The sequence below is a fragment of the Burkholderia sp. lig30 genome (genome assembly GCF_000687455.2).
In the GTDB taxonomy this organism is placed as follows: Bacteria; Pseudomonadota; Gammaproteobacteria; order Burkholderiales; family Burkholderiaceae; genus Burkholderia.
Genome location: NZ_JGVW01000082.1, coordinates 1 through 57,671 on the forward strand (window position 1 = coordinate 1; position 57,671 = coordinate 57,671).

General features: G+C 67.0%; 47 protein-coding genes and 1 riboswitch (1 of these 48 running past the window's edge). Of the genes, 13 read left to right on the forward strand and 34 right to left on the reverse strand.

Annotated elements, in window-relative coordinates; translation table 11 throughout:
* Both cobJ and LIG30_RS14560 read left to right on the forward strand, forming a co-directional pair.
* Nucleotides 1–766 (forward strand): precorrin-3B C(17)-methyltransferase (gene cobJ / locus LIG30_RS14555; protein ID WP_038713316.1); only part of this gene is annotated, 766 nt, incomplete at its 5' end.
* Between the two features lie 205 nt (nucleotides 767–971).
* On the forward strand, nucleotides 972–1,211 hold the full coding sequence (locus LIG30_RS14560; RefSeq protein WP_038713317.1) for a hypothetical protein: 240 nt from the start codon (nucleotides 972–974) through the stop codon (nucleotides 1,209–1,211).
* A gap of 36 nt (nucleotides 1,212–1,247) precedes the next feature.
* On the opposite strand, the gene LIG30_RS14565 is transcribed toward LIG30_RS14560, so the two are convergent.
* The 5 genes from LIG30_RS14565 to LIG30_RS14585 are packed head-to-tail and all read right to left on the reverse strand — an operon-like array spanning nucleotide 1,248 to nucleotide 9,002.
* Complete coding sequence (locus LIG30_RS14565; protein WP_083494046.1) at nucleotides 1,248–1,886, reverse strand: vWA domain-containing protein; 639 nt, start codon at nucleotides 1,884–1,886, stop codon at nucleotides 1,248–1,250.
* A gap of 29 nt (nucleotides 1,887–1,915) precedes the next feature.
* Entirely contained in the window at nucleotides 1,916–3,022 is a 1,107-nt protein-coding gene (locus tag LIG30_RS14570; RefSeq protein WP_038713319.1) for an ATP-binding protein, read from the reverse strand.
* Nucleotides 3,019–6,837 (reverse strand): cobaltochelatase subunit CobN, encoded by a 3,819-nt coding sequence (gene cobN, locus LIG30_RS14575; RefSeq protein WP_038713320.1) that lies wholly within the window; start codon nucleotides 6,835–6,837, stop codon nucleotides 3,019–3,021. Before cobN ends, LIG30_RS14570 begins: the two co-directional genes overlap by 4 nt.
* A gap of 6 nt (nucleotides 6,838–6,843) precedes the next feature.
* Nucleotides 6,844–7,917 (reverse strand): cobalamin biosynthesis protein CobW, encoded by a 1,074-nt coding sequence (gene cobW / locus LIG30_RS14580; protein WP_038713321.1) that lies wholly within the window; start codon nucleotides 7,915–7,917, stop codon nucleotides 6,844–6,846.
* A 26-nt stretch (nucleotides 7,918–7,943) separates the two neighbouring features.
* Complete coding sequence (locus LIG30_RS14585) at nucleotides 7,944–9,002, reverse strand: HoxN/HupN/NixA family nickel/cobalt transporter (RefSeq protein WP_038713322.1); 1,059 nt, start codon at nucleotides 9,000–9,002, stop codon at nucleotides 7,944–7,946.
* A gap of 190 nt (nucleotides 9,003–9,192) precedes the next feature.
* Nucleotides 9,193–9,457: riboswitch (cobalamin riboswitch) on the reverse strand.
* 224 nt (nucleotides 9,458–9,681) lie between these two features.
* Between LIG30_RS14585 and LIG30_RS14590 the strand changes: the two genes are divergently transcribed.
* The gene (locus tag LIG30_RS14590; protein WP_038713360.1) at nucleotides 9,682–11,178 is read left to right on the forward strand and encodes a methyl-accepting chemotaxis protein; all 1,497 of its coding nucleotides are present in this window, start codon (nucleotides 9,682–9,684) and stop codon (nucleotides 11,176–11,178) included.
* Between the two features lie 211 nt (nucleotides 11,179–11,389).
* On the opposite strand, the gene LIG30_RS14595 is transcribed toward LIG30_RS14590, so the two are convergent.
* Nucleotides 11,390–12,007, reverse strand: a complete 618-nt coding sequence (locus tag LIG30_RS14595; protein ID WP_038713323.1) for a LysE family translocator — start codon at nucleotides 12,005–12,007, stop codon at nucleotides 11,390–11,392.
* A 4-nt stretch (nucleotides 12,008–12,011) separates the two neighbouring features.
* Entirely contained in the window at nucleotides 12,012–13,595 is a 1,584-nt protein-coding gene (locus LIG30_RS14600; protein WP_326973043.1) for a tryptophan halogenase family protein, read from the reverse strand.
* A 1,310-nt stretch (nucleotides 13,596–14,905) separates the two neighbouring features.
* Between LIG30_RS14600 and LIG30_RS14605 the strand changes: the two genes are divergently transcribed.
* The 4 genes from LIG30_RS14605 to LIG30_RS14620 all read left to right on the forward strand — a co-directional run bounded on the left by LIG30_RS14605 (nucleotide 14,906) and on the right by LIG30_RS14620 (nucleotide 19,243).
* Nucleotides 14,906–16,699, forward strand: a complete 1,794-nt coding sequence (locus tag LIG30_RS14605) for a DUF3857 domain-containing transglutaminase family protein (RefSeq protein WP_038713324.1) — start codon at nucleotides 14,906–14,908, stop codon at nucleotides 16,697–16,699.
* A 226-nt stretch (nucleotides 16,700–16,925) separates the two neighbouring features.
* Entirely contained in the window at nucleotides 16,926–17,303 is a 378-nt protein-coding gene (locus LIG30_RS14610) for a cobalamin biosynthesis protein (RefSeq protein WP_038713362.1), read from the forward strand.
* 29 nt (nucleotides 17,304–17,332) lie between these two features.
* Nucleotides 17,333–17,935 (forward strand): cob(I)yrinic acid a,c-diamide adenosyltransferase, encoded by a 603-nt coding sequence (gene cobO, locus LIG30_RS14615; RefSeq protein WP_038713326.1) that lies wholly within the window; start codon nucleotides 17,333–17,335, stop codon nucleotides 17,933–17,935.
* Between the two features lie 3 nt (nucleotides 17,936–17,938).
* The gene (locus LIG30_RS14620; protein ID WP_038713327.1) at nucleotides 17,939–19,243 is read left to right on the forward strand and encodes a cobyrinate a,c-diamide synthase; all 1,305 of its coding nucleotides are present in this window, start codon (nucleotides 17,939–17,941) and stop codon (nucleotides 19,241–19,243) included.
* A gap of 52 nt (nucleotides 19,244–19,295) precedes the next feature.
* Here the strand turns inward: LIG30_RS14620 and LIG30_RS14625 are convergent, their stop codons facing one another.
* Nucleotides 19,296–20,459: a M20 aminoacylase family protein gene (locus tag LIG30_RS14625; RefSeq protein WP_038713328.1), complete on the reverse strand. Its 1,164-nt coding sequence runs from the start codon at nucleotides 20,457–20,459 to the stop codon at nucleotides 19,296–19,298.
* A gap of 529 nt (nucleotides 20,460–20,988) precedes the next feature.
* Between LIG30_RS14625 and LIG30_RS14630 the strand changes: the two genes are divergently transcribed.
* Complete coding sequence (locus LIG30_RS14630; protein WP_083494048.1) at nucleotides 20,989–22,236, forward strand: M23 family metallopeptidase; 1,248 nt, start codon at nucleotides 20,989–20,991, stop codon at nucleotides 22,234–22,236.
* 45 nt (nucleotides 22,237–22,281) lie between these two features.
* Here the strand turns inward: LIG30_RS14630 and LIG30_RS14635 are convergent, their stop codons facing one another.
* The 15 genes from LIG30_RS14635 to LIG30_RS14705 all read right to left on the reverse strand — a co-directional run bounded on the left by LIG30_RS14635 (nucleotide 22,282) and on the right by LIG30_RS14705 (nucleotide 41,911).
* Nucleotides 22,282–23,019 carry an amino acid ABC transporter permease gene (locus LIG30_RS14635; protein WP_038713330.1) on the reverse strand — a complete coding sequence of 246 codons (738 nt, stop codon included), beginning with the start codon at nucleotides 23,017–23,019 and terminating at the stop codon, nucleotides 22,282–22,284.
* A 2-nt stretch (nucleotides 23,020–23,021) separates the two neighbouring features.
* Nucleotides 23,022–23,732 (reverse strand): ABC transporter permease subunit, encoded by a 711-nt coding sequence (locus tag LIG30_RS14640; protein WP_038713331.1) that lies wholly within the window; start codon nucleotides 23,730–23,732, stop codon nucleotides 23,022–23,024.
* Nucleotides 23,733–23,865: 133 nt separating this feature from the next.
* Nucleotides 23,866–24,681: an ABC transporter substrate-binding protein gene (locus LIG30_RS14645; protein WP_038713332.1), complete on the reverse strand. Its 816-nt coding sequence runs from the start codon at nucleotides 24,679–24,681 to the stop codon at nucleotides 23,866–23,868.
* 326 nt (nucleotides 24,682–25,007) lie between these two features.
* Nucleotides 25,008–26,312 carry an MFS family transporter gene (locus LIG30_RS14650; RefSeq protein WP_038713333.1) on the reverse strand — a complete coding sequence of 435 codons (1,305 nt, stop codon included), beginning with the start codon at nucleotides 26,310–26,312 and terminating at the stop codon, nucleotides 25,008–25,010.
* Between the two features lie 252 nt (nucleotides 26,313–26,564).
* Nucleotides 26,565–28,244: a SpoVR family protein gene (locus tag LIG30_RS14655; RefSeq protein WP_038713334.1), complete on the reverse strand. Its 1,680-nt coding sequence runs from the start codon at nucleotides 28,242–28,244 to the stop codon at nucleotides 26,565–26,567.
* Nucleotides 28,241–29,509, reverse strand: a complete 1,269-nt coding sequence (locus tag LIG30_RS14660) for a YeaH/YhbH family protein (RefSeq protein ID WP_038713335.1) — start codon at nucleotides 29,507–29,509, stop codon at nucleotides 28,241–28,243. Before LIG30_RS14660 ends, LIG30_RS14655 begins: the two co-directional genes overlap by 4 nt.
* Nucleotides 29,510–29,634: 125 nt before the next feature.
* Nucleotides 29,635–31,557, reverse strand: coding sequence for a PrkA family serine protein kinase (locus LIG30_RS14665; RefSeq protein ID WP_038713336.1), 1,923 nt, complete (start codon nucleotides 31,555–31,557; stop codon nucleotides 29,635–29,637).
* 520 nt (nucleotides 31,558–32,077) lie between these two features.
* Nucleotides 32,078–33,841 (reverse strand): methyl-accepting chemotaxis protein, encoded by a 1,764-nt coding sequence (locus LIG30_RS14670; protein WP_038713337.1) that lies wholly within the window; start codon nucleotides 33,839–33,841, stop codon nucleotides 32,078–32,080.
* Nucleotides 33,842–34,089: 248 nt separating this feature from the next.
* Nucleotides 34,090–35,112: a LacI family DNA-binding transcriptional regulator gene (locus tag LIG30_RS14675; protein ID WP_038713338.1), complete on the reverse strand. Its 1,023-nt coding sequence runs from the start codon at nucleotides 35,110–35,112 to the stop codon at nucleotides 34,090–34,092.
* Nucleotides 35,113–35,567: 455 nt separating this feature from the next.
* Nucleotides 35,568–36,530, reverse strand: a complete 963-nt coding sequence (locus LIG30_RS14680; protein WP_038713363.1) for a sugar ABC transporter substrate-binding protein — start codon at nucleotides 36,528–36,530, stop codon at nucleotides 35,568–35,570.
* Nucleotides 36,531–36,848: 318 nt separating this feature from the next.
* The gene (locus LIG30_RS14685; RefSeq protein WP_038713339.1) at nucleotides 36,849–37,775 is read right to left on the reverse strand and encodes a CysB family HTH-type transcriptional regulator; all 927 of its coding nucleotides are present in this window, start codon (nucleotides 37,773–37,775) and stop codon (nucleotides 36,849–36,851) included.
* A gap of 91 nt (nucleotides 37,776–37,866) precedes the next feature.
* The gene (locus tag LIG30_RS14690; protein ID WP_038713340.1) at nucleotides 37,867–38,925 is read right to left on the reverse strand and encodes a sulfate/molybdate ABC transporter ATP-binding protein; all 1,059 of its coding nucleotides are present in this window, start codon (nucleotides 38,923–38,925) and stop codon (nucleotides 37,867–37,869) included.
* 13 nt (nucleotides 38,926–38,938) lie between these two features.
* The gene (gene cysW, locus LIG30_RS14695; RefSeq protein WP_038713341.1) at nucleotides 38,939–39,856 is read right to left on the reverse strand and encodes a sulfate ABC transporter permease subunit CysW; all 918 of its coding nucleotides are present in this window, start codon (nucleotides 39,854–39,856) and stop codon (nucleotides 38,939–38,941) included.
* Nucleotides 39,853–40,740 carry a sulfate ABC transporter permease subunit CysT gene (gene cysT / locus LIG30_RS14700; protein ID WP_038713342.1) on the reverse strand — a complete coding sequence of 296 codons (888 nt, stop codon included), beginning with the start codon at nucleotides 40,738–40,740 and terminating at the stop codon, nucleotides 39,853–39,855. The genes cysW and cysT overlap by 4 nt, the downstream gene beginning before the upstream one ends.
* 133 nt (nucleotides 40,741–40,873) lie before the next feature.
* Entirely contained in the window at nucleotides 40,874–41,911 is a 1,038-nt protein-coding gene (locus LIG30_RS14705) for a sulfate ABC transporter substrate-binding protein (RefSeq protein WP_038713343.1), read from the reverse strand.
* A gap of 268 nt (nucleotides 41,912–42,179) precedes the next feature.
* On the opposite strand from LIG30_RS14705, the gene lexA reads away from it, so the two are divergent.
* The 3 genes from lexA to LIG30_RS14720 are packed head-to-tail and all read left to right on the forward strand — an operon-like array spanning nucleotide 42,180 to nucleotide 43,885.
* The gene (gene lexA / locus LIG30_RS14710) at nucleotides 42,180–42,821 is read left to right on the forward strand and encodes a transcriptional repressor LexA (RefSeq protein ID WP_038713344.1); all 642 of its coding nucleotides are present in this window, start codon (nucleotides 42,180–42,182) and stop codon (nucleotides 42,819–42,821) included.
* Between the two features lie 32 nt (nucleotides 42,822–42,853).
* Nucleotides 42,854–43,186, forward strand: coding sequence for a hypothetical protein (locus LIG30_RS14715; protein WP_038713345.1), 333 nt, complete (start codon nucleotides 42,854–42,856; stop codon nucleotides 43,184–43,186).
* A gap of 27 nt (nucleotides 43,187–43,213) precedes the next feature.
* Nucleotides 43,214–43,885, forward strand: a complete 672-nt coding sequence (locus tag LIG30_RS14720; protein ID WP_038713346.1) for a DUF2939 domain-containing protein — start codon at nucleotides 43,214–43,216, stop codon at nucleotides 43,883–43,885.
* An 87-nt stretch (nucleotides 43,886–43,972) separates the two neighbouring features.
* On the opposite strand, the gene LIG30_RS14725 is transcribed toward LIG30_RS14720, so the two are convergent.
* Nucleotides 43,973–44,479: a universal stress protein gene (locus tag LIG30_RS14725; RefSeq protein ID WP_038713347.1), complete on the reverse strand. Its 507-nt coding sequence runs from the start codon at nucleotides 44,477–44,479 to the stop codon at nucleotides 43,973–43,975.
* A 198-nt stretch (nucleotides 44,480–44,677) separates the two neighbouring features.
* Here LIG30_RS14725 and nodI point away from each other — a divergent pair, with 198 nt between their 5' ends.
* Complete coding sequence (gene nodI / locus LIG30_RS14730; RefSeq protein WP_442856857.1) at nucleotides 44,678–45,691, forward strand: nodulation factor ABC transporter ATP-binding protein NodI; 1,014 nt, start codon at nucleotides 44,678–44,680, stop codon at nucleotides 45,689–45,691.
* 6 nt (nucleotides 45,692–45,697) lie between these two features.
* On the forward strand, nucleotides 45,698–46,531 hold the full coding sequence (locus LIG30_RS14735) for an ABC transporter permease (RefSeq protein WP_038713349.1): 834 nt from the start codon (nucleotides 45,698–45,700) through the stop codon (nucleotides 46,529–46,531).
* 67 nt (nucleotides 46,532–46,598) lie between these two features.
* On the opposite strand, the gene LIG30_RS14740 is transcribed toward LIG30_RS14735, so the two are convergent.
* The 10 genes from LIG30_RS14740 to LIG30_RS14785 all read right to left on the reverse strand — a co-directional run.
* A complete protein-coding gene (locus LIG30_RS14740) occupies nucleotides 46,599–47,021 on the reverse strand; it encodes a hypothetical protein (protein ID WP_038713350.1) in 423 nt (140 codons plus the stop codon).
* Between the two features lie 89 nt (nucleotides 47,022–47,110).
* Entirely contained in the window at nucleotides 47,111–48,172 is a 1,062-nt protein-coding gene (locus LIG30_RS14745; protein WP_038713351.1) for a permease, read from the reverse strand.
* Nucleotides 48,169–49,263 carry a tRNA 2-selenouridine(34) synthase MnmH gene (gene mnmH, locus LIG30_RS14750; protein ID WP_038713352.1) on the reverse strand — a complete coding sequence of 365 codons (1,095 nt, stop codon included), beginning with the start codon at nucleotides 49,261–49,263 and terminating at the stop codon, nucleotides 48,169–48,171. The genes LIG30_RS14745 and mnmH overlap by 4 nt, the downstream gene beginning before the upstream one ends.
* A gap of 143 nt (nucleotides 49,264–49,406) precedes the next feature.
* A complete protein-coding gene (locus LIG30_RS14755; RefSeq protein WP_038713353.1) occupies nucleotides 49,407–50,459 on the reverse strand; it encodes an NADP(H)-dependent aldo-keto reductase in 1,053 nt (350 codons plus the stop codon).
* Between the two features lie 147 nt (nucleotides 50,460–50,606).
* On the reverse strand, nucleotides 50,607–50,816 hold the full coding sequence (locus LIG30_RS14760) for a hypothetical protein (protein ID WP_038713354.1): 210 nt from the start codon (nucleotides 50,814–50,816) through the stop codon (nucleotides 50,607–50,609).
* A 151-nt stretch (nucleotides 50,817–50,967) separates the two neighbouring features.
* The gene (gene cysC / locus LIG30_RS14765) at nucleotides 50,968–51,498 is read right to left on the reverse strand and encodes an adenylyl-sulfate kinase (protein WP_038713355.1); all 531 of its coding nucleotides are present in this window, start codon (nucleotides 51,496–51,498) and stop codon (nucleotides 50,968–50,970) included.
* A gap of 14 nt (nucleotides 51,499–51,512) precedes the next feature.
* Entirely contained in the window at nucleotides 51,513–52,382 is an 870-nt protein-coding gene (locus LIG30_RS14770; RefSeq protein ID WP_038713356.1) for an esterase, read from the reverse strand.
* The gene (locus tag LIG30_RS14775) at nucleotides 52,376–53,560 is read right to left on the reverse strand and encodes a glycosyltransferase family 9 protein (RefSeq protein WP_038713357.1); all 1,185 of its coding nucleotides are present in this window, start codon (nucleotides 53,558–53,560) and stop codon (nucleotides 52,376–52,378) included. Before LIG30_RS14775 ends, LIG30_RS14770 begins: the two co-directional genes overlap by 7 nt.
* Nucleotides 53,557–55,644 (reverse strand): tetratricopeptide repeat-containing sulfotransferase family protein, encoded by a 2,088-nt coding sequence (locus LIG30_RS14780; protein WP_038713358.1) that lies wholly within the window; start codon nucleotides 55,642–55,644, stop codon nucleotides 53,557–53,559. Before LIG30_RS14780 ends, LIG30_RS14775 begins: the two co-directional genes overlap by 4 nt.
* Before the next feature lie 241 nt (nucleotides 55,645–55,885).
* A protein-coding gene (locus tag LIG30_RS14785) for an autotransporter domain-containing protein (protein ID WP_160326700.1) crosses the window boundary here: on the reverse strand, nucleotides 55,886–57,671 show its 3' portion. It continues 926 nt past the right edge of the window; only the last 1,786 of its 2,712 coding nucleotides appear in the window; the start codon falls outside the window, past its right edge — the gene reads right to left on this strand; its stop codon occupies nucleotides 55,886–55,888.

The window sequence follows — 57,671 nt, forward strand, 5'->3', positions numbered from 1 at the left end:
CGGCCGCGCGCGCGGCCGTCTCACGGTGCTGGGGCTCGGCCCCGGCGGCGCCGAGTGGCTGACGCCCGCCGCGCGCGCGGCGCTCGCCGACGCCACCGACATCCTCGGCTATACGACCTACGTGCAGATGGCCGGCCCGTTCCGGGCCGACCAGCGCGTGCACGGCACCGACAACCGCGAGGAAATGCAGCGCGCGCGCCATGCGTTCGAGCTGGCGGCCGACGGGCGCCGCGTCGCGGTCGTGTCGTCCGGCGACCCCGGCGTGTTCGCGATGGCCGCGGCGGTGCTCGAAGCGCTCGACGACGCGCGCGATCCGCGCTGGGGCGCCGTCGAGCTGCGCGTCGAGCCGGGCGTGTCGGCCGCGCTCGCGACGGCCGCGCAGGCCGGCGCGCCGCTCGGCCACGATTTCTGCATGATTTCGCTGTCCGACAACCTGAAGCCGTGGGACGTGATCGAGATGCGCCTGCGGCACGCGGCCGAGGCGGATCTGGTGATGGCGTTCTACAACCCGATCTCTCGCGCGCGGCCGTGGCAGCTCGACCGCGCGCTCGACGCGGTGCGCGCGCATCGCTCGCCCGACACGGTCGTCGTGCTCGGCCGCGACATCGGCCGGCCCGGCGCAACGCTCGTCAGCACGACGCTCGGCGCGCTGCGCGCGGAGCAGGTCGACATGCGCACGATGGTGATCATTGGCTCGTCGACGACGCGGCGGTTCAACGTCGGCAGCGGGCGCGAATGGGTGTATACGCCGCGCTGGTACAAGTAACCGCGCCGGGCGGCAGGCGGCCATGCCGCCTGCCGCCCGGGCTCGAGCCGCCGCCCGCGATTCGGCTGACAAAACTGGCGTAACCTGCGCCTGCGTGACCTGCGCGACTGGCGTGACCTGAGCGGTCGGCACGGCTGGCGCGTTGCCGGTCGCATCGTTATGCTTGCCCCCCCAAACCCAACCTACCCCATCCACCGGAGCATTCATGAAACGCATCCTGTTGTGCGCGCTTGCGCTGCTGACGACCGCGAGCATCGCGCACGCGCAGACCCAGACCTACCAGTTCGGCGAAGGACAGGCGCAACCGCAAAGCACGCACTTGGCGCACCGCGCACCGAAGCACGCCCACGCGGCCCATTCGCGTCGCAAGCACGCAGCGCACAAGCATGCGGTGCACCGCACGCATCGCAAGCATCACGCCGCACCGGCACGCAAGCGCACCTGAGGCCGGTTCACGCCAATAGCGGGCTGCGCCGCCCCCCTAATCCTGCACCAGCTCGCCGGGCGTCAGCCATTGCGCGCCCCACGCGGCGGCAAGGCGCTCGCCGCGGCCGAGCGGCACGGCCGAGTCGTCGAAATCGACGAACACCACATGATCGGCCGCAGCCGGCCGCACCGGCGTCTCGAGCGAGCAGCCGTCGGACAGCACCCACAGCCACCGCTGCCGCGCAGGCTCGCGGCGCGCGGCGCAGGCGAGCAACTGCGCGGCGGCGTCAATGCCGTCCGCGAGCGGCGTGCCGCCGCCGCCCTCGACGGGCGCGAGCCAGCGCTCGTTCCACCAGCGCGGCACCGCCGGCCCGAAGCGGCGCTGCGCGCCCGCGCCGCCAAAGCAGATCAACGCGGTTTCGGCGCGTGCGCGCGCCGCGCGGTCGAAGCATGCGGCGATCAAGCCCTTCGCGAGCGCGAGTTGCCCCGACGCCATCATCGACGCCGAACAGTCCAGCACGAAGCAATGCAGCGCCGCAGGCGTCCCCGCGCGCTTCCGAAAGCGCAGATGGTGCGGCTGAAGCGCATCGGCACGCCTCGCCGCGAGCGTCGCCGCCCACGCGATCGCCGCGCCGGCACGCGCGACGCCCGCCGCCCGCCCGCTTTCGCCCTGTTGCCACCGGGGGCCGCGAATCGTCTTCGCGGCGGCGCTCGCCCGGTGGCTCAGCGTTTTTTTAGCGGCAGCGGCACCACGCCCTTCACGGCCTGCATGCCGGCCGGCTCAGGCGGCAGGTAGCCCCAGTCGCCTTGCGCGTCCACGTCGTCCGCGTCGTCCGCGTCGTCCGTGCGCGGTTCGCCGCCGGGCGGCGCCGCGCGCCCGTCCGGCTCGCCCTGCTGCGGCGAGCGATCGTGCGCGCCTCGATCCGGCGCAACTGCCGGCGGCGTCGCATGCGCGGTGCGCCGATGCCGCAACACCGCCTCGGCCACCCGCTCGACATGCGCGACCGTCACCGCATCCGCGCCGTCGAGCGCGGCCAGCGCGCGCGCCGCGCGCAGCATCACGAGATCGGCGCGCAAACCGTCGACCGCCGCCTCGATGCACAGCGCGCTGACCCGCGCATGCACCGCGTCGTCGAGCGACAGCGCCGCCAACCGCTCGCGCGCCGCGCGGATTTGCGCGGCCAGCGCCTGCTGCGCCGCCATCTGCGCCGCCCGGAACGCGCCAGGATCGGCGTCGAACGCGAGGCGGGCCTTCACGATCTGCAGCCGCTGCGCCGGATCGAAGCAATTCTGCAGCTCGACCATCAGCCCGAACCGGTCGAGCAGCTGCGGACGCAATTCGCCCTCTTCCGGATTCATCGTCCCGACCAGCACGAAGCGCGCGTCATGCGCGTGCGACACGCCATCGCGCTCGACGATGTTGACGCCGCTCGCGGCGACGTCCAGCAGCGTATCGACGAGCCCGTCGGCGAGCAGGTTGACCTCGTCGACGTACAGCACGCCTTCGTGCGCGCGCGCGATCAGGCCGGGACGAAAGCGCACGCCGTGGTCGGCGAGCGCATGCGCGAGATCGAGCGTGCCCGTCACCTGCTCGTCGCTTGCCGACAGCGGCAGCGTCACGAACCGCCCGTGCGGCAGCAGCTCCGCGAGCGCGCGCGCGGCGGTCGACTTCGCGGTGCCGCGCGGCCCGCTCACGAGCACGCCGCCGAGCGCCGGATCGATCGCGACGAGCAGCAGCGCCTGTTGCAGCGCGGCCTGGCCGACCAGCGCGGTAAAGGGAAACACCGCGCCGACGCGGCCGTTCGCTTGAGTCGTGCCGGCGTCGTTCATCGCCGTCCTCCTTCCTGATGCTGTTCGCTCGCGAGCCAGATCGCCTCGATCCGTTCGCGGTAATCGCCCGGCTGCTGCCACAGCCCGCGCTGCATCGCCTCGACGAAGCGTTCGCAGATGCCCTGCAGCGCGCGCGGATTGTGCCGGTCGAGAAACGCGCGCGTATCGTCGTCGAACAGATACGCGTCGGCGACGAGCGCATATTGATGATCGGACAGCACGCGCGCGGTCGCGTCGTAGCCGTACAGGTAATCGACCGTCGCGGCCATTTCCGCCGCGCCCTTGTAGCCGTGCCGCTTCACGCCGTCGATCCATTTCGGGTTGACGACGCGCGAGCGGATCACCCGCGAAATCTCCTCGCGCAGCGTGCGCATCTGCGGCGCGGCCGGGTTCGCATGATCGCCGTGGTACAGGCTCGGCTGCCGCCCGGACAGATGCCGCACCGCCGCCGCCATGCCGCCCTGGAACTGGTAGTAATCGTTCGAATCGAGGATGTCGTGCTCGCGGCTGTCCTGGTTCTGCACGACCGCGTCGATCGACGCGAGCCGCTGGCCGAACGCGTCGTGCGCCGCGTCGCCCGCGCTGTTCTGCGCGTACGCATGGCCGCCCCAGCGCTGGTAGGCGCCGGCCAGATCCGCATCGGTCTGCCACTGCCGCGCGTCGATCATCTCCTGCAGCCCGGCACCGTAACTGCCGGGCCGCGCGCCGAACACGCGCCAGCCGGCGCGCCGCCGCGCCTCGTCGGGCGCGATTCCCTGTTCGATCCACTGCGCGCGCTCGCGCTCGATGCGCGCGCGGATCGGGTTCAGGTGCGCCGGCTCGTCGAGGGCGGCGACTGCCTGCACGGCCGCGTCGAACAGATGCATCAGGTTCGGGAACGCATCGCGAAAGAACCCGGACACGCGCAGCGTCACGTCGATGCGCGGCCGGTCGAAGATCTCGATCGGCAGGATCTCGAAGTCGGTCACGCGATGGCTGCCGTGCGCCCACTTCGGCCGCACGCCGATCAGCGCGAACGCCTGCGCGACGTCGTCGCCGCCGGTGCGCATCGTCGCGGTGCCCCACACCGACAGGCCGACCGCGCGCGGATAGTCGCCGTGGTCCTGCAGGTGCCGTTCGATCAGTTGCTGCGCGGATTTCAGGCCGAGCGTCCACGCCGCCTGCGTCGGCACCGCACGGGTGTCGACCGAATAGAAGTTGCGGCCGGTCGGCAGCACGTCGGGCCGCCCGCGCGACGGCGAGCCGCTCGGCCCCGGCGGCACGAAGCGGCCATCGAGCCCGCGGCGCAGCTGCCGCAGCTCCTCGCTGCCGCATGCGTCGAGCGCCGGCATCAGCGTCGCGCGAATCCGCTCGATCACGGGCAGCGTATGCGGCCACGCGCCGGGCGGCGGCTCGCATGCGTCGTCCGGCCGCGCGGCGCACAGCCGGTCGAGCCACTGCTGCGCGAGCCGTTCGAGCCGTTCGCGCGTGTCGCCCGCATGCCGCCACGGCGAATCGTCGAGCGCCGCCAGGATCGCCGGGCGCGGCCCGTGCCACGGCGCGGCCCAGTCGGCGGCGAGCGGATCGAAGCCGTCGCCGAGCGCCAGGTCGCGCGCAAGCGCGCCGATCAGCCCGGCCCGCGCCGCCTGGCCGTCGCCGACCGGAAAGCGCGCGAGCGCGAGCAGCGTATCGCGCCGCTGGCGAGCGGCCGGCGACTGCCCGAACACGTGCAGCCCGTCGCGGATCTGCGCTTCCTTCAGTTCGCACAGCCAGGCGTCGACGCGCGTGAGCAGTTCGTCCTCGCCGCGCGCGTCCTGCGGCGGCGCGACGCTCAACTCCTCGTGCAGCCGGTGCTCGGCGATCGTCTCGAGGATCGTCCGGCGCAGCAGCTTCGCGCGCCGCGCGTCGACCATCAGCGCGTCATAGTATTCGTCGACCTGCCGCTCGAGATCCTGCAGCGGGCCGTAGTTTTCCGCGCGGGTGAGCGGCGGCATCAAATGATCGACGATCACCGCCTGCGCGCGCCGCTTCGCCTGGCTGCCCTCGCCCGGATCATTGACGATGAACGGATACAGGTGCGGCAGCGGCCCGAGCGTCAGGTCCGGCCAGCACGCGTCCGACAGCGCGACGCTCTTGCCGGGCAGCCATTCGAGGTTGCCGTGCTTGCCGAGGTGGATCACCGCGTCGATCGCGAACGCGTCGCGCAGCCAGAAGTAGAACGCGAGATACGCATGCGGCGGCACGAGGTCCGCGTCGTGATAGCTCGCATAGTCGTTCTCGCCGCGCGAGCGCGACGGCTGGATGCCGACGAACACGTTGCCCGCGCGCCAGCCCGCGATCGTGAAGCGCCCCTGACGCAGCGTCGGATCGTTTTCGGGCGGCCCCCATCGGTCGTTCAGCGCCTGCCGCACGGCCTCCGGCAGCCGCGCGAAACGCGCGCGGTAATCGGCCAGCGAATAGCTCTGGAACGCGGGCCGCAGCGCGCGGGCCGCCGGGTCGTTCGTCACGCCGTCGGTCAGGCGCGCGATCAGCGCATCGCCATCGGCCGGCAGGTCGGCGACGCGGTAGCCGGCGTCGCGCAGCATCGCCAGCACGACCCGTGCCGACGCGGGCGTGTCGAGCCCGACGCCGTTGCCGATCCGCCCTTCGCTTTGCGGATAGTTCGCGAGAATCAGCGCGACGCGCTTGTCCGCGTTGTCGAGCGTGCGCAGCCGGCACCAGCCGCGCGCGAGCGCCGCGACGAAGCCGATCCGTTCGGCGTCGGGCTGGTAGCGCACGACGTCGACCTCGGTGTGCGGGCAGCGGTACGCGAGGCCCTTGAAGCTCACCGCGCGCGTGACGATGCGCCCGTCCACCTCCGGCAGCGCGACGTGCATCGCGATGTCGCGCGCATGCAGGCCCTGGTTGTCGGCGAGCCACGCGTCGCGGTTGCCGCCGGACAGGATCACCTGCAGCACCGGCGCATCGCCCGCGAGCGCGTCAGGCTGCGAACGGCTGCCCCCGGGATCGCCGATCGCCCCTGCCGCGAACGCGGTCGTGTTGAGCACCAGCGCGACGTCGTGTGCGCGGCACAGCCGCTCGACGATCTCGCGGCTCACCGCGTCCTTCAGCGACGTCACCGCGATCGGCAGCGGATTCAGCTCTTCGCGCTCGAGCGCGTCGGCAAGCGCATCGAACACCGCCGTGTTCGCGGCCTGCCAGTGCGCCTTGTAGAACAGGATCGCGACGACCGGCGCGCCGGGCCGCCAGCGCGGCCGCCAGTCGTCGATGCTGGCCGGATCGCGCGCAGGGTGATACAGCGCGGCGGCCGGCAGCGGACGCGGCGGCTCAGGCTCGTCGCCGAAACCAAGCGTGTGAAACGCGATGCTGCGCAACAGCGCGTCGGCGTTGTGCATGCCGCCTTCGCGCAGGTAGCGCCACCACTGGCGGCACAGCGCGGGCGCGACGGTGCTCTTCGCGATCAGGTTCGGATCTTCCTGCAGGTCGCCGGAGAACATCGCGAGCTGCTGGCCGTGACGCGACGCGAGCGACACCGCCTGCTCGATCCCGTACGGCCAGTACGCCTCGCCGCCGAGATGGTCGATCACGACGGTGCGCGCGTGCTTCAGCACGTCGTCGACGTAGAAGTCGACCGACGCCGGCTGGCGCAGGAACGTCACGTTCGCGAGACGCACGCTCGGAAAGCCGGCGGGCAGGCGCGGCACGACGCTCGCGAGCAGCGACAGCGTCGTGTCCGCCGACGAAAGGATCACGATCTCCGCGGGCCGCTGGTCGATCCGGATCACGCCTTCCGTATCGTCGACGAAGCCGCCCGGCGTGGTGCGCAGCAGATGCATCGCGCGTTACGCCTGTTGCGCGTGCGCGGCGAGCGCCGCGTCGAACCCGCGCTGCAGCGCCGCCGCGTCGAGATCCTCGCCGATCAGCACGAAACGGCTCGCGCGCGGCTCGCCGTCCTGCCAGCGGCGGTCGAAATAGCTGTCGAAGCGGCGCCCGACGCCCTGGATCACGAGCCGCATCGGCGCGCCCGGCAGCGCCGCAAAACCCTTCGCGCGATAGATCGTGTGCGCCTCGACGAGCTGCTGCAACGCGGCGATCGTCGCGTCGCGCGAACCCGCGTCGCCGGTGACGACGACCGAATCGAACTCGTCGTGATGATGGTCGGCGTCGTCGGCCGAGCCGTGATGGTCGTGGCGCAGATGGATCGTGTCCTCCGACGCCGCCTCGATCCCGAGCAGCATCGCGAGATCCAGCTCGCCGCGCGTCGCGTGGACGATCTTCACCTGCGGCGGGATCTCGTCGCGGATCGCGGCCTCGATGCCCGCCAGATGCGCGCCGTCGAGCAGGTCGGTCTTGTTGACGATCACGAGGTCGGCCGCCGACAGCTGGTCGGCGAACAGCTCATGCAGCGGCGATTCGTGGTCGAGATTCGGGTCGGCGCTGCGCTGCGCGTCGACCGCCTGCGGATTCTCGGCGAACTGGCCGCTCGCGGCGGCCGGGCCGTCGACGACGGTCACGACCGCGTCGACCGTGAAGCTGTTGCGGATCGCCGGCCAGTTGAACGCCTGCACGAGCGGCTTCGGCAGCGCGAGGCCCGAGGTCTCGATCAGCACGTGGTCGATCTCGCCGCGCCGCTCGACGAGCGCCTCCATCACCGGGTAGAACTCCTCCTGCACCGTGCAGCACAGGCAACCGTTCGCGAGCTCGTAGAGCTGGCCTTGCGACTCGCCGCCGGCGTCGTCGCAGCCGATGCCGCAGCCCTTGAGGATCTCGCCGTCGATGCCGAGCTCGCCGAACTCGTTGACGATCACCGCGATGCGGCGGCCGTCGGCGTGCTGCAGGATGTGGCGCAGCAGCGTCGTCTTGCCGCTGCCGAGAAAGCCCGTGACGATGGTGACGGGGAGCTTGCGCATGTGCATGGAATGTCCGTGGGTCGAAAGAGGTTTCAGGCGGAGATCGTCACGTCGATCTCGTCATAGCGCTTCGCGCGGTAGATCGCGGCCGACACGAGCCAGCTCGCGACGAACAGCCCGATCACGACGTAGCCGAGCACGCCGAAATGCCCGGCCGCCATCCCGGCGAAATCCCAGACCGGGCCTTGCAGCGCGAGCTTGTCGGCGATCAGCGCGAGCACCTCGATGCCGCCGATCAGCGCGGCGACCATCACCGAGACGAACGTGATCGTCATGTTGTAGTAGATCTTGCGGATCGGCCGCACGTACGCCCAGCGGTACGCGCCCATCATCAGGATGCCGTCCGTCGTGTCGACCAGCGTCATGCCGGCGGTAAACAGCGCGGGCAGCGCCATCACCGACCAGAACGACAGGCCGCCCTGCACCTGCGTCGCCGAGATGCCGAACAGCGCGATCTCGGTCGCGGTGTCGAAGCCGATGCCGAACAGGAAGCCGATCGGATACAGATGCCAGCTGCGCGACACGAGCCGGAACAGCGGCCGGAACACGCGCGCGAGCACGCCGCGCTGGTTCATCAGCAGGTCGAGATCCTGCTCGACGAGCGGTTCGCCGCGCCGCACCGCGCGAAAGGTGCGCACCACCGAGATCAGGATCAGCAGGTTCGCCCCCGCGAGCAGCAGCAGGAAGAATGCCGACACGCAGGTGCTGATCGTTCCGCCCCACGCCCGGAAGCTCTCGAAGCGCGCGAGCGACGCCGCCGTCAGCGCGACGACGACCGACATCACGATCACGACGCTCGAATGGCCGAGCGAGAAGAACAGGCCCGCGCCGAGCGGGCTGCGCCCTTCCTGCATCAGCTTGCGCGTGACGTTGTCGATGGCGGCGATGTGATCGGCGTCGACCGCGTGGCGCAGCCCGAACACGTACGCGAGCAGCGCGGTGCCGAGCAGCACCGGCTGGCCGTGGAAGGCCGCGAGCGCCCACGCCCACGCGCCGATGTTGAATGCGACAAGCAACGTATAGATGGCAATGATCTTGCCGCGCAGCCCGGACGAGCTGTCGTTGAACAGACGGAAAAACGATTCGAGCATGGTGCTCCCTTTGCGAACGGTCGACATGAAGAATGCCAACACGGCCGGCCGCATGCGCCCGCCCCGCGCGCCGCACCGCCCGCGCAGCCGGCCCGCGCAATTGCGCGGCGCCCGCCGTCCGGTCGAACACGGGATGCGCCAGGGCGCAACGGAGGCTGCCGCCGTGAACGATACGCCGCATCCCCGCGGCGCTGAACCCCTTGTTTTGGCCGGTATCCGGGCTGGCGAACACGCCGCTTCACCTTCCCGGACACGCAGGGCGTCCAGTGGCTGTCGTCCGCATGCGGATGGCATGCGGCGAAGCGGCGCTGCATCGCACGTGGCGCGATGCGTTCGCTTACCGTTGCGGGGGCAGCACAGGTTGGCGCCGTCCGCGACGCGGGCGGGCCTCCTGTTTCCCGTTTAACTGCGCGCGCCAGAACGCGCGCGCGAGCACCGAAACGCGTGCGAGTGTAGGCGTCGGGGGCGGGAGCGTCAAGGCGGCGGGCGGCGATCGCCTGCGCCGGCCGGCCACGGGTTCGATGCGTTCGAGCCACCCGGGCACCCTCGATTGACAGCAATTCGAGCAATTCTGTATTGCGTGACGTGGGTAAGTTCGAACCCACGCGTGCCGTAAACGAACTCACGCGAAGTCTGCCCGCCAGTTTTTTTACTTTCGAAGCTTTACGACGCCCTCCCCATGACAATCAAGCAAAAACTCCAGATCCTGATGTTCGTCACGCTGCTGGCCATCGGCGGCGGCATCGTCGTGACGGCCCTCGGATTCAACGCGGTGGACGACGCGCAGGCGGCATCGCACCGCCGGGAACGGCAGGTGCGCGGCCTGACCGAAATCAAGGCCAGCGCGCTGTCGACCGTCGAACTCGACCCGACCTCGAACGACACGCGGAAGATCTTCGCGGACGCGGAGGAGAACATCGACAAATGGGCGAAGCTGATCGCCCCGCTGTTCAACTCCCCGGAGCAGCAGGAACGGCTGCGCGTCGTGCGTTCGCAATGGACCGCGTACGACCAGAAATCCCGCCAGCTGTTCGACCTGGCGGGCCACGACGCCAAGGCGGCCAACGATCAGATTCCCGCGCTCTATCACTCGGACTTCCAGCCGCTGCAGGCGTCGATCGAAACGATCATCGCCGAGGCGAGCCGGCGCGGCGAGGCCGCCGCCGCGAACGCCGACCGCGCGCGCACCAGCGCGGTGCGCACGGTCATGGCCGCGCTGGCGGCCGTGATGGCGCTGGTCGTCGGCTCGATCGTCGTGCTGTCGCGCTCGATTCAGCGGTCGCTGGCCGGCATCCAGCGCACGCTGCAGACGGCCAGCGCCTCGCTCGACCTGACGCAGCGCGCGCCGGTCGAGGGCAAGGACGAGATCAGCGTGACGGCCGACGCGTTCAATCACCTGATGAGCCGCATCGAGGAGGTGATGCTGTCGGTGCGGAACGCCGTGGAATCGGTCAGCACGGCGTCGAAGGAGATCGCCGCCGGCAACATCGATCTGTCGAGCCGCACGGAGGAACAGGCCGCGTCGCTCGAAGAGACGGCGGCCAGCATGGAGGAACTGACCGGAACCGTCCGCCAGAATGCGGAAAACGCGCGGGTCGCGAACGATCTTGCCCGGGCATCGAGCGACGTCGCGATCCAGGGCGGCAACGTGGTCGGCGACGTGGTGGCGACCATGGGCGACATCAACACCAGCTCGGAGAAGATCGCCGAGATCATCGGCGTGATCGACGGCATCGCGTTCCAGACCAACATCCTGGCGCTCAACGCCGCGGTGGAAGCCGCACGCGCGGGCGAACAGGGCCGCGGCTTCGCCGTCGTGGCGACCGAGGTGCGGAATCTCGCGCAGCGCTCGGCGGGCGCGGCCAAGGAGATCAAGGTGCTGATCGACGACTGCGTGAGCAAGATCGGCGCCGGCACGCGCCTCGTCGATCAGGCCGGCCAGACGATGGACGACGTGGTGAACAGCATCCGGCGCGTGACGGACATCATGAACGAGATCGCCGCCGCGTCGCAGGAGCAGAGCAAGGGCATCGACCAGGTCGGCCAGGCCGTCACGCAAATGGACGAAGTCACGCAGCAGAACGCGGCGCTCGTCGAACAGGCTGCCGCGGCGGCGCAGTCGCTCGACGAGCAGGCGAAGAAGCTGCACGCGGGTATCAGCGTATTTACGCTGTAATGCCGCGCGCGCAGGCGCCAGGTCGGTAACGGCGAGCGCCTGCGCGGCCAGGCGCTCGCCGACGATGGTGCGGAATGGCAGGCGGGTGTGGCCGGGTGCGGGATGCGCAACGGATGCGTCGGCGGTGGACGATGCGCTGTATCACTGCGGCGTGCAGTGATGAAAAGTGGCTTTTCCAATGGTCATCGCCACTTCAGCACACACGGTAATTTTATTTTTCGACGACAAGCAAGATGGCGATTGCCGCCATGGCGATAGAACTCGATCTGTTGATGTACCTGAGCGACGAGCCGGCCAGCCGGGATCCAAGCACCATGCCGCTTCCTGCGTAAATCGTCATCGTGATGATATCGATCACCGCTGACAGCACTGCGAGCACGGCGTACTGAAAAAACAGTTTCCCGGCAGGGTCGATGAACTGAGGCAGAAATGCCACGAAGAACACGATCACCTTCGGATTCGAGAACGCAACGAGGAAACCTCGGACAAACTGCGCGCCGGCGGTTCGCTTCCCCCAGTTAGACTCATCGCGGTCATGCAGATGGCCGCTCGAATTCCAGATCTTCCAGGCAATCCAGAGGAGATACAGAAATCCGCCCCAGCGAATGACCTGGAAGACATTCGCGTACAGCTTGATTACCACACCCAGGCCGAGCCCCACCAACGCGATGATCACCATATCGGAGAGCGCGGCGCCGAGCGCACAAAACAAGACCCCTTTCTTCGACTTCGCGATGCCGTTGGACCACGCCAACAACGACGTCGGCCCCGGCAGGATCGCGCCAGCAAAGCAGAAAATGGCATACAAGGCGATGGTGTTGGCACTCATGATGTCAGGCTGAGCGGGTTCCCCGAATATTCAACAGGTAATCGTAAGTGGTCGGGAGAGTCGCGGAAAGCTCTTCTTCTTCCCATTTGAGGCTCTGAAATTCCGCGAGCGCTTGTTTCATCCACTCATCGTGATATACGAGCTTCGGATTTGATTTCTCGGGAACCCAATCAAGGCCGGCGAACATACAATAATAATTACTGTTTGTCCAGAAATTTGAAAATTCCAGATCGAAGTTTCCATAATAGTCGCTTTCGTTTGTCGTCACCGGCGGACACACAACGAGGCCGGCGTTGTATGCGTTCAGCTTCTCGTGCAGCGAGTCCGAAATTTTGAGATCGTGCTTGTTCGCCCGCCAGAAATCAGAGTCATTTCTCGAGGTTGTGAAGTAGTGAGTCTGGATGAAATCCCTACAGTCGTCGAACATCATTTCAATTTTCTTGTTGAACGAATCTGCCAGCCGGGAGTCCAGGGTGGCGTCCGGGAAATGCTGAGCAAACTGATAGATCGCCGCATAAATGAAATAGAGCCCAGTCGACTCCAGCGGCTCAAGAAAGCAAGACGAGAGCCCGATCGACACGCAGTTTTTGACCCACGCTCGCCGGTTACGTCCCGTGCGGAATTTGATGTGGTTCAGTTTGACTTGATCTTCCCTAACGCCCCAGAGCTTCATGAAATCCTCTGTCGCGGTCTCCTTCGAGCAAAAGCTGCTCGAGTATACATAACCCGATCCGAATCGACCGAGCAGCGGAATCTTCCATGTCCAGCCGCTGCTCATCGCAATCGCCGACGTATACGGCTCCACACCATTAGCCTCGTCATCGTGGGCGATCGACGCCGCAACCGCCGAATCGCACAGCAAGTACCTAGACATATCGATGAAGGGTTCGTCCAATGCCTGGTTAATCAGAAGCCCCTTAAATCCCGAACAATCGACAAAAAAGTCTGCTGCGATCTCGGCTCCGGACTGGGTTCGTACCGACTTGATTCCGCCACTTTCATTCAGCCGCGTCTCGACGACTTCACCCTGGATATGCTCAACCCCCCAACTCACCGAGAGCCCCCGGAGATAATCGGCGACAAGATGAGCGTCGAAATGCCAGGCATGACTCATACGCGACCTGCCGTCGCGATCCTTTGGCGAAAGCTTGGCATCGAGTAGTTTCGCCTTGTTATAGCAGGCGTACGCGAACTGCTCCGATGTCTGCCCGGTATTTTTCAGATGTGCCCAATAGTGAGAAAGCGGAATCCCGTTGACTTCCTTTAACTGACCGAACATGTGGTAGGAGTAGTCGGTTGAATCGCTTTCGGCATTCCAACCGACGAACTTGATCGCCGACTTGAACGACGCATTGCAATGAGGCATCCAGTCTTGCTCTTTCAACCCAAGGAAGTCGAAGAAAACCCTTTGTAGATTTGGTATCGTTGCCTCGCCCACGCCGATTTTCGGAATGGAAGGCTCCTCAATCAGCGAGATTTTCACCTTGTGACCATACGCTTTGGAAAGATAGGCGGCAGTCATCCACCCCGAACTTCCTCCGCCCACAATCAGGATGCTCTTCACAAAATTCCGCATAATGTCTCTCATGTTATTGAAATGGAACCAATAAATCTGGGATCATCACATCATCGCCACTGAAAACTCAGATGCCTGCAATTTAATAAAATTTCGCTCTATTTCACATCGGAAAGCTCTGTCTCACGATCAGAAAAGCGGGTCAAATGCCACTCCCGCGATATGCTGCACACAAAGAAACGCCGTTACGAGTATCAAGTTCACCGCGGGGAGCGGCCTCAACGCGAAGACGCAGTGCAGTGCGCCCACACAAACCGCGAAAGGCAATGCCCGTCTGGCTGCGCCTAACAGGATGCCGCCCTACCCGCCGCCATACTGCGTGCCGAAAGAATCGGGAAATTCGCCGCAAATCAGAAACCGCTTGACCGCTCTGCGCAAGACACAAAATCGAATAGCAATTCTATAGTATTCGTATTTTCTTATCTTGGATAAAAAATCCCGCATAAAACAAATTATTTAAAATATGAAAACATACACCACCAACCATGCCACCAATCACTCCCCATACCAAATCCGGCAACTGCTCCCACCCACCTCGCAGCTGCACTCATGCCAACATCACCGGGCATAATGAATCAGGTAACGAGTTCCGGCTCGACAATATTCAGCTCTCTCATGATATTTGCCATCCATGCAATTTTTATTGCACACTATTTTCAGAAAGATGCCTCAACAAGCGGGTTCACGTTACCGCACATTCAATTCACCCAACACAATTTACAAACAGATTCGTAATCTATGCATCAAAAATAAACCTTCCTATCGTAATTTCTTTATTTTTATGTAACAGACGATACCAACTAGATAAATTCGCGCCACAACATCGTTCAAACGCACGCTGGCCGTGCCTAGCTCGGCTTCGGCGTCGCATAGGTTCCGATGTGGCGAAGCATTAGGCTCGTCGCACCGCGTGCGCCCAAGCACTGACGAACCCACGCGCCGGCGTGGACGCCTCAATGCGGCAGGAGAACGGGAAACGATTAATCGGGCGTGCTTGCTTCAAATTGGGTTGAGCATCCAATTTCATGATTGTTAAGCTTTTTCCTACGCAGCCGATTGGATGCATCGAAGACGGGACGGGACAGTCGGCGATGCCGATTGACATCGCGGAATAGCATCGATACCGTCAATTCGATTCGCGCAATTCGTTCTTGACTCCCTGAGCGCATGCGCTTCCCCGCGTCGAAGTCAGATCCTTCGGATCGGGAGCCATTATGTTTGCCAGCCACATTCTTGAATTTTTTACGCCGCCCATGAAGCCACATCGCGACTCAATCTCAAGAAGCGTCCGATATTGCGCAGCCACCCTGCTGACGTTCTGCATGTCGATCTGTTACGCCGCGGACTATCGGGTCGAGAACCTCGACCATTCGATCAAGGTCGATTCCGCCGGAAAGCGTGTCGTGCGCGTCGACCTCGCGATCAAGCTGATGACGGACGCGGCGATCGCCCGGTTCGGCCAATACGCGGTCTCCTACAACTCGCAGTTGCAGAAGCTGGACATCGACCGCGCGGAAACGCTGCACGAGGACGGCTCGCGCGTGCCGGTCGATTTCCGCGGCGGGATGTTCGACCGCCCGACCCCCGTCACGATTTCCGCGCCGCAGTTCAGCAACGAGCATCTGCGCCTCGTCACGTTCCCCGCGCTGTCGAAAGGCGACACGATCCGGCTCGCATACACGTTGACCGACGTCGAGACGCTGTTCCCGGGCAAGTTCAGCGTCCAGTTCGCGTTCCCGCCGATCGAGGAATACGGTTCCGCGAACATCACGCTCGATACGCCGGCCGACATGCCGGTCGCGATCGATGCGCGCGGCGTAAAGGCCACCGCCGACTCGACCGGCAACGGCCGCAGAATCCGTTCGTACCACTATGAAACGCCTGCGTCGGGCATCGCCGACGAGCAGACGAACACCGTAGCGTGGACGGATATCGGGCCGTCGTTCATCGCCAGTAACTTTACCGGCTATGCAGACATCGCCAGCGCGTACAACGCACGGGCCTACGACAAGCTCGGCGCGTCGGACGCGGTGCTCGCGCTCGCCGATCGATTGACGGCCGGCGTCGACGACCGGCGCGAACAGGCGAAGCGGCTGTATGCATGGGTTGCGCGGAACATCCGCTATGTCGGCGTGTACTTCGGCGCCGGCCCGGTCGTGCCGCATCGCGCGGAAGACGTGCTCGCGAACCGCTACGGCGATTGCAAGGATCAGGTGACGCTGCTGTCGGCGCTGCTCGCGGCCAAAGGCATCGACAGTGACGGCGTACTGGTGAACCTCGGCAACCACTATCGCCTGCCCGACGCACCCGACGTGCTGACGTTCAATCACGTGGTCGCCTGGCTGCCCGAATTCGGCGCGTTCGTCGATACGACGGCCGGCGTGCTGCCGTTCGGCGTGTTGCCGTTCGAGGCGAGCGACAAGCCGGCGCTGAACGCGAAGACCGGCAAAATCCTGCATACGCCGCCGCAAAACGGCGCGAACAGCACGTCATCTGTCGCCTATGCCGTCGACATCGGCCAGGACGGAAACGGCACACTGACCGGCGACATCTCGCTGGACGGCCAGGCAGGCCTGCATGCACGCCAGATGTTCACGCACCTGCCACCGAAGCGCGTCGCCGACACCATGCTGCGCACATTCGGCCTCGCCGGCGACCTGCAGCTGAGTTCGCGCGGTCTGGACGATCTCGACGCGCCGCTGTCGATCGACATGCGCGGCAAGATCGATCAAGTGTCGCTGATGCCGGGGCCCGCAGCGGTTTCGGTACCGTTGCTGCCGAATTTCGGTGCGATCCGCTCGTTCGCCGACTACGTGCTGCAGCAAAGGAACAAACCGTTCGACGGCACGTGCAGCGGCACCCGTCTGGAAGAACGCTACCGGATCACGCTGCCCGGCTCGGTCGAGGTGCTCGCGATCCCGCCGAACGTCGACGTGCGGGCCGGCGAGATCGCATACCGCTCGACCTATCTCCGAACCGGCCAGACCGTCGACGTGACGCGCGTGCTGGAGCGCAAGCTGGCGAGCAACGTGTGCGGCAGCGCGAAGCTCGCGGAATGGGCGGATGCCGCGACCGCCATCTCGACGGACCTGAAGCGCCAGATCCTGTACCGGTAACGTCGATTCGGCCCGACGCGGCGCTTCCCCGGCCGGCGCCCGCGCGCCCGCCGGGCCGGCCGCCCGCCCTTTTCCCGAGGCGCGCCTGTGCTATCGTATGCGCGCGTTTCGCCCGCCGCGTCGCGGGCCTCGTTCGATCCGTCATGCACTGCATCCTCGCCGGCCGCGCCCGCGCCGACCGCTCACCCGTTTCCGCCGCTTCGCCACGGCCCGAGCCATGCCGCGCATGATGCGGGTCGCGCTCGGCCTCGGCTTTCGCGCGGGCGTCACCGCCGTGCAGCTCGACGCCGCGATCCGCGCGGCGCTCGCGCGCCATCCGGGCGCGCAGCCGGTGGTCGTCGCGACGCTCGACGCGAAGCGCGGCGCGCGCGCGTTGCGCAGGCTCTGTGCGCGACGCGGCTGGCCGCTCGTCGGCTTCGGCGCGGCGCAACTCGCCACGCGCCCCGAGCTCGCCGCAAGCGGGCCGTCCGCCGCCGCCCTCGCCCGCTTCGGCGTGGCGGGCGTCGCCGAGCCGTGCGCACAGCTCGCCGCGCCGCACGGCCGCCTGCTCGGCCCGAAGCTCGCGCACGACGGCGTGACCGTCGCGCTAGCCGGGCCGCTTTGAACCTTCCACCTTCGACAGGACTCTCGCCGATGAAAACCGATTCCGATGCCCACCAGCGAATGACCGAGCGCCGCCGCGCCGGCCACGAGAAAAAACAGGCCGCCGCCACCCAGGAAAAAGGCCTGCTGATGGTCCACACCGGCAACGGCAAGGGCAAGAGCACCGCCGCGTTCGGCATGGCCGTGCGCGTGCTCGGCCACGGCATGCGCCTCGGCGTCGTGCAGTTCATCAAGGGGGCGCTGCACACGTCCGAGCGCGACTTCCTCGGCGCCGTCGCGCAATGCGACTTCGTCACGATGGGCGACGGCTATACGTGGAACACGCAGAACCGCGACGCCGACATCGCGACCGCGCGCAAGGGCTGGGACGAGGCGCGCCGGATGATCGAAAGCGGCGACTACCAGATGGTGATCCTCGACGAGCTGAACACCGTGCTGAAGTACGAATACCTGCCGCTCGACGAAGTGCTCGCGACGCTCGCCGCACGCCCCGCGTCGCTGCACGTCGTCGTGACCGGGCGGCACGCGCCGGACGCGCTGATCGACGCAGCCGACCTCGTCACCGAGATGCGGCTCGTCAAGCATCCGTACAAGGAACAGGGCGTGAAGGCGCAGCGCGGCGTGGAGTTCTGAGCGATGCCCGCCTGTCCCGCGCTGTTCGTCAGCGCGCCCGCGTCCGGGCAAGGCAAGACGTCGGTGACGGCCGGGCTCGCGCGTCTGCACCGGCGGCTCGGCCGGCGCGTGCGCGTGTTCAAGACCGGCCCGGATTTTCTGGATCCGATGCTGCTCGAGCGCGCGAGCGGCGCGAGCGTGCATTCGCTCGATCTCGGCATGGTCGGCGAGGCCGGCTGCCGCGCGCTGCTCGCCGACGCCGCGCGCGACGCGGACCTGATCCTGATCGAAGGCGTGATGGGATTGTTCGATGGCACGCCGAGCAGCGCCGATCTCGCCAGCGCGTTCGGCGTGCCGGTCGTCGCGGTGATTTCCGCGAAATCGATGGCGCAGACGTTCGCCGCGATCGCGTTCGGCCTCGCGCGCTTTCGCGCCGACGTACCGTTCCACGGCGTGCTCGCGAACCGCGTCGGCTCCGATCGCCACGCGCAGCTGCTGCAGCAGGCGCTGCCCGACGACCTGCGCTGGCTCGGCCACGTGCCGGCCGACGCCGGCATCGCGCTGCCCGAGCGGCACCTCGGCCTCCACCAGCCGCACGACATCGCCGATCTCGACGCGCGGCTCGAGCGGGCCGCCGACGCGCTCGCGCAAACGGCGCTCGCCGAGCTGCCGCCGGCTGTCGCGTTCGCGCCGCCCGATGCCGGCGCGCCGCTGCCGCGCGCGCTCGCCGGCCGGCGCATCGCGGTCGCGCGCGACGCGGCGTTCTCGTTCATCTATCCGGCCAATCTCGCGCTGCTCGACGCGCTCGGCGCGGAGCTGCGATGCTTCTCGCCGCTCGCGGACGAGCCCGTGCCGGACGGCTGCGATGCGCTGTTCCTGCCGGGCGGCTACCCGGAACTGCATGCGGCGGCGCTGGCGGCGAACGCGCGCTGCGCACAGGCAATTCGCGCGCACGCGGCGGCCGGCAAGACGATCGTCGCCGAATGCGGGGGGATGGTGTATCTCTGCGACGCGCTCACGGACACCGACGGCGCGACGACGCCGATGCTCGGCCTGATGCCCGGCGCCGCGACGATGCAGCGCCGTTTCGCGGCGCTCGGGATGCAGCAGCTCGACACGCGCCACGGGCCGATGCGCGGCCATACGTTCCACTACTCGCGGCTCGACACGCCGCTCGCGCCCGTCGCAACCGCCGCACGGCAGGACGGCGCCCCCGGCAGCGGCGAGGCCGTGTACCGGATCGGACCGATCGTCGCGACCTACATGCACATGTACTGGCCGTCGAACCCGCTCGCCGCCGCGGCGCTCTTTCTCGGCGACGCGCCGTAACCGGCCGTGGCGCGACGAGGCGGCCGGGCGCGGCGTGGCCGCGCCCCGTGCATCAGACGAGGAAGGCCTCCGCGAGCTTGACCCAGTACGACGCGCCGGTGGCCAGCACCGCGTCGTTGAAGTCGTAGCCGGGGTTGTGCACCATGCAGCCGCCCTCGCCGTCGCCATTGCCGACGATCAGGTAGCAGCCGGCGCGCTGTTCGAGCAGGAACGCGAAATCCTCGCTGCCGGTCAGCGGCACCATGCCGTCGATCAGACCGTCGGCGCCGAGCCATTCACGGGCGACGTCGCGGGCGAACGCGGTCATCGGTTGGTCGTTGACGAGCACCGGGTAGCGGCGCTGATAGTCGATCGTCGCGTTCGCGCCGAACACGGCCGCCTGCGCGTGCGCGATTTCCGTGATGCGTTTTTCGAGCAGGTCGCGCACGTCGGCTTTCAGCGCGCGCACCGACAGGCGCATCTGCGCGTGATCGGGGATCACGTTGGGCGCGTCGCCCGCGTGGATCGCGCCGACCGTGACGATCGCCATGTCGAGCGGCGACACGTTGCGCGACACGATGGTCTGCAGCGCGACGACGATCTGCGCGCACACGACGACCGGGTCGATCGCCAGGTGCGGCACCGCGCCGTGGCCGCCGCGGCCTTGCACGTCGATGATCACGGTATCGGACGACGCCATGAACGGCCCCGGCAGAAAGCCGAGCTTGCCCGCCGGAAAGCCCGGCATGTTGTGCATCGCGAACACCGCGTCGCACGGGAACCGCTCGAACAGGCCGTCGTCGAGCATCCGCTTCGCGCCGCCGAGCCCTTCCTCGGCCGGCTGGAAGATCAGGTTCAGGGTGCCGGAGAAGCGCCGCTCGCGCGCGAGATGCTTCGCCGCCGCGAGCAGCATCGCCGTGTGGCCGTCGTGGCCGCACGCGTGCATCTTGCCTGGAATGCGGCTCTGATACGGCAGGCCGGTCGCTTCGTGGATCGGCAGCGCGTCCATGTCGGCGCGAATGCCGAGACGCTTGCCGCCGTCGCCCGCCGTCAGCTGCGCGACGACGCCGGTGCCGCCGAGCCCGCGGTGCACCGTATAGCCCCAGGACTGCAAACGCTCGGCGACGAGATCGCTCGTCGCGAATTCCTCGAAACCCAGCTCGGGATGCGCATGGATGCGATGCCGCAGTTCGATCATTTCGTCGGCCAGGCCCGCCGGGATCACGCTGTGCGTCAAGGTAACGTCTCCTGTTGAGGTGCGATGCGGGCAAGCATAGCCGCCTATGCGGCAACTGAACAGCCAAAAACTCGTCATGCCAGCAACCATTGGTTGCCATATGAAGGATCGGGTGGCAGGCCCGGCGAACCGCTCGGGTGAACCGGGTGACCGCATGATGGCCGGCACGGGATTCGACTCGCCGCACGTCCGCGTCGATAGACGACGGCGCACACGCCCTTATCTTGATAAAAATTCCGCTGTGCGAAACAAACGGATCGACCCCGTTTTAAATTTTCGTCATGTTGCGGAACAATCTATAGACTGGCGCTGTCATTTTATCTTTGCGTCTTCGTGTAAAGCGGGTTTCGACCCGGCATACACGCCGCCGTTCGAAACGGGCCATGCCCGTCGTTGGGCCGAACGGAAACGAATCGGGCTCCTTACGGAGCCTGTTTTGTTGCACGCCCGCTTCCCTTCCCGTCGCCGCTCGACGTGTGCCCGGCCAGCGGTTCTCGCCCATCCCCTTTCATTCGAACCGATTTCCTGGATGTGGACAACCTTGCTCAATTCTGCCGCACACCTTGATGCTTCGCCGCGCCGCGTCACACCACCGCGCCGCGCACGACTCTCCGCCGCGTTGCTGGGCGCGCTCGCGCTGCTCGGCCTCGCTGCCGCACTGCCCGCCGTGTCCCAGGCGCCGGGCATCGCCGACACGCGCGCCGCCGCGCTGCCGCAGCGCGTCCTGCTGGATACGCCGTTCCCCACCGCGCAGCGTTTCGTCACGAGCGAGCTCACGCAGATCGCCGGCGATCGCATCGCGCAACCCGGCCTCCTCGCGCCGCTCACCGCGCATCGCAACGATATGCTTGGTTATGCGAATTTGTTTACGATCGCCGAACCCGAGCCGGATCACGGCCTGCGCGCCGGCAACGTCGAGCTTTCGCTGACCGACACCCTCAACCGCCTCGACCTGCCGCCCGAGGTCCGCATCCAGCTCGGCGACATCGTCACCGGCAAGCTGCCGATGCGCGCCAGCGCGCAACCCGGCGACTACTACCGGCTTGCGTTCGACACCACGGGCGGCGCGTCGCGCCTGACCGCGCTCGACCTGCGCGTGGCCGGTCGCAGCTTCGGCGCCGTCTGGTTCAAGCCGCCTGGCGCGGACAACGGCGCGTACTACGCGTTCGACGGCACGCCGCTCGAAGCCGCCGCGTTCACGACGCCCGTCAGGTGGACCCCCATCAGCTCGTTCTTCGGCGAACGCGTTCATCCGCTTTCGCAGGCGATCGCGTTCCACACCGGCGTCGATCTCGCGGCGCCGACCGGCACGCGCGTCGACGCTGCTGCAGACGGCGTCGTGTCATTCGTCGGCACCGATCCGGGCGGCTACGGCAAGTATGTCGTCGTCGATCACGCCGATCGCTACTCGACGTATTACGCGCATCTGTCGGCGTTCGCGCATGGCCTCAGGGTCGGCGACACCGTCAGACAGGGAGAGCGCATCGGCTCGGTCGGCATGACCGGCGCGGCGACCGGCCCGCATCTGCATTTCGAGGTACGCGCAGCGAACCAGCCGGTCGACCCGCTCGTCACGCTCGCGAACGCACGGACCACGCTGTCCGACCTGCAGCGCACCGCCTTCCGGCAGGAAGCGGCGCAATGGCGTTTCCGTCTTGCGTCGATCAATTCGTCGCCGTTCGCGTTCGCGCAGTCCGACGGCCCGTTATGGGGCGACTTCGCCAGCGACAAGTCAACGCTGCGCGCGGTGTTCAATACGCATTACACCGCGTCCTGACGCGGTTTCGCGGGCGGCCGGGCGGGTGGCGCCAGTCAGTGCCGGTCACCGCCTCTCGCCGGACGACACCCGCCGCGCCAGCGGCGCAGCATGCCGCCCGGCGCGCCCGGGCCTTCGTCGCGCAAGCAGCCACGTCGCGCACAGGTCGGTCGCGCAGCACAGCAGCAGGTACATCACGCCGACGAACAGGAAGACCGGCGCCGGATACACCATCAGCCGGTTGTTCACCTGCGTCGCGACGAACGACAGCTCCGGCACGCCGACGACATACGCCAGCGACGTGTCCTTGACGAGCGCGACCCACTGGTTGACGAACGACGGCGTCATGATCCGCATCGCCTGCGGCAGCAGCACGAAGCGCACCGTCTGCCAGCGCGTGAGCCCGAGCGACAGCCCAGCCTGCCACTGTCCCGCGCCCGCCGCCTCGATTCCCGCATGCACCGCGTGTGCGAGATACGCGCCGCCGATCACCGCGAGCGCGCACACCACCGCCGCGAATCCGGGCACGTCCGCGTGCAGCAGGACCGGCATCAGGAAATACGTCCAGAAGATCAGCATCAGCACGGGAATCGCGCGAAAGAAGCCGACGAACGCGAACAGCAGCACGCGCGCCCAGCCGCGCGCGAGCGCCATCGCGACGCCGAACGCGATGCCGAGCACCGCCGACGCGATCGCGGATACCCCCGCGAGTGCGAGCGACAGCGCGGCGCCGCCGAGCGGCCCGTCCGGGAACGCGCCGACGAGCAGATACGGCAGATTGCCGGTGATGAGCGTCCAGTCCATCGTCACCGCCCCGCCCCGAACCGGTCGCGCCGTTGCGCGGCCACGTACGCGACCGCCTCGATCGCGGCCACCGCGCCGATGTACAGCACGGTCGCGATGCCGAACACGGCGAAGGTCTGGAACGTCTCGGTCTCGACCTGGCGCGACGCATACGACAGCTCGGCCACGCCGATCGCCATCGTCAGCGACGAGTTCTTCACGAGGTTCATGTACTGCCCGAACAGCGGCGGCAACGCAATCCGGACTGCCTGCGGCAGGATCACGTAGCGCAACGCCTGCAGCGGCGTGAGTCCGAGCGCGGCGGCCGCGTGATGCTGGGCCGCCGGCACGCCGCGCAAGCCGGCTTCGCATTCCTCGGCGACGAACGCGGCCGTATACGCGCTCAACCCGACCCAGCCCGCGACGAATTCGAACGACGGCCAGTCGAGCACATGCCATGCATGCCGCGTGTTGAGCCACGCCATCCATGCATCGGGCAGCAGCGACGCGACGCCGAAATACCAGAACAGCAGTTGCACGAGGAGCGGCGTGTTGCGAAACACGACGACGTACGCGGCCGCCGCGGCACGCGCCGCCGCATGGCGGGCGTGACGCAGCATCGCGAGCGCGAGGCCGCCGGCGGTCGCGGCGAGTGCCGACGCGGCAGCGAGGCCGAGCGTCAGCGTGAAGCCCTGCCAGAGCCAGGACAGGTATTTGGGAGCCAACCCGAACATGCGTGTGGGGCGAGCGCGACGCGCCCGGAATCAAAAAAAACAGGATGAGGATGTGCACGCGGGTACCGGCGCGGGCTGCCGGCGCACCCCGCCCGGGGCGTGCCGGCCGTGGCCCGCGCGGCCCGCGCCGTGCTCAGGTCTTGTCGCCGATGCGGAAGATCCGCGTGAGCGGCGTCTTCGTCGCCGGGCCGAACCATGCGTCGTAGATCTGCGCCGCACGCCCGCTCGCCTCGAGCCCCTTGAGCGTGTCGTTGACGAAGCCGAGCAGCCGCGTCTCGCCCTTCGGCACGCCGACGCCCATGTAGTCGTTCGAGATCGCGAACGGCGGAATCTCGTAGTTCTGCTTGTCCGGCACGTTCGCGAGCAGGCCGATCAGCTTCGGCCCGTCCTGCGTGATCGCCTGCACGTTGCCGGCGCGCAGCGCGGCGAACGCGAACGGCGTGTCGTCGTACGCGACGATCGTCGCGCGCGGATACTTGTCGCGCAATGCGATCTCGTTGGTCGTGCCCTTGTCCGCGCCGACCCGCAAGCCGTTCAGCTGGTCGGCGGACTTCAGCACGCCCTTTTTCGCGAGGAACTGCTGGCCCGACGAGAAATACGGGATGCTGAAATCGACCTGCTTCGCGCGCTCGTCGGTAATCGTGAAGTTGGCGAGTACGAGATCGACCTTGCCGGACGTGAGGAACGGAATGCGGTTCGCCGGATTGGTCGGCTGCAGTTGCAGCTTCACGCCGAGCTTGTCTGCGAGCGCCTTCGCGTAATCGACGTCGAGGCCGACGATGTGGTTGGTTTTCGCGTCGACATAGCCGAACGGCGGATTGCTGTCGAACGTCGCGACGCGCAGCACGCCGGCTTTGCGGATGTCGTCGAGACGGTCGGCGTGCGCGGCAGCGCCTGCGGTGACGCACGCGATGCCGATGAGCCAGGTAGCGAGTGTTTTGATTTTCATGAGCGCAGCCTTCTTGTTATGCGGACCTGCGGGTCGCGCGAGTCCGGATCGATGGATTTCACGGCGTGTGATGCCATGAAGCCGCTACCGTAACAGCGCCTGCGGCGCATCCGAACCAACAAATGGTGCTTTGCTCTGCGGGTTTCGTGATGAGCGCGCGCGCCGCTCGACGCACGCGCGCGACACCCAAAAAAACGCCCGCTGCGAGAGCGGGCGCGAATCCCAGTCAAGGAGGTGTCACACGAACTACGGGCCCAGATTAAGGGGATCGCGCCGGCGCGGCAACGAATCGATTTCGATATCGTTATCGCGCGGCACGTGCTGGATCACGGCTCGTGACGCAGATACCCTTCCTTGCTTGGATCACGCATCCGGAACGACACGATCAGCGCGATCGCGCAGAGCGCGGTGACGTACCAGTAGAACGTCGCCTCGCTGCCGACCGACTTGAACCACAGCGCGACGTATTCGGCCGAACCGCCGAACAGCGCGTTCGCGACCGCATACGACAGGCCGACGCCCATCGCGCGCACTTCCGGCGGGAACATCTCCGCCTTGATGAGCCCGCTGATCGACGTGTAGAAGCTGACGATCGCAAGCGCGACCGTGATGAGCGCGAACGCCGCGACAGGGCTCGTCACGTCCTTCAGCGCGTGCATCAGCGGCACCGTGCCGATCACCGCGCCCGCGCCGAACAGGAGCATCGACGTGCGCCGGCCGATCCGGTCCGACAGCGCGCCGAACGCCGGCTGCATCAGCATGTAGACGAACAGCGCGGCCGTCATCACGTTGCTGGCCGTCTTCGCGTGCATGCCGGCCGTGTTGACGAGGTACTTCTGCATGTACGTGGTGAACGTGTAGAAGATCAGCGAGCCGCCGGCCGTAAAGCCCACCACGGTCAGGAACGCGCCCTTGTGCTGCCACACGCCCCGGATCGTGCCCGCATCCTTCGCGTGGCGCGATGTCGACGTCGAGGTTTCGTCGAGCGACTTGCGAAGGTACAGCGAGATCAGCGCGGCGGCCGCGCCGACGACGAACGGGATGCGCCAGCCCCACGCCTTCAGCTCCGCGCTCGACAGCGTCTGCTGCAGGATCACGAGCACGAGCAGCGCGCAGAGCTGGCCGCCGATCAGCGTCACGTACTGGAACGATGCGAAGAAGCCGCGCCGGCCCTGCAGCGCCACTTCGCTCATGTAGGTCGCGCTCGTGCCGTATTCGCCGCCGACCGACAGCCCCTGGAACAGCCGCGCGACGAGCAGCAGCAGCGGCGCGAGCGCGCCGATCTGCGCATAGGTCGGCAACACCGCGATCACGAGCGAGCCGCCGCACATCATCAGCACCGAGATCATCATCGCGTTGCGGCGGCCGTGCTTGTCGGCGATGCGGCCGAACAGCCAGCCGCCGATCGGCCGCATCAGGAAGCCCGCCGCGAACACGCCGGCCGTGTTGAGGAGCTGCGTGGTCGTGTTGCCGTTCGGAAAGAACGCGGGCGCGAAATACAGCGCGCAGAACGAGTAGATGTAGAAGTCGAACCACTCGACGAGATTGCCTGAAGAAGCGCCGACGATGGCTAACACGCGCCGCCGGGTGTCGTGCGGAGACAGGGCCGCTGGGCTGATCTTGGCGTCCATGGGGGGATGGGTTCCTATGTCGTGCGATATGGGCGCGGCGGCCGTCGGCCCGCCGCATGCGGATATGCATATGGCACCGGTTCCGGTGCGCGGCACCGCCCGATCTTAGCGAAATGCAAAGCAGGAAGATGTCGGGGTTCGTCCGGATAGAGAAAATCATTCTCCGTCGAACGATTCGTCATATGAAAACGCCAGCCCGCAGGCTGGCGTCCGATACGAACCGCGCGGCGGCCGCGCGCCGCCGCGCGACGGTCACAGGCGAAGACCCGGCGCGGTATAGCGGCACTCGTAACGCTTGCGCACCGTGCCGGCCTCGTCGACGCTCTCCAGGTACACGTCGAACTGCCACAGCCGCGCCATGTGCTTGAGCACTTCGTCGCTGTCGTTCGACAGGTGGCGGTTGTCGGTCATGAAATGGCGCAGCGTAAGGCTGCGGTCGCCGCGCGTGTTGACCGACCAGACCTGGATGTTCGGCTCGCGATGATGGATGTCGTACTGCCGCGACAACGCCTGCCGCACGTACTGGTAGCCGCTGTCGTCGTGAATCGCCGACACCTCGAGCGCGTCGCGCATGTCGTCGTCGAGCACCGAGAAAAGCCGCATTTCGCGGATCAGGTGCGGCGACAGGTATTGCGCGATGAAGCTCTCGTCCTTGAAGTTGCGCATCGCGTAGTGCAGCGCCGGCAGCCACGGGCTGCCCGCCAGCTCCGGAAACCACTTGTGGTCCTCGTCGGTCGGCGATTCGCAGATCCGCCGGATGTCGCTCATCATCGAGAAGCCGAGCGCGTACGGGTTGATCCCGTTGTAATACGGCTTCGTCACCGGCGGCTGGTAGATCACGTTGCTGTGCGAATGGAGGAACTCCATCATGAAGCCGTCGGCCAGCTTGCCCTGGTTGTACAGCGTGTTGAGCAGCGTGTAATGCCAGAACGTCGCCCAGCCCTCGTTCATCACCTGCGTCTGCCGCTGCGGATAGAAATACTGGCCGATCTTGCGGACGATGCGGATCACTTCCCGCTCCCACGGCTCGAGCAGCGGCGCGTTCTTCTCCGCGAAATACAGCAGGTTCTCCTGCGGCTCCGGCGGGAAGCGCCCCTCCGGTTCCTCGGCGAACGTATGCTTCGTCGCCGGCAGCGTGCGCCAGAGCTCGTTGACCTGCGACTGCAGGTAGGTCTCGCGCTCGCGGCGCAGTGCCGCCTCCTTCGACAGCGACGGCTTTTGCGGGCGCTTGTAGCGGTCGACGCCGTAGTTCATCAGCGCGTGGCACGAGTCGAGCAGCTCCTCGACCCGGTCGAGCCCGTAGCGCTCCTCGCATTCCGCGACGTAGTTCTTCGCGTAGACGAGGTAGTCGACGATCGCGTGCGCATCCGTCCACAGCTTGAACAGGTAGTTGCCCTTGAAGAAGGAGTTGTGGCCGTAGGCCGCATGCGCGATGACGAGCGCCTGCATCGTCATCGTGTTCTCTTCCATCAGGTACGCGATGCACGGATTCGAGTTGATGACGATTTCGTACGCGAGCCCCATCTGGCCGCGCCGGTAGCTCTTCTCGGTGGAAAGAAAGTGCTTGCCGAACGACCAGTGCCGGTAATTGACCGGCATCCCGACGGACGCGTACGCGTCCATCATCTGCTCGGCGCTGATCAGTTCGAGCTGGATCGGATAGATGTCCAGCTCGTACTGCTCCGCGACCTGCGCGATGTGGGTGTCGTATTCCTCGATCAGCTCGAAGGTCCAGTCGGACGGGCACGGCAGCGGCTTGCGTTCGGCAACGTTCATACGCGCTTCCTTCTGCCCGGCAGCGGGCATGTCGGCAGGCGGCCCCGACGGCTCGGCCCGGCCGCTCTGCTGCGCTGCGGCATGGCCGGTGGTGTCGTTGTCCGCGCGGCGCGGCTCGTAGCCGCGCGATTCGTTGTGCGGGTGGCGGTGCGTCATGACGTCTCCACCTGCTTTTCGAACAATTCGCGAAACACCGGGTAAATATCCGCAGCCGAATCGACTTTCTTCATCGCGAGATGCGGCTGCGACGCCTCAAGCTGCGCGTACTCCAGCCAGAGATTCTGCTCTTCCGGCGCGACCTGGATGTACGCGAAGTAGCGCGTCTTCGTGAGGATATCCTCTTCCAGGATTTTGCGACACTTCGGCGAATCGTCGGTCCAGTTGTCGCCGTCGGACGCCTGCGCGCCGTAGATGTTCCATTCGGTCGGCGAGTAGCGCTCGTTCATCACCTTGCGCATCAGTTCGAGCGCGCTCGACACGACCGTGCCGCCGCTTTCGGTCGAATGGAAGAAGGTATCCTCGTCGACTTCCTCGGCGCGCGTGTGGTGGCGAATGAACACCACCTCGATGCGCTCGTAGTTGCGCTTGAGAAACAGGTACAGCAGGATGAAGAAGCGCTTCGCGAGATCCTTGCGCTGCTCGTCCATCGAGCCGGACACGTCCATCAGGCAGAACATCACCGCCTGGCTCGACGGCTGCGGCTGCTTCACGCGGTTCACGTAGCGCAGGTCGAACGGGTCGATGAACGGAATCCGCCAGATGCGCCCGCGCAGATGGTGGATCTGGTCCTCGAGCGCCGCGATCTCGACGCAATGATCCTCGCCGTCGTCCAGCAGCGCCTCGCGCTGCGCCTCCAGCTCGCGCAGCGCGTTGACGAGCGGCGAGCCGAGCGCGATGCGGCGGCCGAGCGCGCTGCGCAGCGAGCGCACCACGTCGATGTTGTTCGGCGTGCCTTCGGCCGACCAGCCCGCGCGCACGCTCTTCCAGCTCGGCACGGTCAGCAGGTGCGTCTTGACCAGGCGCGGCAACTCGAGATCGTCGAAGAAATACTGCATGAACTCGTCGCGCGACAGCTCGAACACGAAGTCGTCCTGCCCTTCGCCCTCGTTGCTGGCCTGGCTGCCGCCGCCGCCCGAGCCGCCTTGCGGACGCGGGATCTTGTCGCCGCGCACGTAATCCTCGTTGCCGGGGTGGACGAACTCGCGCCGCCCGCCCGGCCCGTGCCGGAAGGTCGGCTCCGCGATGTCCTTGCGCGGGATCGTGATGCTCTGCGTGTTCTGGATGTCCTTGATGCTGCGGTCGCGCACGGCGTCGGAGACGGCGCGGCGAATATAGTTCTTCACGCGGCGCAAGAAGCGTTCGCGATTGGCGATGCTCTTATTCTTGCCGGCCAGCCTGCGGTCGATGATTTGATGAAGCACACCCGGTCTCCCGCTCGAATGTCGATACGCCGGGACGCACGCCGCGCATGCCGTTCATCGCCACGCGGGCGGCGCCTCGCAGGACGCCCGTGCGGCCCTGCCGCACGGGCGGTGCATCGTGCACGTCATGACGACTTGCGCACGCGCAGATACCAGTCGCAAAGCAGCCTGACCTGCTTCGGCGTATAGCCCTTCGCGACCATCCGGTTTACAAAGTCCTCGTGCTTGCGTTGCTCCTCCGCCGAGCCCTTCGCGTTGAACGAAATGACCGGCAACAGTTCCTCGGTGTTCGAGAACATCTTCTTCTCGATCACGACCCGCAGCTTCTCGTAGCTGACCCACGCGGGGTTCTTGCCACCGTTCGCCGCGCGCGCGCGCAACACGAAGTTGACGATCTCGTTGCGGAAATCCTTCGGGTTGCTGATCCCGGCCGGCTTCTCGATCTTCTCCAGTTCCGCGTTCAGCGCGGCGCGGTCGAAGCTCTCGCCGGTGTCGTGGTCGCGGAATTCCTGATCCTGGATCCAGAAATCCGCATACGTGACATAGCGGTCGAAGATGTTCTGACCGTATTCCGAATACGACTCGAGGTAGGCGGTCTGGATCTCCTTGCCGATGAACTCCGCGTAGCGCGACGCGAGCACGTCCTTCACGAACGACAGATACTTCTGCTCGGTTTCCGGCGGGAACTGCTCGCGCTCGATCTGCTGTTCGAGCACGTACATCAGGTGCACCGGGTTCGCCGCGACTTCCGTCGAATCGAAGTTGAACACGCGCGACATGATCTTGAACGCGAACCGGGTCGACACGCCCGTCATGCCTTCGTCGACGCCCGCATAGTCGCGGTACTCCTGGTACGACTTCGCCTTCGGATCGGTATCCTTCAGGTTTTCGCCGTCGTATACCTGCATCTTCGAGAACAGGCTCGAGTTCTCCGGCTCGTGCAGGCGCGTGAGCACCGAGAACTGCGCCATCATCTTCAGCGTGCCGGGCGCGCACACCGCCTCGGCGAGCGACGAGTTGCGGATCAGCTTGCCGTAGATCTTGATTTCCTCGGACACGCGCAGGCAGTACGGCACCTTCACGACGAAAATCCGGTCGAGCAGCGCCTCGTTGTTGCGGTTGTTGCGGAACGCCTTCCATTCCGACTCGTTCGAGTGCGCGAGGATGATGCCGTCGAACGGGATCGCGCCGAACCCTTCGGTACCCTTGAAGTTGCCTTCCTGGGTAGCCGTGAGCAGCGGGTGCAGCACCTTGATCGGCGCCTTGAACATTTCGACGAATTCGAGCAGGCCCTGGTTCGCGAGACACAGGCCGCCGGAGTAGCTGTACGCGTCCGCGTCGTCCTGCGCATATTGCTCGAGCTTGCGGATGTCGACCTTGCCGACCAGCGACGAGATGTCCTGGTTGTTCTCGTCACCCGGCTCGGTCTTCGCGATGCCGACCTGCCGCAGGATCGACGGGTAACGGCGCACGACGCGGAAGCGGCGGATGTCGCCGTTGTACTCGTGCAGGCGCTTGACCGCCCACGGGCTCAGGATGCACTTCAGGTAGCGGCGCGGAATGCCGTACTGCTCCTCGAGAATCGGCCCGTCCTCGTCGTAGTCGAACAGGCCGAGCGGCGATTCGTTGACGGGCGAGCCCTTCAGCGCATAGAACGGCACGCGTTCCATCAGCTGCTTCAGGCGCTCGGCGATCGACGACTTGCCGCCGCCCACCGGGCCGAGCAGATAGAGGATCTGCTTCTTCTCCTCGAGCCCTTGCGCGGAATGGCGGAAGTACGCCACCACCTGCTCGATCACTTCCTCCATTCCGTAGAACTCACGGAATGCGGGATAGACCTTGATGACCTTGTTCGCGAAGATCCGCGACAGGCGCGGCTCGTTGCGAGTGTCAATGTGTTCTGGTTCCCCGATCGCAGCCAGCATGCGTTCGCCGGCCGTAGCATACGCGGATGGATCGTTTTTGCAGAGCGCGAGATACTCCTCCAGCGAGAACTCCTCCTCTCGCGTTTTTTCGAAGCGGTTCGCGAAGCTGCTATAGATATCCATGCTACCTCCTCGCCTGAGCCTGAAGACGTGCCTGCTACCTTGCGATCACGCAGAAGCAAGCGCGTTCGAATTCATCCTAAACCCTTTTATATTTTTTTTCACGAACTCCGTTGTGAATTGCGCATCCGCTGCACCGCCGCTTGGACAACGCATTTCGGCGCTCTACAATCGTTGCCCCGAACCGTCGAAACGGCATCCGCCGCGTCTTGTCCGGCAGCGGTTCGTCTTGTGCGCCGGACGCGCCCGCCGCCACGGAATTCACAGCCTCCCTCTTCTCCCTATACGTTCGAGCACGCGTTTTCGCCGACATCGACAACGCGCCGTTACAACTTTTTTTCGACAGGGCGACCCTTACGGAGATACCCGTACGACGAACGCGTACGCATGCGGATGCGGATGCGGCCGTCGTTTCGCTTCGCATGCGATGCGCGTAAACCGCCGATGAAACGACGACGCCCGCTTGAAGCGGGCGTCAGGTCGTCATGCAAATGGGGATAGATGCGCGCGGCGCGCGCAACGATCAGAACGTCTCCCAGTCGTCGTTCCCGGCCGCGACGGGCAGCGGCGCCGCCGCTTGCGCGGCGACCGGCTTCGCCGCGGGCTTCTTCGCCGGCGGCATCGCGGCGGCGGCCTGAGGCGCGTGCGCCGGGCGCGCGGCGGCGGGTGACGGCCGCGCAGCAGGCGGCGCCGCGCGGCTCGCGCGTGCGGCGACCGGCTTCGCTGCCTGCGGTTTCGCCGCGCCGTCCTCGACCTGGAACACCGCGACCGTCGCGCGCAGGCGCGCGGCCTGTTCGTCGAGCGACTGCGCGGCGGCCGTCGCTTCCTCGACGAGCGCGGCGTTCTGCTGCGTCACCTCGTCCATCTGCGACACCGCGCGCGAAACCTGGTCGATGCCCCCGCTCTGCTCCTCGGACGCGGCGGCGATCTCGCCCATGATGTCGGTCACGCGCTGCACCGCGCCGATCACTTCCGTCATCGTGCGCCCCGCTTCATCGACGAGCGACGAGCCGGAGTGGATGCGCTCGACCGACGTGTCGATCAGCTCCTTGATCTCCTTGGCGGCCGCCGACGAACGCTGCGCGAGGCTGCGCACCTCGCCCGCGACGACCGCGAAACCGCGGCCCTCCTCGCCCGCGCGCGCTGCCTCGACCGCCGCGTTGAGCGCGAGGATGTTGGTCTGGAACGCGATGCCCTCGATGATCGAGATGATGTCGGCGATCTTCGCCGAGCTGTGGTTGATCTCGCCCATCGTGCCGACCACCTGGCCGACCACCGTATTGCCCTTGTTCGCGATCTCCGACGCGTTAGCCGCAAGCGCGCTCGCCTGACGCGCGTTCTCGGCGTTCTGCCGCACGGTGCCGGTCAGCTGCTCCATGCTCGACGCGGTTTCCTGCAGCGCCGCCGCCTGCTCCTCGGTGCGCGACGACAGATCGATGTTGCCGGCCGCGATCTGCTTGGCCGCCGTCGCGATCGACTCGCTGCCGTCGCGCACCGTGCGGACCGTGTCGACGAGACCGCGCTGCATCTTGTCGAGCCCTTCCAGCAGCTGGCCCATCTCGTCGCGCGAGCGCACGACGATACGGCGGCGCAGGTCGCCCGCCGAGATCGCATCGAAATGCGCGAGCGCGTCCGCGAGCGGGCGGCCGATCGCGCGGCTCAACGCGAGGTACGACAGCAGCGCGGCGACGAGCCCGGCGAGCAGCGCGGCGATCGACACGGCGCGGATCGTCTCGTAGGTCGACTGCGCGTGGTCGAAGCCGGCCTGGCCGGTCGTGAACTGGAAGGTGCGAAGCGCGTCGCCCGACACCGCGAGCTCGCTGTAGAAATCCTGCAGTTGCTTTGCCCCGACGATCAGCTTGTCATGATCGTTGGCGGCGACGAGCGCGATGAACGCGTCGAACGCGTGCTGCAGTGCCTGGCGCTTCGCGGCGACGTCCTGCGCAAGGCGATCCTCGTCGGCGTCGCGCGGCAGGTCGAGGTACTTTTTCCACCAGATGTCGGATTGCGCGCGCATCTGGCGGCCGCGCTCGATCATCGCCGCCGCGTCGGGCGTCCCGGCAAGCAGCGCCGCGCGGTCGAGCGCAAGCCGCTCGCGCGCGGCGAACAGCTCGGCGGTCCCGATGTCGACCGCGCTCGGCATCTGGTTCGTGAAAATTTCGCGGCTGGCGTCGTTCGCGCGCCCCATCCCGATCAGGCCCAGCACGCCGATCACGCACAGCAGCCCCGCCAGGAACGCCATCGTCATACCGATTCGCGCCCGGATCGTCAGGTTTTTCAACACCATGGTTCTTCCCGTATTACGTCGTATAAAAGCAAGGATGATCCTCGCCGCATCGAAGCAAACGCTTCACTGATGCATTGACGACAACAAACCGGGCGACTTGATGGTGATTTTATCGAATTAACAAATAATTCATCTGTAAGTTGCAGATCCAGAAACAATGCGCGCGCAACTCGGCCAATCATGGATCTCGGGTCGTCAGTCCGCCGGACCGGCCGGCGCCGGGACCGGCGGCTGCGCGCCCGCGCGCGTCATGCGCCGCACGCGACCGGCTCCCGGTACGCGGCGGTCGATTCGCGCAGCACGAGGCGCGGCGACACGACGCGCCGGCGCTTCGGCGCGGCGTCCGAGCCGCCGATCCGCTCGATCAGCGTCTGCGCGGCCATCTCGCCGAGCGCGCGCACCGACTGCCCGACCGTCGACAGCGCCGGATACGTGTAACGAGAGAATTCAATGTCGTCGAAGCCGATGATCGAGCAGTCGTCCGGCACCCGCACGCCGCGCTCGGCCGCCGCGCGCAACGCGCCGACGCCCATCAGGTCGTTGCCGGCGAAGATCGCGCTCGGCCGTACCGAATCGAACAGGCGCGACGCCGCGTGATAACCGCCGAGGCACGAGAAATCGCTTTCCGCGATCGCATCGGCGCCGATCTCGACGCCCTGCTCGGCCATCGCGCGAATGAAGCCATGCACGCGCATTGCGCTGACGGCGGTCGACACCGGCCCCGTGATGCAGCCGATCTTCACGTGGCCCAGCTCAAGCAGGTGGCGGGTCGCGAGATAGGCGCCCCGCTCGTGATCGATCTGCACGAGGTCGGCGGCGAGGCCCTCGATGTTGCGGTCGACGACGACGAGCGGCGCATAGCTGTCGGCCAGCGTCTTCGCGAGCACCGCGTCGTCGCCCGCCGACGCGACGACGAGCCCGTCGATGCGCTTTTCCTGCAGTACGCGCAGGTAGTTGCGCTGCTTGGCCGGATCGTCGTCCGAGTTGCAGAAGAACACGCAATAGCCGCTCGCGGCGCACTGATCCTCGACACCGCGCGCCAGCTCGGCGAAATACGGATTGGTGCTGTTCGGCACGACAAGCCCGATGGTGGCGGTCGCGCGCGCCTTGAGCGAACGCGCGACTGCCGACGGCACATAGTTCAGCTGGCGGATCGCCCCTTCGACCTTCGCGCGCACATCCGCCGACACCGGCCGAGAGTTGTTCACGACATGCGACACCGTCGTAAACGACACGCCCGCCATGGCCGCCACATCCTTGATCGTCGCCATTCCCGTTTCTCTTTGGTCTGTACTGTTGTTCTTACGTGCTGACCGGACGCGTGCGCGCCGGCTGCGGTGCGTGCCGAAGACGGCCGTTGCCGCGGTCGCTGCGCCCGTGACGATGCGCCTGTCCGGGCACGGCGATTCTATACGGTGGAGGGTAAACCCCGCCGCGCCGCGCCGCCGCTGCGCTCGCACCGATGCGAGCATCGCTGGCGCCGCGCGCGACGCGTGCCGGCGAGCCCGGGGGCATGGTGGCCATGATGCCGGCCGGCGCGGCCCGCAACGCCGGCGCGGCACACTGAAAATGTTGGGGGGCGGTCGAACTCATCGCTTTCCTGATGGCGGCCGCACGCTGCGGGCAGCGCGCGGTTGACGCAGACGAACGGCACATCTCGTCCGTATCGTGCTTCCACCAGATAACGGCCACGGCGCGCCGTTCTTGAGCGCGGCGCGCCGCGATGTCACTTCGTGACGAGATCGACCGGCGTCTCGACCAGCGCGGACATGTCCGCCTGCCTGCGGTACTCGACGACGGCCTTCAGCGCCGTGTCGATGCCGAACACCGCCTGCTTCGCGCCGTACTGGTCGGCGGTTGCAAGCACGCGGCCGTCCTTGAGCATCGGCTTGATCGCGTCGATGTTGTCATAGCCGACCACATAGACCTTGCCCTCCCTGCCGGCCGCGCGCACCGCCGACACCGCGCCGATCGCCATGTTGTCGTTGCCGCACAGGATCGCCTTCAGGTTCGGATACGCGAGCAGCATCGAGGCGGCCGCCGCGTTGCCTCTGGCGGTGTCCCACGCGCCCGACTGCACCGACACGACCCGTATCCTGCCCGCCTTCATCGCGTCGCGAAAACCGGCCGTGCGCTGCTGCGCGTTGGGGGTGGTGGCGATGCCCTCGACGATGCCGACCGCATCGCCCGCCTTCAGGCGCTTCGCGAGGAAGTCGCCGACCTTGCGCGCGCCCTTGCGGTTGTCGGAGCCGACGAACGGCACGTTCAGGTTCCGCGCCTTCAGCATGCCGGGGTCGAGCGGGCTGTCGATGTCGACGACGATGATGCCGGCGTCGATGGCCTTCTTCACCACCGGCACGAGCGCCTTCGAGTCGGCGGGCGCGAGCACGATCGCGTCGACCTTCGACGCGATCATCCGCTCGACGATGCGGATCTGGCTCGCGGTGTCGGTCTCGTCCCGGATGCCGCTCGTGACGAGGTCGAACTGACTCGCGTTGTGCTTCTGGTATTCCTGCGCGCCGCGTTCCATCGCCACGAAGAACGCGTTATCGAGCGACTTCATCACGAGCGCGACCCTGGGCTTGTGCGGCCCCTGTTCCTGCGCGTGCACGGCCGCGCACGGCACGGCGGCGGCCGCGACGGCGACGAGCGCCGCGGTCAGGAACCGGCGGCGAGAGGCGGGATTCATCGGCAACATCTCCTGGCGACGTGGCCCGTGGGCCATCTCGTTTTAATTGATGTCAGGCAAACGTTTGCGCCATGCCGCCCGGACGACGGCCTGCAATGCGGTCGGTACGACGGAAGGGAAATGCTGGAGACGGCCGACTGCCGGTCGCGGGCGGTACATGCATGCGCAACCGCCGGCCCCGGCCGGCGGAAAGACGGCTATGCTGGACCGTTTCGCGCCGGCGCGCAAGCCGTCTGATCAAATTCGACGGTGTTTTTTCGTGGCGCGGCCGCGCCACGAAGCGACATCGCGCGGCCCGCGTCGCGGCCCGCAACCGCGTCAGGCGACTTCCCGCAACTGCGCGGCAATCTCCGCCTCGCTCAGATGCGGCGCGAACATCTCGATCAGCCGGTACGCGTAGGCGCGCAGGAACGCGCCCTTGCGCAGGCCCACCCGCGTCGTGCTCGCCTCGAACAGATGCTGCGTATCCAGCGCGACGAGCCCGGAATCGCGCTGCGGATCGTAGGCCATCGCGGCCACGACGCCGATCCCCATGCCGAGCTCGACGTACGTCTTGATCACGTCCGCATCGATTGCAGTCAGCACGACGTCCGGCACGGCGCCCGCCTGCGCGAACGCCTGGTCGATGTGCGAGCGCCCGGTGAAGTCCTGGTCGTAGGTGATGATCGGATATTCGGCGATGTCGTCGAGCGACAGGTTCTCGCGCCCGACGAGCGGATGCCCCTTCGGCACCACCACCGTGTGATGCCACGAATAGCACGGGAACGTGACGATGTCCGGGTAGCGGTCGAGCGCCTCGGTCGAAATCCCCAGATCCGCCTCGCCGTTCAGGATCATCTGCGCAATCTGCTGCGGGCTGCCCTGACGTAGCGCCAGGTGCACCTTCGGGAACACCTCCTTGAACTGCCGGATCACCTTCGGCAGCGCATAGCGCGCCTGCGTGTGCGTCGTCGCGACGACCAGGTGGCCGCTGTCCTGATCCGCGAACTGGCGCGCGACCCGCCGCAGGTTCTCGGCGTCGAGCAGCATCCGCTCGATCAGCTGATGCACCGCCTTGCCGGGCTCGGTCAGGCCCGTCAGGCGCTTGCCGCGGCGGATGAAGATATCGACGCCCAGTTCGTCCTCGAGATCCTTGATCTGCTTCGAGACGCCCGACTGCGACGTGTACAGCACGTTCGCCACTTCGGTCAGGTTCATGTTCTGGCGCACGGCCTCGCGCACGAAGCGCAATTGCTGAAAGTTCATGGGTAGGCCTCTTCGGGCTGTGTTTGTATTGTTCGGTTGTATCCGTTGCCGCTCTCGTTACCGCCCGTTACCACGTGGTGCCGCGCCGGGATCAGCGCGCCGGGAACACCCTCGCCGCACGCGGCACGGCCTTCGCGCCGTCGCCGACCTGCAGCGCGAGCGCGCGCCACGCGTCGCGATCCAGCTCCGCTTCGAGCGCACCGCCGGCGCGCGCCTCCAGTTCGACGCGCACCGAGCCGCCGAGCGGCACCACGCGGCGCACGTCCACCGCGATGCCCGCCTGCGCCGCATCGCCCGCCGGCACCAGTTGCAGGTCGTGCGGCCGCACATACGCGTGCGCCGGCCCGGCGAAATCCGCTTCGACGGCGATCGGCCCGGCCGCGCCCTCGGCGACGAAACCCTGGCCCGCGACCGTGCCCGGAAGCCGGTTCGCCGCGCCGAGGAACTCGTAGACGAACGCGCTCTGCGGATGATCGTAGACGTCCTGCGGGCTGCCCACCTGCTCGACGCGCCCGCGATTGAGCACGACGATCCGGTCCGCGACCTCGAGCGCCTCCTCCTGGTCGTGCGTGACGAAGATCGTCGAGATGTGCAGGTCGTCGTGCAGCCGGCGCAGCCAGCTACGCAGCTCCTTGCGGACCTTGGCGTCGAGCGCGCCGAACGGCTCGTCGAGCAGCAGCACCTTCGGCTCGACCGCGAGCGCGCGGGCGAGCGCGATGCGCTGGCGCTGGCCGCCCGACAGCTCGGACGGATAGCGCTGCGCGAGCCAGTCGAGCTGCACCAGCTTCAGCAGTTCATGGACCTTCTCGCGGATCGCCGCCTCCGACGGCCGCTCGCGGCGCGGTTTCACGCGCAGCCCGAACGCGACGTTCTCGAACACGGTCATGTGGCGGAACAGCGCGTAATGCTGGAACACGAAGCCGACCTGCCGCTCGCGCGCGCCGACCGACGCGACGTCCTGCCCCTGCAGCACGACCTGCCCCGCGTCCGCGTGCTCGAGGCCCGCGATCACGCGCAGCAGCGTGGTCTTGCCGCAGCCGGACGGCCCGAGCAGCGCGACCAGCTCGCCCGCCGGGAAGTCGAGCGACACATTGTCGAGCGCCGCGAAATCGCCGAAGCGCTTCTGCAGATTACGTACGGTGATGCCCATCCTGGTTGCCTCTTTACGAATTCGACGAAGTGACGGCGGAGCCGGCGATTTCTGCGTTCATGTGGCGCTCCGCGAGGAGCTTGAGCGCGAGCGTGACGAGCGCGAGCAGTGCGAGCACCGACGCCACCGCGAACGCGGCCGCGAAGTTGTACTCGTTGTAGAGAATCTCGACGTGCAGCGGCATCGTGTCGGTCTGCCCGCGGATATGGCCCGACACGACCGACACCGCGCCGAATTCGCCCATCGCCCGCGCATTGCAGAGGATCACGCCGTACAGCAGGCCCCACTTCACGTTCGGCAACGTCACGCGGCGGAAGATCTGCCAGCCGGACGCGCCGAGCACGCGCGCGGCCTCCTCCTCGTCGCTGCCCTGCGCCTGCATCAGCGGGATCAGCTCGCGCGCGACGAACGGGAACGTCACGAAGATCGTCGCCAGCACGATGCCGGGCACCGCGAAGATGATCTGCACGTCGTGCGCCTGCAGCCACGGCCCGAACCAGCCCTGCGCGCCGAACAGCAGCACGTAGATCAGGCCGGAAATCACCGGCGACACCGAGAACGGCAGGTCGATCAGCGTGGTCAGCAGCGCCTTGCCGCGAAACTCGAATTTCGCGATCGCCCACGACGCGCATACGCCGAACACGAGGTTGAGCGGCACGGCGATCGCCGCGACGCTCAGCGTCAGCTTGATCGCCGACCAGGCGTCCGGATCGGCGAGCGACTCGAGATAGAAGCCGGCGCCCTTCCGGAGCGCCTCGACGAATACCGCTGCGAGCGGCACGACGAGGAACAGCCCGAGGAACACCAGCGCGACGCCGGTGAGCAGCCAGCGCACCGCGCGCGGCTCGCTGACGGGGTTGAGTTCGCGCGCGGCGCGCGCGCGGGCATTGGACGACGACACGTTCAGCACGGCGGTGGTCTCCTGGCTCATCGCTGGCCTCCCGCCGCGGCTGCGGCAACCGGCGCGGGACCGCTCGCGCCGCGGCTGGTGCGGTGCTGCAGATACCACTGCAGCGTGTTGATCAGGAACAGCATCACGAACGACACAACAAGCATCACGACGGCCAGCGCGGTCGCACCCGCATAGTCGTATTGCTCCAGCTTCGTGATGATGAGCAGCGACGTGATCTCGGATTTCATCGGCACGTTGCCGGCGATGAAGATCACCGAGCCGTACTCGCCGAGCGCACGCGCGAACGTGAGCGCGACCCCGGTCAGCAGCGCCGGCAGCACCGCGGGCAGCACGACGCGGCGAAACGTCAGCCAGCGTGACGCGCCGAGGCACGCGGCCGCCTCCTCCTGCTCGCGCTCGAAATCCTCGAGCACCGGCTGCACGGTGCGCACGACGAACGGCAGCCCGATGAAGGTCAGCGCGACGAGCACGCCGAACGGCGTGAACGCGATCTTGATGCCGAGCGGCGCCAGCAACTGGCCGATCCAGCCGTTCGGCGCGTAGACGGCGGCCAGCGAAATGCCGGCGACCGACGTCGGCAGCGCGAACGGCAGGTCGACGATCGCGTCGACGACCCGCTTGAACGGAAACGTGTAGCGCACCAGCACCCACGCGACGAGAAAGCCGAACGCGGCATTGATCAGCGCGCCGCCCAGCGCGGCCGAGAATGTCAGCCGATACGACGCGAGCACGCGCGGCGACGTCACCGCGGCGACGAACTGGTCCCACGACAGCGTCGCGGTCTTGAGAAAGGTGGCGGCAAGCGGGATCAGCACCACGAGGCTCAAATAGGCCACCGTGATGCCGAGCGTCACGCCAAAGCCGGGCAGAGCGCTCGGCTTGCGGAAGGTGAAGGTCGTCATCGGATGCGCTTCCGGGTCAATCACATGGGTTCGACGGACGTCGCCGGCGCGGGTGTCGCGCCGGCGCGGCCGCCGGTGTCGCGGCGCGCTCGCCGTGGCGGCGCGCCTGCTTCTTGGTCTGGCTGATCTGGCGTTACTGCGGCTTGTAGATCGAATCGAACACGCCGCCGTCGGCGAAATGCGTCTTCTGCGCATTCGTCCAGCCGCCGAACGTATCGTCGACCGTGTACAGCTTCAGCTTCGGGAACTGCTTCGTCAGCTCGGCCGGCACGCTCTTCGAACGCGGCCGGTAATAGTTGCGCGCCGCGATCTCCTGGCCTTGCGGGCTGTACAGGAAATTCAGGTACGCGTCGGCGAGCTTGCGCGTGCCCTTCTTGTCGACCACCTTGTCGACGACCGCGACCGGCGGCTCGGCGAGGATGCTCGCGGACGGCACGACGATCTCGAACTTGTCCGGCCCGAACTCCTTGATCGACAGGAACGCCTCGTTCTCCCACGCGATCAGCACGTCGCCGATGCCGCGCTGCACGAAGCTCGTCGTCGCGCCGCGCGCGCCGGAATCGAGCACGCCGGCGTTCCTGTACAGCTTCGCGATGAAATCCTTCGCGCCCTGCTCGCTGCCGCCCGGCCGGTGCTGCGCGTATGCCCACGCCGCCAGGTAGTTCCAGCGCGCGCCGCCCGAGGTTTTCGGATTCGGCGTGACGATCGACACGCCCGGCTTGATCAGGTCGTCCCAGTCCTTGATGTGCTTCGGATTGCCCTTGCGCACGAGAAACACGATGGTCGACGTGTACGGCGACGCATTGTCCGGCAGGCGCTTTTGCCAGTCCTTCGCAACCAGCCCCTTGTTCGCGAGCGCGTCGATGTCGTACGCGAGCGCGAGCGTCACCACGTCGGCCTGCAGCCCGTCGAGCACCGAGCGCGCCTGCGCGCCCGAGCCGCCGTGCGACTGCTTGAAGTTGACCGTCTCGCCCGTCTTCGCCTTCCACTCCTTGCCGAACGCCTGGTTGACGTCCTGATAGAGCTCGCGCGTCGGGTCGTACGACACGTTCAGGAACGTCGTGTCCGCCTGCGCGTGCGCCGCGACGCCGAGCGCGGCGGCCGCGCCCAGCGCGAGTGTTGCGATCAGGCGGCTCGCCCCTTTCACCAGCCCCGTATTGCGCTTGACCATCCGTGGTTCTCCAAGTGTTGTCCGGATTGCGATGTCGGGCCAGTCTAGCGAACGGCTTACATGATTAAAAATAATCGTTCCTTATTTTTTAATACCAAAAAGTGCTAACGAAGGCCCGGCGGGCGATTGTCGCGGATGAACCGGCGCTGCGGCGTCGCGCGATCGCGGCGAAACCGGCGCGAGCGCGATGAACCTCACGTAACACTTGAAATTCGCCGAGTACTGTATAAAAATACAGCTTACTGTCTATCCATACAGCAGTTGAACCATGACCAAACTCACCGCCCGCCAGCAACAAGTGTTCGACTTGATCCGCCGCGCGATCGAGCGCTCCGGCTTTCCGCCCACGCGCGCCGAGATCGCCGCCGAGCTGGGCTTCAGTTCGCCGAATGCGGCCGAGGAGCATCTGCGGGCGCTCGCGCGCAAGGGCGTGATCGAGCTGGCGGCTGGCGCATCGCGCGGCATCCGCCTGCTGGGCCTCGACGACGCCCCGCACCAATTCACGCTGCCGCACGCCGGCCTGATGCAGTTGCCGCTCGTCGGCCGCGTCGCGGCAGGCAGCCCGATCCTCGCGCAGGAGCACATCTCGCAGCATTTCTCGTGCGATCCCGCGCTGTTTTCCAGCAAGCCGGATTACCTGCTGAAGGTGCGCGGGCTGTCGATGCGCGACGCCGGCATCCTCGATGGCGACCTGCTCGCCGTGCAGAAGCGCACGGAAGCGAAGGACGGCCAGATCATCGTCGCGCGGCTGGGCGACGACGTCACGGTCAAGCGCCTGATGCGCCGTCCCGGCGGCATCGAGCTGATCGCGGAGAACCCGGATTACGAAAACATCTTCGTCAAGGCCGGCAGCGCGGAATTCGCGCTGGAAGGCATCGCCGTCGGTCTGATTCGCTCCGGCGAACTCTGACCATCCGTCTCGATCCCGATCAGGAGAACATCATGGAACGCCTTGCCCGCCTGCTGCCTTTCCGCCAATTCGGCCGCCTGCGTCATCTGCGCGGCCGAAAGCCCTGCGCGCCGCTGTCCGCCGCGGCGCCTGCGAGTGTCGAAGCAGCCGAGCGGCAGGCGTCACTGCTGCCGTCCGCGTTGCCCGCGTTCGCGCGGGTGTCGCTGAACGCCGGCCTGAATCACGCGACGCCGGCCCGGCGCGCGCCGGTGCGGGTCTATCACGGCTCGTCACGCCTGATCATGGTCGGGACGATCGATGCGGTATGCCGGATGATCGATCATTGCATCGCCGAAGAGCATTCGGCCGCGCAACGCGGCGGGTGATCCCGTCCCGCCTGCCCCGGAGTCACCGTGAATCGCGCACCGCGCCACTCGCCGCGCCTCAAGCCGTTCCTGATCGTCGCGCTGGTCGTCGCCGTCATCACGGCGATCGGCTATGCGTATGCGTCGCCTTACGTCGCGCTCGACCGCCTCAAGCAGGCGATCGACGCGCGCGATGCGCAGGCTGTCAGCGAATACGTCGATTTTCCGTCGCTGCGCGTGAGCCTCAAGCAGCAACTGAGCGACACGCTGATGCGCCGGATCGATGCGCAGCAGCACGGCAATCCACTCGCGGTGATCGGCGCGCTGATCGGCTCGGCATTGATCGGGCCGCTGGTGGATGCCTATGCGACGCCGGAAGGCGTGGCCGCGTTGATGAGCGGCATTCCGCCGCGCGGCAATCCCGGCGAACGCCCGCCCGAATGGGCGCAGCAGCCTTCCGGCACGCCGCCCCGCGCGCCGGCGGCTCTGCCGGCCGCACCGGCTTCGCAGGCCCAGACTTCACCGTCGAATCAAGCGTCGCCGGTCGACCAGGCACGCGCAAGCGCGCAGGCAGGTGCGCAAACGCGTGCCGGCTACCGGAATATCGATGAATTCGTCGTGACGTATCAGCACGGCGCCGACGGCGCGCGCTATGCGGCGATTTTCCGCCGCATCGGCCTTTTTTCGTGGAAGCTGTCGGCGGTCGATCTGCACGACTGAACCGTGACCGCCCGACGGCAGCCCCCCCGGCCTGTCGCGTCCCCCGCGCGGCATCGCCCGGCGAGAGACGCCCCCCGTGTTGACCGCTCAGCTGGACGTCGTGGACGTCGCGGAAGCCGCATCCCGTTCGCGCGCGATCTCGGCGCGTTGCTCCTCCGGCGACGAGCAGGCGACCAGGATGCTGCAGTCCACCCGGTCGAGCAGTTGCGTATTGCCGGAGCCCATCCACCAGCGCGACAAGCCGCTGCGGCGGCGGTGGCCGACGACGACCAGATCGACTTTCAGTTCCGCGGCGAGGTTGGCGATCTCGTCGATCGGGTAGCCGAACGCGAAATGCCCTTCCGCCTGCACGCCGCGCTCGCGCAACCGGTTCACGCCTTCCTGCAGGATTTCCCGCGCGGTTTCCTCGAAGCGGCCGCATGCGACGTCGGTCAGCAATCCGGCGCTTTGCGCGATGCTGGAGCGCATGTCCACCACCGACAGCAGGTGCGTCTCGGCGTTCAGGTCCCGCGCGAGATCGGCGCCGCAGCGAAGCGCCTTGCGTCCCTCGAGCGTACCGTCGTAGCACAGCAGGATTTTCTTGTAGCTAGCCATGGAGCCTCCCATACGGGACAACGTGTCCTACGGAACAATCATGGTGCGATGCAATCGAGGATGCAAGAGATGGAAAACGCTGATTCGACCCGCGTGCCGGATACGCAATGATGCAGTGCAGGAGCGGCACGCGGCTGCATGCATACCGTGCGTTCGCGCACGGTGCGAGCGCGGGCAATGCACTAGAATGGCCCGTTGATGTTGCATGATTGCGTCACATGCCGGCGCGGCCACCTCACCGGTTGTCCGCCGTGCGTGCCTGCGTTGCCCGTTGTACCCACGACAACCCGCTTGCCCATGTCCGTCGCACCGATCGATTTACTGAACGTTGAAAAACGCTACGGCGACAAACTCGTCGTCAATGGCCTGTCCTTTCGCGTGCATGCCGGCGAATGCTATGGCCTGCTCGGCCCGAACGGCGCGGGCAAGACCACGACGCTCAGGATGCTGCTCGGCCTCACCTATCCGGATGCCGGCACCATCTCGCTGTGCGGCGAGCCGGTGCCGGCGCATGCGCGTCACGCGCGGCAGCGGGTCGGCGTCGTGCCGCAATTCGACAACCTCGACCCCGATTTCACGGTTCGGGAAAACCTGCTGGTGTTCAGCCGCTATTTCGGTGTGCCGGCACACGAGGCGCGCGCGCTCGTGCCGTCGCTGCTCGAGTTCGCGAAGCTCGAGAGCAAGGCCGACGCGAAGGTCAGCGAGCTGTCGGGCGGCATGAAACGGCGCCTTACGCTGGCGCGCGCACTCGTCAACGATCCCGACGTGCTGGTGCTCGACGAGCCGACGACGGGCCTCGATCCGCAGGCGCGGCATCTGATGTGGGAGCGTCTGCGCTCGCTGCTCGCGCGCGGCAAGACGATCCTGATCACCACGCACTTCATGGAAGAAGCCGAGCGTCTGTGCGACCGCCTGTGCGTGATCGAGGAAGGCCGCAAGATCGCCGAAGGCGCGCCGCACGCGCTGATCGAATCGGAAATCGGCTGCGACGTGATCGAGATCTACGGCCCCGATCCGGCCGCGCTGCGCGACGAACTGGCCGCGCTCGCCGAGCGCACCGAGATCAGCGGCGAGACGCTGTTCTGCTACGTCAGCGATCCGGAGCCGATCAACACGCGGCTCAAGGGCCGCGCCGGCCTGCGCTACCTGCATCGCCCCGCCAACCTCGAAGACGTGTTCCTGCGGCTCACCGGCCGCGAAATGCAGGACTGACCGATCATGGACGTTCGCCCGTATTCCGCCCCCGCCACGCCACACCGGCCCCGCGAGTCGCGCTTCGCGATCGCGATGCCCGCGAACGCGACCAACTGGATCGCGGTATGGCAGCGCAACTATCTCGTATGGCGCAAGCTGGCGATCGCGTCGATGTTCGGCAACCTCGCCGACCCGATGATCTACCTGTTCGGCCTCGGCTTCGGCCTGGGCCTGATGGTCGGGCACGTCGACGGCGTGTCGTACATCGCATTCCTCGCGGCAGGAACGGTCGCGTCGAGCGTGATGATGTCGGCGAGCTTCGAAGCGATGTATTCGGGCTTCTCGCGAATGCACGTGCAGCGCACCTGGGAAGCGATCATGCACACGCCGCTCGCGCTCGGCGACATCGTGCTGGGCGAGATCGTCTGGGCGGCGAGCAAGGCGATGCTGTCGGGCGCCGCGATCATGCTCGTCGCGGGCCTGCTCGGCTACGCGCACATTCCGTCGATGCTGGTCGCGCTGCCGGTGATCGCGCTGGCGGGCCTCGCGTTCGCGAGCGCGGCGATGATCGTCACGGCGCTCGCGCCGTCATACGATTTCTTCATGTTCTATCAGACGCTCGTGCTCACGCCGATGCTGCTGATGTCCGGGGTGTTCTTCCCGCTGACGCAGCTACCGGAGATCGCGCAGCATGCCGCGCATGTGTTGCCGCTCGCGCATGCGGTCGAATTGATCCGGCCGGCGATGCTCGGCCGCCCCGCCACGCACGTCGGCTTGCACGTCGCCGTGCTGGCCGGCTATGCGATCGGGGGATTTCTGCTGGCCGCCCGGTTGTTCAGGCGGCGGATGATGCGCTGAGCGCGCGGCGCGCGACCGGCACGCCACGCGCGATCGGCCTGCCCGCGACGCGCGCAGGCCGCGGGCGTCACTCGTCGTCGTCGCCCCACGGAATCTCGACGTCGGTCAGGAACGCGACGGTCGCAAGCGGCCCCCCTTCTTGGCGGCCGAGCTTGCCGTCCGCGCGGTGCCATTCGACACGGAACTGGGTGCCCGGATCGTCGGCGACCAGATAGACGGCGCGCAGCTCCTCGGGGTCGGCGTCGGCGACCGGGCCGTCGAACGACACGAGCATCTTCTGCGGCCAGAGGCCGTTGACCGGGTCATAGATCCGGTCGCCCTGCGGAATCTCGATGCTGGCCTCGACGCCGATCGTCGCGGAGGCCTCGACGATCATCTTGCCCAGCGCGTTCAGCACGGCGGTCGCGCGCGCCGAATTGGCCTGACGAATCGCGAGATCGCCGCGCGTCAGCGCCTGCTCGAGTTTCGGATGAACCTTGTGTTGCGTCATGCGTTGTTCCTGACTATGTGTGTCTGAATGATTGCGCCGCGCGCGCCACGGCGCCCGGCGACGGGTAAGAGGAAATGGCGGCGGCCCGCTCAGAACCCGAGCGCGATCGCGAGCAGGCCGCTCGCGACCCCGAACGCGATGACGAGCGCCGCGACGATCGTCAGCATATAGGGCTTGAACGAGCGCGCGAGCATCGCGAGCGACGGCACGCTGATCGGCGGCAGCGTCATCAGCAGCGCGGCGGCCGGCCCCACGCCGATGCCGAGCGACAGCATCGCCTGGATGATCGGCACCTCGCCCGCGGTCGGGATCACGAACAGCATCCCCGCGACGGCGAACGCGATGATCCAGCCGATCTGGTTGCCGATGTCCGGGCCGATGTGCGGAAACAGCCACGCACGCGCCGCGCCGAGCACCAGCACGAGCACGAGGTATTCGGGCACGAGCCGCACGGTCATCCGCGCGAGGATCATCATCCAGCGCACGAACGGGTTGCCGGCTGCCGCCTGCTCGGCCGCGAGCGCGGCGAGCCGGCTGTCGTCGATCGCCCGGTCCTCGTCACGAGCCAGGCGGTTCAGCAGGTAGCCGATGCCGAACACCATCGCGATGCCGAGCACGAGCCGCAGCGCGCTCCACTGCCAGCCGAGCACGAAGCCCATGAACACCAGCGCGGCCGGGTTCAGCACGGTGTTGCCGAGCCAGAACGCCACCGCGCCGCCGGGCGACGCATTGCGCTCGCGCAGCCCCGCCACGACGGGCGCCGCGCAGCAGGTGCACATCATCCCCGGCAGCGACAGCAGGCCGCCCGCGGCGACGCTCGCGAAGCCGGTCCTGCCGAGCACGCGCGCGACCCAGTGCGCCGGCAGCAGCGCCTGCACGGCCGAGCCGAGCAACAGGCCGAGCACCATCGCCTGCCAGATCGCCTTGCCGTACGCCCACGCGTAGTCGAGCGCCGCCGCGAGCGACGGCGCGGGCGGCTCGGCCGACTTGCCCATCAGGATCGACTGGCCAATCGAATGATGCTCGGCGGCGACAAACGCCTTGTGATAGTACGGGAACCACTTCACGTAGAAGAGGCCCGCGACTGCGATCAGCAGAAAGGTCATCCAGCCGAGCACCGGGCTGGGAGATTGGGATCGGGTCGTCGTCATTGTTTCGTCGGAAGTTCGGTGGCGGAATCGGCCGGCAGGCCCGCGTCGGCGAGCTGCGCCAGCAGCGCTTCGGCTTGCGCGCGCGCATCGGGCGCATTGGGCCGGAAATGGAATTCAAGCACACAGCCCGGCTTGCCGAAATGCTCCTGGCTGCTGCGCGCATAGGCTGGATCGTAATGCCGGTCGATCAGTTCGCCAAACAGTTCGGCGCGTGCGCCGGCATCGATCATGTTGCACCAGCGCGCGACCTCGTCGCGGCTGTGCAGTCCGATCAGGCGCTCGAGCCTCGCCTTGAACACATCCGGGGAATCGAACAGATGGCGGTAGTCGTCCAGCAGGAACGCGATGCGCTCGTCGCGGGCCGCGTCGACGCGCACCCACGGCCCGGCGTGGAACGCGCGCATCAGCGCAATAGGCAAGTGCACCGCGCCGATCTTGCGGCTTTCGGATTCGACGAACACGGGCCGCGCCGGGTCGAAGCGGTCGAGCACCTCGACGAGCCGCGAATCGAACCCCTTCTGCGACGGCTGCGGGATGCCCGGCAGCGCGCCCAGCAGCGAGCCGCGATGGCACGCGAGCGCCTCCAGGTCGAGCGCCTGCGCGCCGGCGTCGCTCAACGCCTGCAGCAGACGCGTCTTCCCGCAGCCGGTATGGCCGACGAGCGCAATGTAGCGAAACCGCGACGGCAGCGTGTCGAGCGTCGCGCACACCGCGTGGCGGTACGCCTTGTAGCCCCCGTCGAGCTGACGCGCCTGCCAGCCGATCAGGTTGAACCAGGCCGTCATCGAGCCGGAACGCTTGCCGCCGCGCCAGCAGTAGATCAGCGGGCGCCAGTTGCGCGGGCGGTCGGCGAACGTCGTGTCGAGGTGGTGCGCGATGTTGCGCGCGACCATCGCGGCGCCCACGCGAGTCGCCTCGTACGGCGACACTTGCTTGTACATCGTGCCGACGATCACGCGCTCCTCGTTGCTGAGGACGGGTGCGTTGAGCGCGCCGGGGATGTGATCCTCGGCGAATTCGAGCGGCGTGCGCACGTCGACGATCTCGTCGAACTCGCCGGCGCGATCGAGGGTAACAATCAGATTCTTCAATTTGGCGTTACGCAGGGCGGCCCCGCCTGGGGGCGCCGCGGGTGAGGATGGCGGATGGGCGGGATTATCGCACGCGGCGGCCGCGCCCGGCTTGCGCGCGGCACATGCCCGTCGCCCCCCGCCGGGCGACCGGGCGTCGTCGCTTACGGCGCCGGGTTCGGCTGCAGCGCGTGCAGCGCGTCGATCTCCGCGAGCACGTCGTTGGACAGCCTGACGTCCACGCTGCCGATGTTCTCCTTCAGCTGCTCGAGCGACGTCGCGCCGATCAGGTTGCTGCGGACGAACGGCCGGCTGTTGACGAACGCGAGCGCAAGCTGCGCGGGCGACAGGCCGTGCCGCTGCGCCAGCGCGACGTAGCGCGACGTCGCCGCCACCGCCTGCGGGTTGCTGTAGCGCTGGAACCGCTCGAACAGCGTGATGCGCGCGCCATCCGGCCGCGCGCCGTTCTCGTACTTGCCGGTCAGCCAGCCGAACGCGAGCGGCGAATACGCGAGCAGGCCGATGCCGTCGCGATGCGTGAATTCCGACAGGCCGTTCTCGAACGTGCGGTTCAGCAGGCTGTACGGATTCTGGATGCTGACGATGCGCGGCAGGCCGAGCTTTTCCGCGGCACGCAGGAATTGCGCGACGCCCCACGGCGTCTCGTTGGACACGCCGATGTGGCGCACCTTGCCGGCCTTCACGAACTCGGCGAGCACCGCGAGCGTCTCCTCGATCGGCACCGTGTACGCGTCGTCGACCCACGGATAGGCGGGACGGCCGAACGTCGTCGTGCTGCGATCGGGCCAGTGGAGCTGATACAGGTCGACGTAGTCGGTCTGCAGGCGCCTGAGGCTGCCGTCGAGCGCCTCGGTCAGGTTCTTGCGGTCGAACTGGTTGCCCTCGCCGCGAATGTGGCGCGGATTGTGCGGCTGGCGCGCCGGACCCGCGATCTTGGTCGCCAGCACGATCCGGTCGCGCAGCGCGCGGTGTTGCGCGAGCCAGGTGCCGATGTACTGCTCGGTGCGCCCCTGCGTTTCAGGCTTCGGCGGCACCGGATACATTTCCGCGGCGTCGACCAGCGTCACGCCCTGCCCGATCGCGTAGTCGAGCTGCGCGTGCGCGTCGCGCTCCGAATTCTGCTCGCCCCACGTCATCGTGCCGAGCCCGATCAGACTGACCTCGATGCCTGAATCGCCAAGTGTGCGGTATTCCATGCTGTTCCTGTCGCGTCGGTGGAAAGGCACGAAACTAACACATTGAAGCATTTGCTTCAGACGCGTACCCGGCGCGCTTACGATCGGCCTGCGGCGCGACCAGCGTCGCTGCGGGCGCGGGATGACGCGGGCTGGCGGTGCGCGCCGTCAGGCCTTGCGCGACAGCCAGTCCTGCGCGAACTGCCTCGCGTGCTCGATCGCCGCTTCCTCGGTATCGAACTCGCCGAGCGTCCGGTACGACGCCTCGGGGTGGTAACCGATCTTCGTGAACACGACCTGCGCGGCGAACCTGCCCGCTTCGGTAGCGCGCGGCGCACAGTCGGCTTCGTAGCCGCGGAACGTGAAAACTGCCTTCATTGTTGCAACCATTTTTGAGACAGCAGGATCGTAGCACGGCCGCCCGGGCAGGTGACGACGCATGCGGTCCACCGCGAATTCACGCAGGCCGAACCGGCGCAACGGTTCGATGGAGATCGCGAGACTGTCGATGCCGGCCGTTTGCGCCGGATCAGCCGCGGTGCGTTGTCAGAAACGTCATTGTCGCGGCCACGCATTCAGCCAATGAGCAGGTCGCCGTATCGAGCCGCAGATCCGGTTCGAACGGTATTTCGTACGGGTCGCTGATCCCCGTGAAATTCGCGATGGTTCCCGCCCGCGCCCGGGCGTACAGCCCCTTCGGATCGCGCGCCTCGCACACTTCGATCGGCGTGGCGACGAACACCTCGGCGAACTGCGCGTCGCCCACGATCGCGCGCGCTGCCGCACGATCTTCCCGATACGGCGAAATCAGCGCGGCGATCACCGAGGTCCCGGCATCGTTGAGTTCCCGGCACCGGCGCGCGACGCGCCGGATGTTCTCGCTTCGGTCCGCCTTCGAGAAACCCAGATCGCGGCTGAATTCCGCCCGCACGACGTCGCCGTCCAGCACCCGGCAGTCCACGCCCGCCGCGCGCAGCGCATCGGCCACCGCATTCGCAAGCGTCGTCTTGCCTGCCGCGCTCAGCCCGGTCAGCCACAACGTGGTGGCAAGAGGTTGCATGTCACTCGTCCTCGTCATCGGTTTGCCGCCGGCGCATCCGCACACGCCGGCACGACGCTCAGCAACGCAGGCCATGCGCGGCTCCAGTCGCCATCGTGCGCGATGCCCGGTATCGTGCGCGCGGTTGCGCATCGGTGTCCGGTCTTGCTGATGAAACGCGCCGCCACTTCCGGCGGCACGACCGTATCGTCCGCGCCGCTGAAATGCACCTGTGCGACGGTTGCCACACGCGACGCGAAGTCGATCGGATTTTCCGATGCGGGCATCGCCGACACGTGATGCAGCCGGTTCACGAACTCGCTGTCCAGGTTGCCGGCCACGGTCCGGATCGATGCCACGTCCGTGCGCCGCGCCGCAACGAGCACCGCCAGCGCGCCCCCGCCGGAATAGCCGACCAGCTCGACCTTCTGTCCCGGAACCCGCGCGGCCAATTGATCGACTGCCGCGTCGAGCGACTCCACCACTTCCGGCGCGAAGCGCTTGCCGGTCCAATAGGGAATGCCGCAGCGCGGATTCTGTTCCATCGGGGTGAACTGGCACGGGCGCGCCAGGTACGCGACGTTTGGCGAAGGATCCGCCGCGGCCAGTGCGAGGCCCGTCGCATCGCGCGGCGTCGGGTCCAGCGACGGCTGGCTCCTGGAGATCCACGCGAGGCCGTCGCCCTCGATATAGACGACGAGCGGTGCGTCGGCGCGTGAAATCCGCACGAACGCCGTGAGCACGAACGCCGGCGTGCGGATCGGCTCGCGCGTCAGCCCCGCAGGCGCCGCCAGCGCATCGGCATGCTGGTTCCGGTCGAGCGACGCACAGCCCGTCAACACCGTCGCGACGGCCAGCAGCACCGCGACGATCCGGCGCGACCCTGTCGATACGGAACTCAACATGCGGACCTCGCGGATCTGGCGACGACACGATCGAGTTCCTGCGCCATCGCGGCGACGACACCCGCCCAGTCTCCGCGCGTGTGCTGCCGGAACAGCCGCATCGCCGGATACCACGGCGTGTCCACGCGACCGAGCAGCCAGCGCCAGTCGGGAACGAACGGCAGCATCGTCCAGGTCGGCCGGCCAAGCGCTCCGGCCAGATGAACGGGCGACGAGTCCACCGAAATCAGCAGGTCGGCGATGCTCAGAATCGCGGCCGTGTCCTCGAAATCCGCGATCTCGTCGCTCAGCGACACGAGCGACATGCCGGGCGGCGGCTCGGCCGCCTGGGCCGCGGCCGGCCCCTTCTGGATCGCCACATACGTGACGTCGGGCCGGGCCAGCGGCGCGAGCGCGGCCAGGCTCATCGAACGGTTCGCATCGTTGACGTGCGTCGGGCGCCCGGCCCACACCAGCGCCACCAGCGGTCCCGGCAGGCCCGCCAGGCGTTGCCGCCATGTGTCGATGCGCTCCGGGTCGGCGGACAGATAGGGAACCTGGCCGGGCAGATCGTCGAGCGTCAGGTTCATGGCCATCGGCAGGCCCATCAGCTCGCAGTGCACGTCGAACGGCGGCGGCAGCGCGCCGCGAACGACGATGTCGTCCGGGCCTTCGATGCGCTGCGCCAGCGACAGCGTCTCCGCATTGACCTCGAGAATCACGCGGGCGCCGCTTCTTGCTTTCGCCCACGCCACCATGCGCAGGAACTGGAAGGTGTCGCCGTAGCCCTGCTCGTCGTGAATCAGCAGCGTCTGGCCCGGGATCGGCTGCCCGTTCCAGCGCGGGCGCTGCACCTTGCGCTCGAGAATCTTCGTATGCGCCATGCCGTAGCGATGGCGATATTCGCGCCAGCCGCGCTGGAAATCGCCCGTCAGCAACAGGGTTTCGGCGAGGTTGAATCTCGCCGTCAGATCCCCCGGCGCGCAGGCGACCAGCATCTCCTGGATCGCGCGCGTCTCGCCCAGCTTGCCCTGCGGACGGATCGCGTCCGCAAGGACCTGCCACAGCGCCAGCGGCCCGCTGCCCGATGCCAGATACGGGCGCACCATGGCTTCGGCGTCCTCCAGCTTTCCGGCCGCGATCAGCGCGCGCGCCTCGCGCTCGATCGTCGCGATGTCGGGTGCGCTACCGGGGATCATCGCGCCTCCATCCCAAGCGCCGTGAGCAGCGGCACAAGGTGACTTGCGTACTGCTGCCAGCGCCCCTTCGACGTCGCGTAGATCGGTTGCCGCACCTGGTTGACGCTCGCGGTGCGCACCACCCGCCGGTTGTCGTGGAATTTCAGGCAACCGTCCTCCCACGGAAGGTCGAGGAAGTCGACCAGTCGACGCGCCTCGGCATCCAGGTCGTCCACCACCGACTCGTACCAGACTTCAATGAAGCGGTCGGCCGGCAACACCTGCCGCCAGTGCGCCATCAACGCTTCGTAGTATTGGTGAAACTCGCCCAGCTCGGTCTGTTCGTAGGTGAACCGCTGCTCGCCGGCGAATTGTTTCGTATAGCAGGACAGGCAGGTGTCGACCGGATTGCGGCGGCAATGGATGATCCGCGCGCCCGGCAGGATCAGCGGAATGAGGCCGGCGTACAGGAAATTGGCCGGCATCTTGTCGATCAGGCGCGCCCGTCCGTGCGAAAGCGGCGTGATGCGATCGAGGTAGGCGCGGCCGAGCTGCGCCGCGTCGTCGCGGGTGAGTGTGCCCGTCATGTCCGGGAAGGCCCCCGAGTTGTCGACGATCAGGCGCAGCGCCGACAGCTCGCCCGCGCCCGTGATCTGCGAGTGCGACGCCAGGATCTGTTCGACGAGCGTGGTGCCCGAGCGCGGCATCCCGACGATGAATACCGGCAGCTCCGACCGCGCGCCCGCGCCGCTCAGGCGCTCGAACAGCGCGGAATCGAAGGTTTCGGCGATGCGCCGCATCCACTGGCCCGTTGCGGCGGAATCGTAGGCGAAGGTGCCGCGCTTCAGGCGATTGGCGTCCGACAGATGCGCGAATGCGCGATCGGCATCGCCGGTATCGAGATACGCCTTGCCGAGCGCAAAGTGGGCCGAGATCCGGTCGGGCAGCGGCCGCCGTTCGCCTTCGGCGAGGAACGCCTCGAGGACCACGAAATCCTGGTCGCCCTCGAAAAACTTGCGCGCCTCGGCGCGGGCCGCAAGGATCTTCGCCGAGTCGGGGAACACCGCCAGCGCCCGATCAAACGCAGCGAGCGCCTCTGTCTTGCGGCCCGCTTCCATCAGCATCATCGCGCACCCGACCAGCGCGTCTTCGGCCACCGATCCGGGCAACTGCGCCGCCCGCTCGAACTCGGCCAGCGCCTCGTCGGTCTGTCCGAGCGACTGCAACACCGCCGCGAGCGTCTGATGCGCTTCAGCACTGTGCGGCGCGAGCGCCACCGCCTGGCGGGCAAAGCCGAGCGCATCGGCATTGCGTTCGAGTTGCCTGAGCGTCTTCGCGTACGCGACGAGCGCGGCCGGATGCTGCGGCGCGAACGCCTGCAGCATGTCGAGCGCGCGCAGCGCCGCTTCGTAATGGTGGCGCGAAGCCTCCACCTCGGCGAGATTCAGGTACGCGTCGACCAGTCCCGGATTGAGTTCGATTGCGCACTGCGCTTCGGCTGCCGCCGCGTCGTAGCGCCCCTGGGTCGACAGCAGGAACGCCAGGTTACTGTGTGCCTCCGCGTAGTCCGGATTGAGCGCCAGTGCCTGGCGGTAATGCGGCTCGGCCAGATCAAAGCGACCGAGCCGCCGGCAGGTGTTCGCGAGATTGTTGTGCGCATCAGCCCAGTCAGGCTGCAGCGCGATCACGCGTTCGAGGCACACGCGGCTCTCCTCGAACTTGCCCGCTTCCTGGAGCACGATGCCCAGGTTGTTCCAGCCGGCCACGAGCGTGGAATCCATCGCGACGGCACGCCGGGCGGCCTCCTCGCCTTCGGCGAGCAGGCCTTTCTGACGATACATTTCAGCGAGGTTGCTCACATAGACGGCCGGCGCACGCGGCGCGTCACATGCCTGACGCAGATGGCTGATCGCCAGATCCAGATTGCCGTACGCATGGGCCATCAGGCCGAGCAGATGCAGCGCATCGGCCTGACCGGGCCAGACGGCCAGCACGCGCTGACACCACTGTTCAGCCTGGGCGGCCTGACCGGCATTCCAGTGAGCGTGGGCGCGCTGAAGGGCTTCGGCAATGCTCAATTGTTCGGGCGCGACGGGATTCGACATGGATGGTTCGAAAAGAACTGACTCGGGGACGATGGAGAAGCGAAAACGAACGGTGAGACAGGATACAGGTGTATCGGGGCAAGACAAGGTTGAAATAGCGGGCACCCGCACATGCCCTTGAACGTGCGGCGGGTGCATTCCCCTATCGGCATGCGGGCGACCGGGTGGCGGTTGCCCGCCACCCGAGGCCCCGGCGGCAGACGCGCCCGCGCGCGCCTGCCGGCACGTCGGCGCGGCTCGGTCAGAACGCTTGCCGCAAACGCAGGCTACCGGTCTGCGACACGAAGCGCGGCGCCGCCTGCAGTTCGTAGCGGGCCGTCACGGTCAGGTTGTTCGCCCGCAGCAGCGTCACGCCCAGCGATACATCGGCCAGATCCGACACCGGCGCCGGTCCCACGGTCGTGAACGCCGTCGCCCCCATCGGGTCGGCCGCGAAACTTGCACCGGTGACCGTCTGCGTATGGTCGTATTCGTGAATCCACTTCAGCTGAAGATCCGGAACGATCACACCGTACTTCGTCTCGAAGCCGCGCTCGAGCCTCGCACCGAAGGCACTGCGCACCGAAGTGCTGTGCGTGGCACCCACCGACAGCGCCGCGCCGTTGCCGCCGCTCTCCGTATACCCGTTTTCGTGCTGGTAGCTGTATGTCAGGCTCGCCAGCGGCGTCACGGTCAGCCCCGCAACCGCCAACGGCCACCCGCCTTCCACGCTTGCCACGTATTGCTGGCCGCTGAACTGGCCATTGGCCACGCCCGAGAAACCCGTGAAATCGATCTGGCGCGTCGTGTCGAAGCGCTGCTGCACCACCCCGCCGCTCAGGTTCACATACCACGACGCGCCGAGGTAGTTCGCGTAGCCGATCAGGCCGTAGCCATTCACGCGGGTCGAGTCGCCCGCGCTGTTCTCCGTGCCGCTGATCAGCGTGTTGCTGTAGCTGAACACGCCCCCTGCGCGCCAGTGGTCATTGACCTGCCGGTCGACGCCGAACAGCAGCCCCCCATAGTTGGCGCTGTAGCCGTCGACCTGGTCGACCGCGCCCTGCCCGGCGTGCCCGCCGAACGCCCGGCCCCAGACGCCCCACCGCGGCGCGCCCTCGCCGGTCGCCACCCCCGATTGCGCCGACCCGTCACCGTCGGCCTGTGCCAGATGCAGGCTGTTCGCATGTGCAGCGACCACCGAGAGTACGTCGAAGGTCGTCGCCGCCGCCGCCCGTGCGCCGGCCGCCGAACGCGACGGCGCAAGCTGCGCACCGACGCGGTTGGCCTCGGCAGTGGAACCATGGGCGTTCACCGCGATCACCGCGTTCTGCAGGTTCATCAGCCCGACGTTCAAGCCGGTGTAGTTATTCAGCCCCCCGAGCGCCGCCTTCGAGTTCGGCGCCGTCGCGAGCGTCGGCCCGCTCGGCGTGGCAGAACAGCTGCCCAGACACACCACCAGATCGCTGTGACCGCCGACGCTGACGTTCTGCCCGATGATCGAGCCGCTGTAGCCGGTGGCCGAATAGTGCAGGCTGCCCTCGTTATACGAACCGGTCCCCGCCGCATCGACCACGATGAAGCGCTGGCCAGCCGCGAACGCATACCCCCGGCTCGCCAGGCTGACCGACGAGCCCGCGGCAACGGTGGCGTTGCCCGTCACCACCAGGCGCCCATAGCCGCGGTCCGCGGTCAGCGTGCCGGTTGTCACCGCACCCGAATTAACGCCAATCAGCAGCGTCGCGGCCTCACCCTGGCTGTAGTTGCCGGTGATCGTCATCGGTGCATTGACCTGCAGCGTCGCGCCCGTGTTGTTCACGCTGTGGCTGCCGACGTTGATGTTGTCATTCAGCAGCAGGTTGCCCGAACCGAATACCACATTCGAATTCGTATTGGCGATGGAGCCGATCACGCCGCCATAGCCGGTCAGCGTGCCGAAAGTCGTACCCGTGCCGCCGTTGATGGTCAGGTCGTTCGATGAATCGTTCTTGATGTTGCCCGCGATCACGCCGGCATTCGTGACCGGTCCAATGAAGCCCCCTCCGCTGTTA

Bases quoted from the DNA above. Each gene is read 5' to 3' on its own strand.
- LIG30_RS14560 (WP_038713317.1), top strand. From the start codon at position 972: ATGAAACGCATCCTGTTGTGCGCGCTTGCGCTGCTGACGACCGCGAGC.
- LIG30_RS14570 (WP_038713319.1), bottom strand. From the start codon at position 3,022: ATGAACGACGCCGGCACGACTCAAGCGAACGGCCGCGTCGGCGCGGTG.
- cobN (WP_038713320.1), bottom strand. From the start codon at position 6,837: ATGCATCTGCTGCGCACCACGCCGGGCGGCTTCGTCGACGATACGGAA.
- cobW (WP_038713321.1), bottom strand. From the start codon at position 7,917: ATGCACATGCGCAAGCTCCCCGTCACCATCGTCACGGGCTTTCTCGGC.
- LIG30_RS14585 (WP_038713322.1), bottom strand. From the start codon at position 9,002: ATGCTCGAATCGTTTTTCCGTCTGTTCAACGACAGCTCGTCCGGGCTG.
- LIG30_RS14590 (WP_038713360.1), top strand. From the start codon at position 9,682: ATGACAATCAAGCAAAAACTCCAGATCCTGATGTTCGTCACGCTGCTG.
- LIG30_RS14595 (WP_038713323.1), bottom strand. From the start codon at position 12,007: ATGAGTGCCAACACCATCGCCTTGTATGCCATTTTCTGCTTTGCTGGC.
- LIG30_RS14600 (WP_326973043.1), bottom strand. From the start codon at position 13,595: ATGAGAGACATTATGCGGAATTTTGTGAAGAGCATCCTGATTGTGGGC.
- LIG30_RS14605 (WP_038713324.1), top strand. From the start codon at position 14,906: ATGTCGATCTGTTACGCCGCGGACTATCGGGTCGAGAACCTCGACCAT.
- LIG30_RS14610 (WP_038713362.1), top strand. From the start codon at position 16,926: ATGATGCGGGTCGCGCTCGGCCTCGGCTTTCGCGCGGGCGTCACCGCC.
- cobO (WP_038713326.1), top strand. From the start codon at position 17,333: ATGAAAACCGATTCCGATGCCCACCAGCGAATGACCGAGCGCCGCCGC.
- LIG30_RS14620 (WP_038713327.1), top strand. From the start codon at position 17,939: ATGCCCGCCTGTCCCGCGCTGTTCGTCAGCGCGCCCGCGTCCGGGCAA.
- LIG30_RS14630 (WP_083494048.1), top strand. From the start codon at position 20,989: ATGTGGACAACCTTGCTCAATTCTGCCGCACACCTTGATGCTTCGCCG.
- LIG30_RS14635 (WP_038713330.1), bottom strand. From the start codon at position 23,019: ATGGACTGGACGCTCATCACCGGCAATCTGCCGTATCTGCTCGTCGGC.
- LIG30_RS14640 (WP_038713331.1), bottom strand. From the start codon at position 23,732: ATGTTCGGGTTGGCTCCCAAATACCTGTCCTGGCTCTGGCAGGGCTTC.
- LIG30_RS14645 (WP_038713332.1), bottom strand. From the start codon at position 24,681: ATGAAAATCAAAACACTCGCTACCTGGCTCATCGGCATCGCGTGCGTC.
- LIG30_RS14650 (WP_038713333.1), bottom strand. From the start codon at position 26,312: ATGGACGCCAAGATCAGCCCAGCGGCCCTGTCTCCGCACGACACCCGG.
- LIG30_RS14655 (WP_038713334.1), bottom strand. From the start codon at position 28,244: ATGACGCACCGCCACCCGCACAACGAATCGCGCGGCTACGAGCCGCGC.
- LIG30_RS14665 (WP_038713336.1), bottom strand. From the start codon at position 31,557: ATGGATATCTATAGCAGCTTCGCGAACCGCTTCGAAAAAACGCGAGAG.
- LIG30_RS14670 (WP_038713337.1), bottom strand. From the start codon at position 33,841: ATGGTGTTGAAAAACCTGACGATCCGGGCGCGAATCGGTATGACGATG.
- LIG30_RS14675 (WP_038713338.1), bottom strand. From the start codon at position 35,112: ATGGCGACGATCAAGGATGTGGCGGCCATGGCGGGCGTGTCGTTTACG.
- LIG30_RS14680 (WP_038713363.1), bottom strand. From the start codon at position 36,530: ATGAATCCCGCCTCTCGCCGCCGGTTCCTGACCGCGGCGCTCGTCGCC.
- LIG30_RS14685 (WP_038713339.1), bottom strand. From the start codon at position 37,775: ATGAACTTTCAGCAATTGCGCTTCGTGCGCGAGGCCGTGCGCCAGAAC.
- LIG30_RS14690 (WP_038713340.1), bottom strand. From the start codon at position 38,925: ATGGGCATCACCGTACGTAATCTGCAGAAGCGCTTCGGCGATTTCGCG.
- cysW (WP_038713341.1), bottom strand. From the start codon at position 39,856: ATGAGCCAGGAGACCACCGCCGTGCTGAACGTGTCGTCGTCCAATGCC.
- cysT (WP_038713342.1), bottom strand. From the start codon at position 40,740: ATGACGACCTTCACCTTCCGCAAGCCGAGCGCTCTGCCCGGCTTTGGC.
- LIG30_RS14705 (WP_038713343.1), bottom strand. From the start codon at position 41,911: ATGGTCAAGCGCAATACGGGGCTGGTGAAAGGGGCGAGCCGCCTGATC.
- lexA (WP_038713344.1), top strand. From the start codon at position 42,180: ATGACCAAACTCACCGCCCGCCAGCAACAAGTGTTCGACTTGATCCGC.
- LIG30_RS14715 (WP_038713345.1), top strand. From the start codon at position 42,854: ATGGAACGCCTTGCCCGCCTGCTGCCTTTCCGCCAATTCGGCCGCCTG.
- LIG30_RS14725 (WP_038713347.1), bottom strand. From the start codon at position 44,479: ATGGCTAGCTACAAGAAAATCCTGCTGTGCTACGACGGTACGCTCGAG.
- nodI (WP_442856857.1), top strand. From the start codon at position 44,678: ATGTTGCATGATTGCGTCACATGCCGGCGCGGCCACCTCACCGGTTGT.
- LIG30_RS14735 (WP_038713349.1), top strand. From the start codon at position 45,698: ATGGACGTTCGCCCGTATTCCGCCCCCGCCACGCCACACCGGCCCCGC.
- LIG30_RS14740 (WP_038713350.1), bottom strand. From the start codon at position 47,021: ATGACGCAACACAAGGTTCATCCGAAACTCGAGCAGGCGCTGACGCGC.
- LIG30_RS14745 (WP_038713351.1), bottom strand. From the start codon at position 48,172: ATGACGACGACCCGATCCCAATCTCCCAGCCCGGTGCTCGGCTGGATG.
- LIG30_RS14755 (WP_038713353.1), bottom strand. From the start codon at position 50,459: ATGGAATACCGCACACTTGGCGATTCAGGCATCGAGGTCAGTCTGATC.
- LIG30_RS14760 (WP_038713354.1), bottom strand. From the start codon at position 50,816: ATGAAGGCAGTTTTCACGTTCCGCGGCTACGAAGCCGACTGTGCGCCG.
- cysC (WP_038713355.1), bottom strand. From the start codon at position 51,498: ATGCAACCTCTTGCCACCACGTTGTGGCTGACCGGGCTGAGCGCGGCA.
- LIG30_RS14770 (WP_038713356.1), bottom strand. From the start codon at position 52,382: ATGTTGAGTTCCGTATCGACAGGGTCGCGCCGGATCGTCGCGGTGCTG.
- LIG30_RS14775 (WP_038713357.1), bottom strand. From the start codon at position 53,560: ATGATCCCCGGTAGCGCACCCGACATCGCGACGATCGAGCGCGAGGCG.
- LIG30_RS14780 (WP_038713358.1), bottom strand. From the start codon at position 55,644: ATGTCGAATCCCGTCGCGCCCGAACAATTGAGCATTGCCGAAGCCCTT.